The 42,701-nt window shown below is 35.3% G+C and carries 25 protein-coding genes (1 of these 25 only partly in view); 3 read left to right on the top strand and 22 right to left on the bottom strand.

Annotated elements, in window-relative coordinates; all coding sequences use genetic code 11:
- The 14 genes from KHA98_RS06500 to KHA98_RS06435 all read right to left on the bottom strand — a co-directional run.
- Positions 1-2,384 (bottom strand): hypothetical protein (locus tag KHA98_RS06500; RefSeq protein ID WP_213256462.1); only part of this gene is annotated, 2,384 nt, incomplete at its 3' end.
- Between the two features lie 559 nt (positions 2,385-2,943).
- On the bottom strand, positions 2,944-4,254 hold the full coding sequence (locus tag KHA98_RS06495; RefSeq protein ID WP_213256460.1) for a DUF389 domain-containing protein: 1,311 nt from the start codon (positions 4,252-4,254) through the stop codon (positions 2,944-2,946).
- A 105-nt stretch (positions 4,255-4,359) separates the two neighbouring features.
- A complete protein-coding gene (locus KHA98_RS06490; protein ID WP_213256458.1) occupies positions 4,360-5,673 on the bottom strand; it encodes a sensor histidine kinase in 1,314 nt (437 codons plus the stop codon).
- 102 nt (positions 5,674-5,775) lie between these two features.
- Entirely contained in the window at positions 5,776-7,713 is a 1,938-nt protein-coding gene (locus KHA98_RS06485; RefSeq protein ID WP_213256456.1) for an OmpA family protein, read from the bottom strand.
- A 13-nt stretch (positions 7,714-7,726) separates the two neighbouring features.
- Complete coding sequence (locus KHA98_RS06480; RefSeq protein WP_213256454.1) at positions 7,727-8,647, bottom strand: PorP/SprF family type IX secretion system membrane protein; 921 nt, start codon at positions 8,645-8,647, stop codon at positions 7,727-7,729.
- 87 nt (positions 8,648-8,734) lie between these two features.
- On the bottom strand, positions 8,735-9,991 hold the full coding sequence (locus tag KHA98_RS06475) for a gliding motility-associated C-terminal domain-containing protein (protein ID WP_213256452.1): 1,257 nt from the start codon (positions 9,989-9,991) through the stop codon (positions 8,735-8,737).
- 473 nt (positions 9,992-10,464) lie between these two features.
- Positions 10,465-16,776 carry a tail fiber domain-containing protein gene (locus KHA98_RS06470; RefSeq protein WP_213256450.1) on the bottom strand — a complete coding sequence of 2,104 codons (6,312 nt, stop codon included), beginning with the start codon at positions 16,774-16,776 and terminating at the stop codon, positions 10,465-10,467.
- 648 nt (positions 16,777-17,424) lie between these two features.
- A complete protein-coding gene (locus KHA98_RS06465) occupies positions 17,425-18,012 on the bottom strand; it encodes a PAS domain-containing protein (RefSeq protein WP_213256448.1) in 588 nt (195 codons plus the stop codon).
- 65 nt (positions 18,013-18,077) lie between these two features.
- Positions 18,078-19,070 (bottom strand): helix-turn-helix domain-containing protein, encoded by a 993-nt coding sequence (locus KHA98_RS06460; protein ID WP_213256446.1) that lies wholly within the window; start codon positions 19,068-19,070, stop codon positions 18,078-18,080.
- 441 nt (positions 19,071-19,511) lie between these two features.
- Entirely contained in the window at positions 19,512-20,507 is a 996-nt protein-coding gene (locus KHA98_RS06455; RefSeq protein ID WP_213256444.1) for a helix-turn-helix transcriptional regulator, read from the bottom strand.
- Positions 20,507-21,490 carry a helix-turn-helix transcriptional regulator gene (locus tag KHA98_RS06450; RefSeq protein WP_213256443.1) on the bottom strand — a complete coding sequence of 328 codons (984 nt, stop codon included), beginning with the start codon at positions 21,488-21,490 and terminating at the stop codon, positions 20,507-20,509. Before KHA98_RS06450 ends, KHA98_RS06455 begins: the two co-directional genes overlap by 1 nt.
- Positions 21,491-21,897: 407 nt before the next feature.
- The gene (locus tag KHA98_RS06445; protein WP_213256441.1) at positions 21,898-23,175 is read right to left on the bottom strand and encodes an efflux RND transporter periplasmic adaptor subunit; all 1,278 of its coding nucleotides are present in this window, start codon (positions 23,173-23,175) and stop codon (positions 21,898-21,900) included.
- A 257-nt stretch (positions 23,176-23,432) separates the two neighbouring features.
- Positions 23,433-27,749 carry a CusA/CzcA family heavy metal efflux RND transporter gene (locus KHA98_RS06440; protein ID WP_213256439.1) on the bottom strand — a complete coding sequence of 1,439 codons (4,317 nt, stop codon included), beginning with the start codon at positions 27,747-27,749 and terminating at the stop codon, positions 23,433-23,435.
- Between the two features lie 173 nt (positions 27,750-27,922).
- Positions 27,923-28,279, bottom strand: coding sequence for a DUF6660 family protein (locus KHA98_RS06435; protein ID WP_213256437.1), 357 nt, complete (start codon positions 28,277-28,279; stop codon positions 27,923-27,925).
- 245 nt (positions 28,280-28,524) lie between these two features.
- Between KHA98_RS06435 and KHA98_RS06430 the strand changes: the two genes are divergently transcribed.
- Complete coding sequence (locus KHA98_RS06430) at positions 28,525-30,132, top strand: class I SAM-dependent methyltransferase (RefSeq protein WP_213256435.1); 1,608 nt, start codon at positions 28,525-28,527, stop codon at positions 30,130-30,132.
- A 95-nt stretch (positions 30,133-30,227) separates the two neighbouring features.
- On the opposite strand, the gene KHA98_RS06425 is transcribed toward KHA98_RS06430, so the two are convergent.
- The 8 genes from KHA98_RS06425 to KHA98_RS06390 all read right to left on the bottom strand — a co-directional run bounded on the left by KHA98_RS06425 (position 30,228) and on the right by KHA98_RS06390 (position 38,440).
- Positions 30,228-30,680: a hypothetical protein gene (locus tag KHA98_RS06425; RefSeq protein WP_213256432.1), complete on the bottom strand. Its 453-nt coding sequence runs from the start codon at positions 30,678-30,680 to the stop codon at positions 30,228-30,230.
- Between the two features lie 90 nt (positions 30,681-30,770).
- Positions 30,771-31,406 carry a hypothetical protein gene (locus KHA98_RS06420; protein WP_213256430.1) on the bottom strand — a complete coding sequence of 212 codons (636 nt, stop codon included), beginning with the start codon at positions 31,404-31,406 and terminating at the stop codon, positions 30,771-30,773.
- Between the two features lie 294 nt (positions 31,407-31,700).
- Positions 31,701-31,895, bottom strand: coding sequence for a hypothetical protein (locus KHA98_RS06415; protein WP_213256428.1), 195 nt, complete (start codon positions 31,893-31,895; stop codon positions 31,701-31,703).
- A gap of 179 nt (positions 31,896-32,074) precedes the next feature.
- Positions 32,075-33,235, bottom strand: a complete 1,161-nt coding sequence (locus tag KHA98_RS06410; RefSeq protein ID WP_213256426.1) for a hypothetical protein — start codon at positions 33,233-33,235, stop codon at positions 32,075-32,077.
- A 197-nt stretch (positions 33,236-33,432) separates the two neighbouring features.
- Complete coding sequence (locus KHA98_RS06405; RefSeq protein ID WP_213256424.1) at positions 33,433-34,869, bottom strand: FGGY-family carbohydrate kinase; 1,437 nt, start codon at positions 34,867-34,869, stop codon at positions 33,433-33,435.
- Positions 34,870-34,879: 10 nt separating this feature from the next.
- Positions 34,880-35,656 carry an SDR family oxidoreductase gene (locus KHA98_RS06400; RefSeq protein WP_213256422.1) on the bottom strand — a complete coding sequence of 259 codons (777 nt, stop codon included), beginning with the start codon at positions 35,654-35,656 and terminating at the stop codon, positions 34,880-34,882.
- 21 nt (positions 35,657-35,677) lie between these two features.
- Positions 35,678-36,940, bottom strand: a complete 1,263-nt coding sequence (locus KHA98_RS06395) for an MFS transporter (RefSeq protein ID WP_213256420.1) — start codon at positions 36,938-36,940, stop codon at positions 35,678-35,680.
- Positions 36,941-36,964: 24 nt separating this feature from the next.
- Positions 36,965-38,440, bottom strand: coding sequence for an FAD-binding oxidoreductase (locus KHA98_RS06390; RefSeq protein WP_213256418.1), 1,476 nt, complete (start codon positions 38,438-38,440; stop codon positions 36,965-36,967).
- Positions 38,441-38,882: 442 nt separating this feature from the next.
- Between KHA98_RS06390 and KHA98_RS06385 the strand changes: the two genes are divergently transcribed.
- Together KHA98_RS06385 and KHA98_RS06380 are read left to right on the top strand one after the other, a co-directional pair.
- Positions 38,883-39,614 carry a MurR/RpiR family transcriptional regulator gene (locus KHA98_RS06385; RefSeq protein ID WP_213256416.1) on the top strand — a complete coding sequence of 244 codons (732 nt, stop codon included), beginning with the start codon at positions 38,883-38,885 and terminating at the stop codon, positions 39,612-39,614.
- A gap of 206 nt (positions 39,615-39,820) precedes the next feature.
- Positions 39,821-42,701 carry the 5' portion of a LodA/GoxA family CTQ-dependent oxidase gene (locus tag KHA98_RS06380; protein ID WP_213256414.1) on the top strand. 197 nt of this gene lie beyond the right edge of the window, so 2,881 of the gene's 3,078 nt are visible here — the first part of the coding sequence; the start codon lies at positions 39,821-39,823; its stop codon lies off the right edge, out of view.

The following is a 42,701-nucleotide window of genomic DNA, read 5'->3' as shown; positions in this document are numbered from 1 at the left end:
CCTAAAACATCGATTGTAAATACTGCATTACCTTCGGCATTATAAGTATATGTACCGTCGCTGTTGCTTACTAAAGTTGTTTTTGTTTCACCATTTTTTACTAAATCGCTGATGTCTACAACCTGTTTGTTTCCGCTTGCATCTACATACGTAAATTGATTGTTTACTGTATCATAAGTAACATTTCCTTCTGCTTTTGAAATAAAGGTATTCAGGATTGTCTGAACACTTGAATTATCTACAATAGTCTGGAAGTTATTGGCAACATCCCCTAAAACATCGATTGTAAATACTGCATTACCTTCGGCATTATAAGTATATGTACCGTCGCTGTTGCTTACTAAAGTTGTTTTTGTTTCACCATTTTTTACTAAATCGCTGATGTCTACAACCTGTTTGTTTCCGCTTGCATCTACATACGTAAATTGATTGTTTACTGTATCATAAGTAACATTTCCTTCTGCTTTAGAAATAAAGGTATTCAGGATTGTCTGAACGCTTGAATTATCTACAATAGTCTGGAAGTTATTTGCAACATCTCCTATAACATCGATTGTAAATACTGCATTACCTTCGGCATTGTAAGTATATGTACCGTCGCTGTTGCTTACCAAAGTTGTCTTAGTTTCTCCATTTTTTACTAAATCACTAATGTCTACAACCTGCTTATTTCCACTTGCATCTACATAAGTAAACTGATTGTTTACTGCATCATAAGTAACATTTCCTTCTGCTTTTGAAATAAAGGTATTCAGGATTGTCTGAACGCTTGAATTATCTACAATAGTCTGGAAGTTATTTGCAACATCTCCTATAACATCGATTGTAAATACTGCATTACCTTCGGCATTGTAAGTATATGTACCGTCGTTATTGTTTACTAAAGTTGTTTTTGTTTCTCCATTTTTTACTAAATCGCTGATGTCTACAACTTGTTTGTTTCCGCTTGCATCTACATACGTAAATTGATTGTTTACTGTATCATAAGTAACATTTCCTTCTGCTTTTGAAATAAAGGTGTTAAGGATTGTCTGAACGCTTGAATTATCTACAATAATCTGGAAGTTATTTGCAACATCTCCTAAAACATCGATTGTAAATACTGCATTACCTTCGGCATTATAAGTATAAGTACCGTCGTTATTGTTTACTAAAGTTGTTTTTGTTTCTCCGTTTTTTACTAAATCGCTGATATCTACAACTTGTTTGTTTCCGCTTGCATCTACATAAGTAAACTGATTGTTTACTGCATCATAAGATACATTTCCTTCTACTTTTGAAATAAAACTATTCAGGATTGTCTGAACGCTTGAATTATCTACAATAGTCTGGAAGTTATTCGCAACATCTCCTAAAACATCGATTGTAAATACTGCATTACCTTCGGCATTATAAGTATAAGTACCGTCGTTATTGTTTACTAAAGTTGTTTTTGTTTCTCCATTTTTTACTAAATCGCTGATGTCTACAACTTGTTTGTTTCCGCTTGCATCTACATAAGTAAACTGATTGTTTACTGTATCATAAGTAACATTTCCTTCTGCTTTTGAAATAAAGGTGTTAAGGATTGTTTGAACACTTGAATTGTCTACAATTGTTTGAAAGTTATTTGCAACATCTCCTAAAACATCAATTGTAAATACTGCATTACCTTCGGCATTATAAGTATAAGTACCGTCGTTATTGCTTACTAAAGTTGTTTTTGTTTCACTGTTTTTGATAAGATCTCCAATGTTAATTACCTGAGTTGCTCCGCTTGCATCTACATAAGTGAATTCATTTTTTGTTGCATCAAATGAAACACTTCCCTCTACTTTAGTAACAAAACTTTTCAGAATATTTTTTACACTTGTATTATCAATAATTGACTGGAAGTTATTCTGAACATCTCCTAAAACATCAATAGTATAAGTACCAGCTTCTGCATTGTAGGTATAAGTACCGTTGTTATTATTTGTTATTGTCGTTTTTGTTTCATTCGCACCAATAATAGTACTAAAATCAATTTTTTCTTCAACTCCACCAGCGTTTGTATAGGTAAACTCATTAGTTACCGGATTAAAAACAACGGTTCCTTCTGAAAGATTTACCTCTCCTGAAACCAGAATTTTATTCCATTTGTTATCATACCAGTAGTAGTAACCTGGAGTAACATCAGAAGTTTTTGCTGTATTAAAGATCAACAAACTGTTTACATTACCATTAGCAATGGTTGATACGTCTGCAGCACTTTTTAATTCAATTCTAGGAATTAAAACACCTTTATTTGTTGCCACTACTTCTAACTGAGAAGAAGGATTAGGCTCAAGAGTTCCTACACCAACTTGGGAATAAGCTGAATAAGCACTCAATAAAAAAACGAAGGGAAGAAATTTATTTTTCATAAAATTTAATTTTATAGTTTTAAAATCAAAAATTTCACTTTAATCCTTTAATAGCCGGATAAAATTAAATATGTCACTTTTTGATTTCTAGTTAGTTTTCCAAGCCTATTTTTTAGCTTGATTAGTATTAATTTAATATTCAGATTCCTATCTCTATTTTTTAAAAACAAAATCCAAAACAAAATTGTTTTTTGTTACTTGTAAATACCTTTGAACTGTTATCAAAAATTTACTCTGCAAAGAAATGGAATGCATATACCCAAATACGTCAAATAAATAACACAATAAGGTATTTGACGGTTTTTACTGCTTTTTAACCAATAAAAGCATCGATTAAAGCAATTTTATTAGCGATTAATCAAAAAACAAATATTCGAATCATTAGATAATTCGTACATTTTTTCTTTAAATGATTAAAATTAAACCCGGTATTTTTAGAAAAACCGGGCTAGTTTTTAGCTATTTTTAAGATAATAGTGGTTTTACTGCTTTTTTATCACAGCTTTTTGACTGTTTTTTCTTTTATAACAATCTGCCAAAAGTTGCGATTTTCTGCATATTACTCTTTTCTGAAAATTTCAATATTTGTAACAGCTAACCTTTTGTTTAACCAATTTTTGAATTTCTCTTTATCCCCAGTATTCAAATTGGTTTCTGAGGCATAAATTACAGCGGTAAATGTTGTGTTTTTATCCTCTTGCTCTGCCCTATTATTTTTGGATACAGAAAGCGATGTTATCGAAGGAAACAAAATTCGGCTTTCGTTCAGAAGTTGTCTGTTATCAAAATTTGCTGAACTTAATTCTTTTTGCAATTGAAGGATTTTTATGTCCTTTGCATTTAAAGTGTTTTCACTGTTTTTAATCTGATTCAGTATATCACCTTTTAAAACATTCAGCTTATTTGCGTTATCCTGTCGTATAACAAGTTTAATTCCTTTTAAATCCTGATTGGCATTAATCAGACTGTCTAATTGTACAAAATCACTTTTCTCGAAATATTTAGATAAAAATGCTAGTTCTACTTTTTTAGGATTTGCATTAAAATCTATCTTTTTAAAGATTACAGTAAAGCCTTTCTGAGTAAATTCATTTTCAATAAAACTATCTACGCTTTTACTAAATTTCTGTTGCTTGTATAACGAGTAAGCCAAATAGCTACTTGGTAAAATCATTACAGCAATAAGTACTGAAATAATTATTTTTACTTGTTTTGCTTTTTTTGCATCTACCTGTACTTTAGGAGAATACCTTAAATACTTAATGATTAAAAATGTAGCAATCCCGATAAACACGCAATTGATGCAGTACAGATAAAATGCCCCAAAGAAAAAAGACCATTGCCCCGTTGCAAGGCCATATCCCGCGGTACATAACGGAGGCATTAATGCGGTTGCAATAGCAACTCCTGCAATTGGATTTCCTTTTTCGGTTCTTGTTACGGCAATTACTCCTACTATTCCGCCAAAAAAGGCGATTAAAATATCATATATATTTGGTGATGTCCTTGCCAGTAATTCTGACTGCACGTCTTTGAAAGGACTAAGCATAAAATATATCGTTGATACAGAAAGGCTCACAATTGTTGCAATGAATAAATTCTTAAGGGAACGTTTTAATAATACAAAATCATAAATTCCCAATGCAAACCCTGCTCCTACAATTGGTCCCATTAAGGGTGAAATTAACATTGCTCCAATAATTACTGCTGTCGAGTTTACGTTTAATCCAACAGAGGCTACAATTATGGCACAGGCTAATATCCAAAGGTTTGATCCTTTAAAATCAACATTTTTTTTTATGCCTGCCAGTGTTTTTTCTCTGTCATCTTCTCCATCATGCAGGTCAATGAATTTTCTTAAGTCTTTCATTAGTCGTTAAACTTTTTTTCGGTTATCGTCTTTTGTTTTTTTATATTTTAAGATTTTTCTCTTAGTTCTGTTTGTGTTGACCGGTTTAGTGCCAGATTTCAATACTTAATCTTTAAAGATTATTTTAAAACAGGTCCCTACATTTACTTCACTGGTTACTTCCAGTTTTGCCTGCATTGCGTCGAGCTGACTTTTTACCATGTGCAAACCTAAGCCCGAACCTCTGCCTGCAGAATGAAATGTTCTGAATATATCAAACAGTACTTCGCCATATTTTTCCAAATCGATTCCCAAACCATTATCTGTCACGGTCAAAATCTTTTTATGGTTTTCTTCATAAAAATGATATCTAACCATTGGCACTCTTTCTGATGAGGCATATTTAAGGGCATTGGTGCTTAAATTCAACAATATACTTTCTAAGTAGGCGGGATTAAAATTGATTACTGATCCTTCGGGAACGTGGTTTATTACCACTACTTTCTTTTCATCAATCAAAGGACTAATAACCGTTATCACTTTATTTAAAAACAAAGCTACGTCTACTGGTTCTATCACTATGTTTGCTTTATCCTGAACACTCGCTACATCGGATAAATGTGCAATCGTTTCGTTAAGGTCGTTAAAGACAATTTTTAAATTGGCAAACGTCTCATCATAATTACCTTCCCCTATCAAATCGTTAACATCCAGTAATAACTTCAGGTTTCCTGTATGGGATCTTAAATTATGAGAAACGATGTGGGTAAAATTCACTAATTGTTTATTTTGTTTACTAATATGTCTGATAGTTTCCTCCAGCTTAATTTCTTTCTCTCCCCTGAAACTAATATCAGTATGTACACCTGCCACTTTTAGTGGTTTACCCACACTATTTCTCTTTACGACTTTTGCTTTGTCAATAATCCATTTGTATTTACCGCTGTTTGTTAATACGCGGTAACAATGTTCATGTTCCGTATTCTGATCGTCAATGATATTTTTTGTATAACTGCAAAAGTTTTCTAAATCTTCGGGGTGTATTATTTTACACCATTTTCCCCAGTTATCAAATACATCATCTGAGTCTGTACCAAGTATTTTAAAGGATTCTGCAGAATAGAAAACTATATCTGTTGTAAGATCCCAGTGCCAGACTCCCATTCCGCATTTCTCTAATGTTACTTGCGAATTATCATCCGAAAGTTGGGTCAATAACGGTTTTTCTATTAGATCTTCCATATAGGAATCCATAAGCCAAAAACTCAAACTGCAATTAGAATCATATTCTAAATCTAAAAAGGCATCCGAATTCTTATTTTCCTTTTTAGAAAACATTTTCTCTAAAAGAAGAGCTACTGAATTCTGAATTTTAGAGATGACTTTCCCTGCAAGGGAATGAGTCTGAGTTTTATCTTGGATTGTGTTGGTATTTAACATCTTTATTATCTTATAGTTTTTATAAAAGATCATTGAGATATCACAAATTCTTTGCTTTGGAATTACATTTCTAAAATCTCATAAATCATAACCTGCTAGTTTCTACATGGATAAAATGATAAACTGGCTTCTTCTATTTTGTGCATGTTCTTCTTCTGAACATTCTACACCGTCGGCACATTTATTTACCAGTTTGCTTTCCCCATAACCTTTTGCTGTTAATCTGTCTCTTGAAATTCCGGATTTCACCATAAATTCGAGAGTAGATTTTGCTCTTTTTTGTGATAAAGTAAGGTTGTAAGCTTTAGACGCTCTGCTGTCTGTATGCGAAGCAACTTCAACTTTCATTGTTGGATATTCCTTCATGACTTCAATTACTTTAGTAATGTCTAAAGCGGCATCAGGACGAATATTGTACTTGTCTAAATCAAAATAAATCAGCTCAATTCCAAAAACTTTTGCAAGATCAGTACCTGAAGTAAGTCGTTTAATGTTCTTTTCTAAAGGAATCGTAATTGCTGTTTTTCCGTTTTCACGAGGTAATGCAATTTTACCTTCAACAGTCTGATAATCTTCTTTTACAGCTCTTACATAATATACTTTTCCACCTTTAGCTGTATCATAAGTAAATTTTCCTTTGTCGTTGGTAATCAGTTCTCCTACAATATTCATTTGCTCATCCAAAATTGTTACTTTGGCAGCAGCCAAAGGATTTTGTGTTTCTTTGTCTACCACAGTACCTAATATTGTTTGCTGATATTCGAGTTTTCTAGTTTCTGTGAATCGATAAATATCATCATATCCCATTCCGCCATCACGATTGGAAGAGAAATATCCTATGCTGTTTTTTGTATTAATGATAAAAGCAAAATCATCCATAGCACCATTTACAGGAGCTCCAACATTGGATACATTTCCTAAGGTTTCATCTGCGTTTATTTTGGCAACAAAAACATCTAAACCTCCTAATCCGGGATGTCCGTCTGAAGAAAAATAAAGTTCATTTTCTGCCGATACAAATGGGAATGTTTCTTTTCCTTCTGTATTAATTTTGTTCCCCAGATTCTCCGGATTTCCAAAAAGGTCATTTTCAAAAATTTTCACTTTATAAATGTCCGAATCGCCTAATGAACCAGGTCTGTTGGACGCAAAGTATAATGTTTTTTCATCAGTACTTAAAGCCGGATGTGCTGTACTGAAATCATTACTATTAAAAGGCAATTCTTTTATTTTTGTCCATTTTCCATTTTCCAGTGTTGCTTTGTATATTTTTAATAAAATACGCCCTGTTGAATCTTTTCCTTTTTTACCTTCATTGTAATTGTTTTTGGTAAAATACATGGTTTGTCCGTCTTTTGTAAAAACCGGAGTAGCTTCATTAAATTTAGAATTTACAATGTTCGATAATGCTTTTGGTTTTTCTATAGTTCCGTTTTCATCGACTTTTGCCGTATATAAAGTGGTAAAAGCCTGATTATTCCATTTTTGAACACGTTTTGAAACACCTATTTCTTCACGGGTACTTGCAAATACAATTTTATCACCTAAAAAGGACGTTCCGTAATCGGACATATTCGAGTTAATTCCGATCGTTTCAATCGCATATCGTCCTGAATTTTCCTGAATTACAGCATAATAATCTTTGTTTGCTTCATACAATTTAGCTCTGGAATCATTGCCTTTGATGTAATAAAATGCATCCAGCATTTTATTGGCTTTCTCATAATCGCCAACTGCCTTTAATGTTTGAGAATAACGATAATAATATTCTGGTTCAACGGTTTGATTTAGCGCAAAAAGCTCAGCATACCAGTTGTTTGCCTTTTGCAAATCACCATTAAAATAATAGGCGTTTCCTAATTTCTGGAACAAATCGACAGATTTATATCCTTTTTCAGCAACATTTTCGTAAATCTTTATTGCATCAATATAAGCCAGTTGTTCGTATTGCTTTTCTGCTTTCTTAATTTTATTATTCTGAGCGTAACCTTCTAATCCAAGGATCAAAATTAAGGCGCTGAGTACTATTTTTGATTTCATAATAACTATCTGTTTAGAAGAATCTTGGGGTAACTATTTTGTCGAATTTTTTGAACAGTTCAAATCGTAAGAAGATCTCATGCGAACCTGAATTATAGTTGGCTAATTTTGTTGTTTCAGCATCATAAGCATATCCTATAAATAGCCCATCAGTTGCCTGAAAACCTACCATTCCACTTAAAGCAGCGCTCCATCTGTAGGCAACTCCGGCAGTAAATTTTTCGTTAAACAAAAAGTTGGCTGATAAATCTACCTGTAAAGGAGCTCCTTCTGTCATTTTTACTAAGGTCGATGGTTTGAATTTAAGGTTGTAATCTAAATCAAAGACATGTCCTGCCATTAAGTAATAATGAATGTTTTGTGTGTTTACATAGGTAGTAGACCTGTCATAATTTTTAGTCTGAAGCAATGTTGGAGCCGAAAGACCAAAATAAGTCTTGTCTGAATACAGGTAAATTCCGGTTCCTACATTTGGCGCAAATTTATTTTCGACATTGTTCTGGAACCTTGGATCTGAAGGATCAAACATATCCAGTTTGGTGTAATCGACATTTAATAAATTTATACTTCCTTTTACCCCAAATGCTAGTTTATAGCGGTAAGAAACATCAATTGTGTACGATAAATCTGCTGACAAATTGGTTTCGTCTGAAGGCCCGATTCGATCATTAAAAATGGAAACTCCCATACCAAGATTTGAATTCTCAATTGGTGTGTGCATCGATACTGCTCCTGTTTTTGGAGCTCCTTCCAACCCAATCCATTGTGCACGATAAAGTCCAAAAATGCTCATTACATCACGAGAACCGGCATACGCAGGGTTTATCAAACTCGGATTGTACATATATTGGGTATACTGCGAATCCTGCTGTGCATTCATAAAATTGCAAGTCAGCAAAATAACTATCAATAATCTTATATTTTTTATATTCATTTTAATTATTTTTAGAGAATTAGTTACAGGCTGTAAAAGCTACAAAACCTGTACAATTCATATTATTTATAATTACTAACAATCTTTTTAGTTATCCATATTGATATACAGATAGCCTGATTTATCTTTCATCCCTTTTTTTGTTTTATATTTCAGGATGTAGAAATAAGTTCCGGTTGGCAATCCCGCACCACGATTAACCGTTACACGCCCATCTGAAAACCCTCTGAAAACACGATCATTTCCGTTATAACCATGGGTTTCAAAAACCATAACTCCCCATCGGTTGTAAATCTCTACGGTGTTATCAGGATAATTCTCTATGTTTTTTATATGGAAGTAATCATTTTTACCATCTCCGTTTGGCGAGACTGCGTTGTAAACAATTAGATCATCTTCCTCTTCATCTACTTTGGTAACTCTTGCTAAAGTAAAAATTCCGTAATCTGAGACTTGTGCAGTAACCATAGTTTGTCCTGCATCTGTAACTCCGCCTTCAGAAATCCATTTTCCGGATGCAAGATCCCATCTTACTATTTGAATATGTGTCCCGACTATATTATCATAGATATAAGATGGGGTTGTATCCGGGTTTAATGTTAATGAAAGAACAATGTTTGTTTGTCCGTTATCTTTTGTAATCTCCCAGTATTCCTTATTATCTATCAACTGTATATTCTCTTGTTTACTGCTATGCGGATAAGCAGAATCTGAATCTTGTAAAAAATAATGTGATGTATATATATCTCCGTTATCACCTGAATTTGCATGTATTGACGGACGATAATAATTGGCATCTCCAACAGGATATTCAAAACCTGCGGTTCCTATTTTGCTTACTCTTCCATCAACAAAACTGGCGTTGCTGGTATTAGAATGTGCTGCATTGGTATCAAAAATTACTTTTCCGTTAAAACTGTCTGCATCAACAATACCTTGTTTAAACGCTGCATTACCGGAAACCGAAATATCCGTCGCCAGTATAAAAGGAGATGCTGCAGTGTTATTATCGAAAACAACATTTTGAAGACGGGAATGTAAGGATGAAGGATCTCCATCAATAATTTGCTCTTCTTTTCCTGTAAAATACGTTGTTCCTTGTTGCGAAGGGGTAAAATCAACTTTTCCGTCATTGGTCCAATGATTAAAAATGTGTACCTGTCCGTCATTAATAAACTCTCCTGTTGCGGCATTTTTAAAATCAAAATGTACTGACATTATAGTTCCGGGTGCTACTTTTATCTGATCCGGATTTAACAACTGTGCCTGCACATGACCAACAGAGCCACAGAAAGCGATACTGAAAATTGTTGTTATTTTTATAAATGGGAATCTGTTTTTCATAAGAATTCAATTTGCTGCGAAATGCAGATTTAGAAATCAAAGCACAGCTTTAGTATGTGCTTATTTTAAATATTTTAAAACTCTATTTTTTATTTGTCATAGAGAGAGGACGATTCAAATTGATCTTCCTTAAGTTTAGGCTTAGTGTTCTAAAACCAACTTTGTTATAAGTGATTGCTGTAAAAATCAGGGTGCAAATCATTGTAAAAAGTATTTTAAATTCCATCGCTTTTGTTATTAAAAATTTATATTACAAAGAGACGAAATGCGTATAACCAAAAACGTCAAATAAACATCAGATTAAGACACAATTTAACTTACATTGATTTAAACAACAGTAGCACATCATTATCCTGTTTGCTAAGATTTTAATCAAAAAAAAAAATGCTTGAATAAATAAATAATTCTCACATTTTTCTTTTTCTGATTAAAATTGAGCACAGCCTTCTTTAGGAAGACTGCGCTGCTTTTTACTATTTTTTAGATAATAACTGTTTTACAGCTTCTTTTAAACTATCTAATTCAGCTTGTTGTTTCTTTTGAGTTTGTTGTAACTCTTCCATCTTTTTATCCTTAAGTTTGATTTCGTTCTGTTGTTCTTTAACAGCTTCAACCAATACCGGAATAATCGTGGTATAAGAAACAGAGTAATACCCTTTGTCATCTACCGTTACTGCTTCTGGCAATACTTTTTCGATATCCTGAGCAATAACTCCTAACTGGTGTTTATCAGCAAAAGACATTTCTTTGAACTCGTCTTTTCTCCAGTTATAACCAACTCCTTTTATTTTCATAATTTTATCTACAGCGTTTACAATTGGCGTTATGTCCTTTTTATATCTTCTGTCTGAAGCATTTGTCCAAGCGGTTGTTCCACCTGATGCACCGTTTACATAGAATCTATATGAAGTATTTACACCTGCCTGATTAATCGCTAAACTTGAGCTTATTTTATCATAAATAAATACTCTGTTTTCAAATCCATTCGATCCAGTTACGTGAGCTAACTCAAATATATCATTACCCCTACCATTAAGCGATGACCCCATTATCCAACGATCATTATTTGCATTTCTAACAAAATTCAATTCGGCAGGATTTGCATAATTACCTGATAAATTTCCTGGATTAATTTGCATAACACTTCCTCTGATTACACCATTAACATCCAGTTTCCTACCTGGCGCTATTAAACCTATACCTACATTACCATTAGAAGCTATAGACATACGTTTATTATTGTTTGTCCAGAAGTCCAATCCATATACATTACCATTTGCTGCAGTACCTCTGTTAGAAGTTATTCCTTCTCCACTAGTTGTGGTTCCAAAAAACATACCCGTTCTCGTAGTACCATCACCAACATTTTCACCGTCTAACTGTAATGTTTTACTTATTACAGCATTACCTACAACACTTAGTTCTTTTCCTGGATTAGTTGTCCCAATACCAATTCTACCCATTTGATAGATATTTTGAGTATTACCAGTAGCTTCTGTTGTTGTTCCAGACACACGCCATGGCTCTATTGGGATATTTATTGATGCTGGCGTCCAGCTTGATCCACTCCATGACAAAACCTGAAATGCTGTAGGTGCTGTAGTACTTATTGGTCTACCTTGCAATTGATTCGCATTCCATAAATTTGACGTATTTAATGCTGAAATTACACGAGTTGAAGCATTAATTGCTATTCCTGTACCAGCAGTATACACAGGACCCGCAGGACCCGTTGCTCCTGTTGCTCCAGCAGGACCGGTTGCGCCAGCTGCACCAGTAGACCCAGCAACACCCTGAATACCTTGCAATCCTCTTGCTCCGGCTGCTCCGGTATCACCTTTTGCTCCGGCAGGACCTGTTGGACCAGCAATTCCCTGAATACCTTGTGCTCCAGTTGCTCCAGTTGCTCCAGTTGCTCCAGCTGCCCCGGTATCTCCTTTTGCTCCGGCAGCACCAGTTAATCCTATCGGACCTTGCAAACCTTGCGCTCCAGTTGCTCCAGCATCACCTTTATCTCCTTTTGCACCAGTTGTTCCAGCGATACCTTGTGGACCTTGCGCTCCAGTATCTCCTTTATCTCCTTTTGCTCCGGCAATACCCTGAATACCTTGTACACCCGTATCACCTTTTACTCCAGGAAGACCTTGTGAACCTTGTGCTCCAGTATCTCCTTTATCTCCTTTTGCTCCATCGGTTCCAGCGATACCTTGTGGACCTTGCGCTCCAGTATCTCCTTTTGCTCCAGGAAGTCCTTGTAAACCTTGTGCTCCTGTTGCTCCAACATCACCTTTTGCTCCGTCAGCTCCAGCGATACCTTGTGCACCTTGCGCTCCAGTATCACCTTTATCACCTTTTGCTCCATCAGTTCCAGCGATACCTTGTGGACCTTGAAGACCTACCGCACCATCTTTTCCATCAGTACCATTTGTTCCTGCTGCACCTTGTGGTCCAGTTAATCCAACTAATTGTTCTGGCGTGAAATCTTCGTATTTGAAATCTTTTCCATCAGTACCATTAGTACCGTTTGTTCCGTCAACACCATCTTTTCCGTTTGTTCCTGTTGCACCTTGTGGTCCAGTTAATCCAACTAATTGTTCTGGCGTAAAGTCTTCGTATTTGAAATCTTTTCCATCAACTCCGTCAGCTCCGTCAGTTCCATTAGAACCATCTTTTCCATTAGCTCCGTTTGTTCCTGCCGCACCTTGTGGTCCAGTTAAACCTACTAATTGCTCCGGTGTGAAATCTTCATATTTGAAATCTTTTCCGTTAGTTCCATTTGTACCATCAGTACCTTTTGGACCTGTTAATCCAACTAATTGTTCTGGCGTAAAGTCTTCGTATTTGAAATCTTTTCCGTCAACTCCATCTTTTCCATTTGTTCCTGCTGTACCTTGAGGTCCAGTTAAACCAACTAATTGTTCTGGTGTGAAATCTTCGTATTTGAAATCTTTTCCATCAGTACCATTAGTACCGTTTGTTCCGTCAACACCATCTTTTCCGTTTGTTCCTGTTGCACCTTGTGGTCCAGTTAATCCAACTAATTGTTCTGGCGTGAAATCTTCGTATTTGAAATCTTTTCCGTCAACTCCGTTTGTTCCGTCAGCACCTTGTGGCCCAGTTAAACCTACTAATTGCTCTGGTGTGAAATCTTCGTATTTGAAATCTTTTCCATCAATACCATTAGTACCGTTTGTTCCTGCCGTACCTTGTGGTCCAGTTAAACCTACTAATTGCTCTGGCGTGAAATCTTCATATTTGAAGTCTTTTCCGTCAATACCATTAGTACCGTTTGTTCCGTCAACTCCATCTTTTCCGTTTGTTCCGTCAGCACCTTCTGGTCCAGTTAAACCAACTAATTGCTCTGGTGTGAAATCTTCGTATTTGAAATCTTTTCCATCAATACCATTAGTACCGTTTGTTCCATCAACACCATCTTTCCCGTTTGTTCCTGATGCACCTTGTGGTCCAGTTAATCCAACTAATTGCTCTGGTGTGAAATCTTCATATTTGAAATCTTTTCCGTCAATACCATTAGTACCGTTTGTTCCGTCAACTCCTTTTGGTCCTGTTAATCCAACTAATTGCTCTGGCGTGAAATCTTCATATTTGAAATCTTTTCCATCAATACCATTAGTACCGTTTGTTCCGTCAACTCCATTTGTTCCGTTTGTACCATCAGTACCTTTTGGACCTGTTAATCCAACTAATTGCTCTGGCGTGAAATCTTCGTATTTGAAATCTTTTCCGTCAACTCCATCTTTTCCGTTAGTTCCTGCTGTACCTTGTGGTCCAGTTAAACCTACTAATTGTTCTGGCGTAAAATCTTCATATTTAAAATCTTTTCCGTCAGCACCATTTGTTCCGTTTGTTCCATCAACACCATCTTTTCCGTTTGTTCCGTCAACACCATCTTTTCCATTAGTTCCTGCTGCACCTTGTGGTCCAGTTAAACCAACTAATTGCTCCGGTGTAAAATCATCGTATTTGAAATCTTTTCCGTCAACTCCGTTTGTTCCGTCAGCACCTTTTGGTCCAGTTAAACCTACTAATTGCTCTGGTGTGAAATCTTCATATTTGAAATCTTTTCCGTCAATTCCATCTTTTCCGTTAGTTCCTGCTGCTCCTTCTGGCCCAGTTAAACCAACTAATTGTTCCGGTGTGAAATCATCGTATTTGAAATCTTTTCCATCAGTACCATTAGTTCCGTTAGTTCCATCAACACCATCTTTTCCGTTTGTTCCTGCCGCACCTTGTGGTCCAGTTAAACCTACTAATTGTTCTGGTGTGAAATCTTCATATTTGAAATCTTTTCCGTCAATACCATTAGTACCGTTTGTTCCGTCAACTCCATCTTTTCCGTTTGTTCCTGCTGCACCTTGAGGTCCAGTTAAACCAACTAATTGCTCTGGTGTGAAATCTTCGTATTTGAAATCTTTTCCGTCAATACCATTTGTTCCGTCAACTCCATTTGTTCCGTTTGTTCCTGCTGCACCTTGTGGTCCAGTTAAACCTACTAATTGTTCTGGCGTAAAATCTTCGTACTTGAAATCTTTTCCGTCAACTCCATTAGTTCCGTTTGTTCCGTCAGCACCTTTTGGTCCTGTCAATCCAACTAATTGCTCTGGCGTGAAATCTTCATATTTGAAGTCTTTTCCGTCAATACCATTTGTTCCGTTTGTTCCGTCAACTCCATCTTTTCCATTAGTTCCTGCTGTACCTTGTGGTCCAGTTAAACCAACTAATTGCTCTGGTGTAAAATCTTCGTATTTAAAATCTTTTCCATCAATACCATTAGTACCGTTTGTTCCTGCCGTACCTTGTGGTCCAGTTAAACCAACTAATTGCTCTGGTGTGAAGTCTTCATATTTGAAATCTTTTCCATCAATACCATTAGTACCGTTTGTTCCGTCAGCACCATCTTTTCCGTTAGTTCCTGCTGCACCTTGTGGTCCAGTTAAACCAACTAATTGTTCTGGTGTGAAATCTTCATATTTAAAATCTTTTCCATCAGTACCATTTGTTCCGTTTGTTCCGTCAGCACCATCTTTTCCGTTTGTTCCTGCTGCACCTTGTGGCCCAGTTAAACCAACTAATTGTTCTGGTGTGAAATCTTCGTATTTGAAATCTTTTCCGTCAATACCATTAGTACCGTTTGTTCCATCAACACCATCTTTTCCATTAGTTCCTGCTGTACCTTGTGGTCCAGTTAAACCAACTAATTGCTCTGGTGTAAAATCTTCGTATTTAAAATCTTTTCCATCAATACCATTAGTACCGTTTGTTCCTGCCGTACCTTGTGGTCCAGTTAAACCTACTAATTGCTCTGGCGTGAAATCTTCATATTTGAAGTCTTTTCCGTCAATACCATTAGTACCGTTTGTTCCGTCAGTTCCATTTGCACCAGGACTCCCCTTAATTCCTGTTAATCCACGTTCTCCCTGTGGACCAGTCAAACCAACTAATTGTTCTGGTGTGAAATCTTCGTATTTGAAATCTTTTCCGTCAACTCCGTGTGTTCCATCTGCTCCATTGGTTCCTGCTGTACCTTGCGGTCCAGTTAAACCTACTAATTGTTCTGGTGTAAAGTCTTCATATTTAAAATCTTTTCCGTCAGCTCCGTTTATTCCGTCAGTTCCATTAGAACCGTCTTTTCCATCAGCTCCGTTTGCTCCTGCTGTACCTTGCGGTCCAGTTAAACCTACTAATTGCTCTGGTGTAAAGTCTTCGTATTTGAAATCTTTTCCGTCAATACCATTAGTACCGTTTGTTCCTGCTGCACCTTGTGGTCCAGTTAATCCAACTAATTGCTCCGGCGTGAAATCTTCATATTTGAAGTCTTTACCATTAGTACCGTCAGTACCTTTTTCTCCTGGTTTACCTTCAGGTCCATTAATTGGTGTCCAGCTTCCGTCAGGATTCTGAACATAAACAATGTTCGTATTTATATCTGTATAAATATTAATATCTTTTCCAGGTGCACCAGGTGTACCAGCCTGCCCAGGCTCTCCTTTTCCAGATTCTGTACCTACTTTTCCTGCTTCACCCTTTTCTCCTTTTTCTCCCGGTTTACCTTCAGGTCCATTAATTGGAGTCCAGCTTCCGTCAGGATTCTGAACATAAACAATATTCGTATTTATATCTGTATAAATATTAATATCTTTTCCAGGTGCACCGGGTGTACCTGCCTGTCCAGGTGCACCTTTTCCAGATTCTGTACCTACTTGCCCTGCAGGACCTGCTGGTCCAATTGGACCTTGTTCTCCTTTTAAACTAGACAAAGTAATTTGATGAGACCTATTGTCTTCATCTTTATAAGTTAGAACCTGTGTTGTTGCATCATAAACTAATGATGTCAAGGTCTGATATAATGCTACATCTCCCTTAATATTAATAGTAGTTATATCACCATTTTCATTTTCGTAATTATAAGTTCCATCTCCATTATTTACCAGTCTTGTAACTGTTTCATGGAAATTACCAATTTCATCTTTGCCAATGATTCTTACCCATTTTAATCCATTCCAGTAGTAAAACCCTGGGGTAACATCATTAATCGTTTCAGTATTATAAACCAACAAACTAACCGCAGCAGTACCCACAACAGGGGCTTGCAGCGAAGTTTGTATTAGCCTAATACGTGGTATCAGTAATCCCTTATCCGTCGCGGTCACATCTAACTGCGAGGACTGATGCGGACTCAGGGTCCCTATACCTACCTGACTGTAAGCTGCTGTAGAAAACAACAACATACCTGTAAGTCCTAAAAAAGTGTTTTTAATATGCATAATGTTAATTTTAAATTGTTAAACGAACATGTTTACTCGCACCTTTATTTTTTTATACAATTGAAAAACAAACTGCTTGTAAATGTTTGGCTTAATTATCATTAAATATTTATGGTACAAATGAACAGAATCCTACATCCCAAAAACGTCAAAAAAATAGCATTTTAAGACACAATTTTCATTTATTACAACAATTTGACAATAACCAAGAAATCAACACATTTAAAAATGATAATTTTTCATTTTTTTAACAATTAGCTACAAAATATTTCAAAATTGAAAAAGCCCTTTTAAGAGAACTATACAAAAAGCCTTTTTGTGCGAATAACTTTCACAGGAGTGAGGAAGTAATTTTGGTAAATTATAAAAGTAAATTTCTTACAGAAAATATAAAAAAAGCGAAATACGTCTTTCTAATCAATAAATCATGCTAATTTTATTTTCGCTTAAAACAGTTCCATTAATAAAAAAAGTCTGAAAAAAATTCGAACTCAGTTGTTCAAATAATCTCCAGACTAATTCCAAAAAATAAAGTAAAAACAAACTTATCTTGTTAGAATTAAAAGCAAATCCTAACAAGTCTAAAAAACAATTTTATTGCACTTAAAAACAGCACCAATAAAATTGTTCACTAACTTCTTCTTCTTTTTAAAGTAAATAATGTACTTTTTTAATCAAATCGAATTGTCTTTCTTTTTGAAAATAAATATCAGTATGTGTTCCGGCCACTCTTAGTGCTTTTCCGTTTGTGTCACGTTTTATAACCTTACCTCTGGTTAAAATCCATTTGTATTTACCGTCAGAAGTTAGAACGCGATGCTGATTTTCAATAAAAGATGTCTTTCCGTCCAGATGATTATCTATAGTCCAATAATACTTTTTAAGATCTTCCGGATGCAACGCTCTGTCCCAAAGTTCTAATTTATCAAACACATCCTTAGAATTCAATCCGAGTATTTTTAATGCTTCTGCAGAATAATACACCACATTTGTAGTTACATCCCAGTCCCAGATTCCCGTGGCCGAAGCTTCAAGAGCAATACGACTTCGCTCATCATAAATTCTGGATGCTGCAATCTCATCTCTGTAATCTGTTATAAAAGAATCGTTAAGTTTAAAACTCAGGCTTCGATTTGTTTCTAATATAGCTTTTGAAGACATGCCTATATCATTTATCATGCTTTTTGGTAATAGACTTTTTATAACTGTACTTATCTTTTTTACACTTAATTCCATTGTTATTTAATTTTAGGACTCTTTATTAAAAATAAACCTCAACTATCTAATGTTTTATTTCCATTTTAATACTCTGACTTAACAAAATCATCCACAGGTTTATTTCCGTATTGCTGAAAGTATACGGAAGAAAATAAACTTACTTTTGAAAAATTCAATTCACGGGCAATATCAGATAACTTACTAAAGTTTTCGCTTCTCAGAAGTTCATTAGCCAAAATCATTTTTTCCCTTAAAAAAAAGTTCTTTGGAGTACATACAAACATTTTTTTAAACAGTATTTTAAATTTCGTTACAGACATTCCAGCTATATCTGCCAAAAACAATACTCCTGGAAATACATCAAATAGATTATTCATCAGATATTCCTTGGCCTGATTTAAGGCATTAACCTCTTTTTCTGATATATGATGCAGCATTGGAGTAAGGTTAGAATAGCGATTAATAAACTTTGCCAGTAATCTTAAACTCACACCTTGTAAATAAATCTCAAATGCAGGATCCAGAAATGATTTATTTTTAATAGCATGCATGATTAATTTGCTGTTACTATCAATATGATCATAAAAATACAGGGTGTTTTGGTCCGTTTTTATCTTACGCTTACGTTCTCCTTCTAACTCAGCGCTTATTATAGAGGTTCTTAAAAGTTCCTTACTCACAATAAGACGCATCGCAAAAACCCGCTCTCCAATAGCAGGCTGAAAAATATTTTCTATCGCATTATCAAAAACCCCAAGTCCAAGATTGGCTTTGTATCCAATTTTATGTTTAATGCCTTCAATATGAATCAAATTCATTTCGTCACTAAAATCATAATGAATTATGTACAAATCGTTATCTGATTTTAGTCTTTTTAAAAAAGTAACATCTTTAAACGTTAAGTCTAATAGCACTACTGAAAGCCCGGGGGCAACTGTAGAAAAGAAGAAACCGCCTTCTGCTATTTCTTCCGGAACAACTAAAAGTTTATCATCTGTTACTTCTGTTCCCAATTGTTTTGCAAGATCCTCTAACCAGACTGATGTCAAGGAATACGTATGGCTAATATTTATCATTCTTCTAATTATTCAATAAGGCTTTACCTAAATTTTAAAGCTTTATTACAAAGGCCATTTCAGCCTCATAGTTTTAATAAATTATCACTATGCAAATAGACAGATTGTTTTAACCTAAATAAGTCAAATAAATATCAGTATAAGACATTTTAAACAGTACTTAAAACATCAATCAGAAGCACTAAATACATCTCATTTTTAGCGATTTAGAGTTTAACACAACTCATTATTTCAGTAGAGGAAAGCCCGGTCGATAGCGATAAACGAAGTATCTCGCATCAACAGACGCTGACAAAGCCGGATGTTTATTGTGTAAAATTTCTAGTGTAGTTTTTCCTGAAATGTGGACTTCATAGAAGTAAGATACAGGAATAATAGCGCATTGTTTTTTTGCAAATAAAGTGTTTTTGCAGAATAAAAAAATGAAGTGTAGTTGTGATTTTAATAGCTTGCTTTCAAAAAATCTTCAACTGGTTTCCTTCCAAATTGCTGGTAATAAATCAAGGAGAACTTATTTACTTTAGGGTAATTAAGTTTACGGGAAATATCAGATATCTGATCAAAATTTTCGCTTTTAAGAAGCTCATTTGCCAAAATCATTTTTTGTCTTGTAAAAAAATAGCTTGGCGTCGCAACAAACATTTTCTTGAATAATGATTTGTATTTTGTTACCGACATTCCGGCCATTTCTGCCAAAAAATCGACTCCCGGAAATGATGTAAATAAATTATTCAGTAAAAATTGCATAGTCAGATTTAAGGCTTCAACCTCTTTATCCGGTATATGATGAAGCATTGGGGCCAAATTAGAATATCTGTTGATGAATTTTGACAGCAATCTTAAACTAACTCCCTGCAAATAGATTTCGAATGCGGGATCTAAAAAAGATTTATTTTTTATTCCATGTATAATAACCTTGCTTCGGCTGTCGATATGGTCATAAAAATAAAGTGTTTTTTTATCGCTTTTTATTTTACGTTTAGTAGCATCAAATATTTTTTGATCTGTAATTGATTTTTTCAAAAGTTCTTTCGTGACTAATAAGCGTAAGGCAAAAATACGCTCGCCAATTACAGGCCTGAAAACATTTTCTATTGCATGATCAATAACGCCCAATCCCAGATTAGCTTTGTATCCTATCTGATGTTTTACACCATCAACATAAATAAGATTTACTTCATCGCTAAAATCATAATGTATGATGTATAAACCATTGTCTGATTTAAGTCGTCTTACCGAAACTTGCTGATTGAATACTAAATCTAAGAGAACAACTGAAAAACCAGGAGCCACCTGCGTAAAAAAAAGACCTCCTTCTGCCAGTTCCGGCATAGTCACTATTTTATCGTCAATTATTTCTGCACCTTCTCCTAACTGCTCAAGTTGATTGTGCATCCATTCAGCATCCAGCGTGTATGTATGACGAATCTCTTTCATTATTCCAATTGTTTTACAAAATCTTTTGGTGACATTCCGAAAAACTCTTTAAATTTTGCCGCAAAATAAGAGCTGTTGGTAAAACTTAAAGTATCTGAAATCTGAGCAATATTAAGTTGCCTTTCCTGTAAAAGTCGTTTAGCTTTTAAGAGTTTATTGGTTAAAAAGAAGGAATTTGGAGTCATTCCGGTAATCTTCTTAAACAGCTTTTTATATTTGGATTCTGACATATTTATCTGCTGCGCCAGAAATTCAATGCTTGGAAATAATTGGTCTACATTGTCTACTAAATAAGACTGAGACTTTATAATAAACCTTAAATCATCATCATTGATTTTATCAATGACAATCTCTTCAAATGTCATTTTCTCAATATACTCTGCAATCAGATTTTGAACTGTACCTCTCAGATAAAGATCAAATGCCATCCCGCCTACTTCCTGATTTCTTAAATTCATCAAAAGATTGTAGCTATCGATACTCATCCTTGTAAATTTAATAATTGTATTCAGTTTTGGATTCAGGATTTCATCGGCATGGTCTTTTAAGGAAGGATTATTTTGAAAATATTCCTTTATAGTGTCTTTTTTCATAAAAATACAAAGAGCAAAACTTTCAGTTCCGGCTTTAACAATATAATCTGAACTTAAAGTACTGTCTATAATACCCAGATTATAATTCCATCTTCCTATAGGATTCTCAACATCATCTGCCATTAAAATAGCATCTCCTTCGGTAAGATTATAATAAAGCCCCAGAAAATCGTCTGTTTTATTCTCCATTCTAAAGAGAATTTCTGAAGTATATACAACATCTAAATACAACGCAGATATACCAAAACCTAAGTTCAAAAAGTATCGTTGTCCGGTATGTATATGATCTGGTACCATAATAAAATTACCTTCAACTTTACCTTCAAGGGCCGAGGCAAATGGCTCAACCCAATCCAACTCTACTCCGAAATGATGGATAATTTTTTTCATTCAGTGATTTAAATTGTTTAAGTGTAATTTTCACTAACAAAAATAATTTATTTTTAATACACTTTTTCATATAAGCTTATTATTTTTCTGTCAACATTTAATCTTTCTATCCACAGTATCAGATAATCACAAAAAACCGCATACCAATTGTCAAATAATGTGTGAAATAGGAATTAGAAAAGAAAAGGTCTAAATAAGGCTGTAAAAATGAAACCTGCCTAACAAGTAAAAATATACTTACAATATCTTTATTATTTCCGGTTACGCAAAGTATAATTCTGTAGAAAAAGAGCCTTATTTTCATTTTATACTAATTATACTACCAGGCTCTTTATTTTAAAAACAAAAAGCCTGACAAATTAAACTTTTGTCAGGCTTTATTATTACATTTAATTCAACATACAATATTAATGTTCGTGCTCTCCTGAATTACTAAGTTTTGCATTGACAAAAAAAGTTCCTTTGGTCACAATTTTAGTTCCCGCAGGTATTTCTTTAACAGGCGTAACCGCCGTATATCCAAGTTCTGAAACTCCTTTTGAAACTTCAATTTTTTCGAAATTCACACTATTGGCAGCTATTTTCTTTTCTTCCGCTTCATCATGTTTTTCTCCCGACTCAGCTTCATGTTCATGTTCTGCCTCCGGTTTTTTATCAGTTTGGGCAAAAATGTAATACTTGCCATCAGCTTCTGCGATTGCATCATTTGGTACAGCAGCCGTAAGAGCATTTCCAATACTTATCATTGCCGTAATATTCATTCCGTCAATCAATCCGGTTTTATTTCCTGTTACCGTACAATGCACTGCAACTGTTTTGCTTTCATTTTCGAATGAAGATCCAATATTAAATACTTTAGCTGTATAAGAAGTTGTAGGATTGTTGGTCAAAGTGAAATTTACTACTTGTCCAACTTTTACCATCGGAAGATCTTTTTCAAAAACCTGAAGATCAAGATGAATCAGACTATTATCTACAATCTCTACTACAGGAGAAGAAACATCTACATAACTTCCTATTTTAGCAAACTCGCTGCTTACTGTTCCGCTAACCGGACTCGTAACTGTTAATGCCGATCTTAAACTGGATGAATTAATTCCAGCGGGATTGATTCCCATGAGCTGAATTTGCTTCTGCAAAGATGCTTTACGCGCACGAAGCGCATTCATTTCGGCAGTTGCACTCTGCAAGTTTTTTAAAGCTCCTGCATTACCTTCCTGTAGTTCTTTCTGACGTCTCAATTCCTGATCTGCCAATGTAATCTTACTTCCAATCGTAAGATATTCTTCCTGCAATTGTATAAACTGTGGATTTTCGATCGTAGCAATCACCTGTCCTTTACGAACATAATCGCCCAATTGCACCTTTAGTGTTTTAACAACTCCGCCATATAATGATGTTGCATTTGCTTTGTTGTTGTTCGGAACTCGTAAAGCTCCATTCACTTTAATAGAAGCGGTAAGATTTTTATTCTCGATAGGCCCGAGAGTAATCCCCACAGATTTTAACTGCTCTTGCGTTAAAGTAGCAATTGTAGCAGCGGCTTCCTCGTGGTTCTCTTCGTTTGCAGATTCAGACTTTTCTGCTTCTTTTGTTGCCCCCTCACTCTCATTGCTTTTTTGTCCGCAACTTATCAATGAAAAGATTGCCGTAGCAGCAACCAGAATTTTAATGTTGACTTTCATGTATGCTTTTTTTTAAATTATCCAATGAAATCTGTCTTTAAACAGAAATCTTATATTTTATACTATTTAACCTATTGGATGATTTTTTTTCAATTCTACCAACAGCTTAGATTTAAATCTGCTTTAATCTGTATAAATCTGCGTGAAAAAATCTTTGTGCAAAAAGTATTTCGCGCAGATTTAGCAAATTTTAGCAGATCAAATTAGATTTTTTTGTTGAATAAAGCTATTTTACTCTATTCCTACCAACACTTTAATTATTTATTATTAAAGTAATTAAACTGAACAGCCGATTGATTGTACTGATTTAGAATATCCAGATAATTCTGGCGTATTCCAACCGCCTGACTCAGAAATTGCCCTAATTCTGCAAAACTGATTTCTCCTGCTTTATAACTTAATGTAGAAGCTTTTATAATTTCTTCTGCCTGTTTCAATCCGGTAGTTTCATAGTAATTCAGTAAAGAAAGGTTCTTTTCTATCTCTGCAACAGACGACGCTTTTTGGGTCTTCATCTGCTGCGTTTGATACGCCAGATTTTTTTCCTGTACTTCTTTCTCTGCCGAAGCCGCTTTTACTTTATTACGAGCATAACCAGCGCCAAATAATGGGAAGGAAGTCGTTGCCGAAAAACCGGTATAAGGATCATTTGCTCCCCATAATCTTTGACTGAAAACTCTTCCTGAAAACTCCGGCATATTACTGTTTTTCTGAACAGAAACATTAGAAGTTGCAATTTTTACATTTTGTTCCTGAAGCACCAGCAGCGGGTGAATTCCATTGCTTTCAGATAAGACTACATCAGCTTTCCCTAAGGGAGTTTCTAAAGGAAGCAACCATTCGTTCTGATTTAAAAGCATCATTAATTGTTGCTGCTGAACAACCATATCTTTTTTATTCTGATCAGAAAAAGCATTTAATTCCTGAAGTTTGGCATCAGCCGCAATTCGGTCAAGCGCCGCAATGTCGCCCGCTTTTAGGCGAACTTCTGTCGTCTTTAAAAGTAAAGTATAAATACTGTCCAGACGCTTGTATAATAATTGCTTGTCCTGCAGATACCAAAGTTTATAATATGCCGTACGCACATCTCTTTTGATAGTTGCATTTAAAAGTCCTGTATTTAACTCTGCATATTTAAGCTGCTCATTAAAATAGTCTTTTCGTGCTGCATATAAACCCGGCCACGCAACAGCTTGCGATATACCAATTTTTAATATTCCGGTATTATCCGACGGACGATAATCTTCATTCTCTGCAAATATTCCTGTTTTAGGAATATCAACAGCAGTTTTTACATTCAGTCCGGCAGTTCGTATTTCAGCTTCATTTACTCCCAATTGCTGATTGTTTTTCAAAGCTGTTTCGATCGCTTTGTCCATTGAAATTCTTTCCTGCGCATTTGCAGATCCTAAACCTGCTAAGCAAAGTAGAATTATAGCTGTTGTATTTCCCATTTTAAAACTTCCTTTAAAATTGAATTTCGAATTAAAAATAATATACAGCAAAGGCAGTACAAACAAGGTAAGGAAAGTTGCTGTAATTAATCCTCCAATTACTACGGTTGCCAAAGGTTTTTGTACCTCAGCTCCTGCACTGCTGCTAATTGCCATTGGCAAAAATCCTAAAGAAGCTACAGTTGCTGTCATTAACACGGGACGAAGTCTGGTAATTGTTCCTTCTTTTACTCGTTCAAAAATATTGCTCATACCTTCTTTTTCAAGTTGGTTAAAGGTTCCTATTAAAACGATTCCATTTAAAACGGCAACACCAAACAAAGCAATAAAACCAATTCCGGCACTAATACTAAATGGCATTCCGCGAAGCATTAAGGCAAAAATACCACCAATAGCACTCATAGGAATTGCAGTAAATATCAAAATCGCCTGTTTGAAAGAACGGAAGGTAAAATACAGCAAAGCAAAAATCAAAAGTAGTGATACCGGAACAGCAACCATTAAACGGGCACTTGCTTCCTGAAGATTTTCAAACTGACCTCCATATGTAAAATAATATCCCGGTGGCAATTTTACCTTTTCAGCCAACTTCTTCTGTATATCCTCAACAACACTTTGAACATCGCGTCCTGCGACATTAAATCCTACCACAATTCGACGTTTTCCTGCTTCCCTGCTTATTTGTGCCGGTCCTAATTTATAATTGATGCTGGCTACCTGAGAAAGCGGAATCTGGTTTCCTGTATTAGTCGGAATCATTAGATTGCTTACATCATCAATTCCGCTTCTGTGAATACTGTCTAAACGAACAACCAGATCAAAACGTCTTTCATTTTCATACACTTGTCCGGTACTTTTTCCTGCAAAAGCGGTGCTTACAACATCATTTACATCTTCTATAGTAAGTCCGTAATTGGCAATTCGGGTTCTGTCGTATTCAATATTGATCTGTGGCAAACCGCTTACTCTTTCTATTTGTGGCGAAGTTGCGCCGGGAACACTCTGGATTACTTCACTTACTTCTTTTGCATACTTGGACAGTGTATCCAGATTTTCACCAAATATTTTTACGGCAACATCCTGTCTAATCCCAGTCATAAGCTCATTAAAACGCATCTGAATGGGTTGATTCTTTTCGAAGAAAACGCCCGGAATAACTTCCAGTTTTTCCATAATAGCATCAGCGAGTTCGTTATAATCCCTTCCTGATTTCCATTCTTTCTGAGGTTTTAAAACCACCATTAAATCGGTCGCTTCTGGAGGCATTGGGTCTGTTGGAACTTCGGCAGCTCCGGTTTTTCCAACTACCATTTTAACCTCATCAAATTGTTTGATAATTCGGGATGCCTGCATTGAGGTTTCTATACTCTGATTCAGTGAACTTCCCTGCGGAAGAATACAGTGAAACGCGTAATCACCTTCCTGAAGTTGCGGAATAAACTCCCCGCCCATTCTGGTAAAACAAACAATAGCAATCACAAATAAAAAACTTGTAAAACCAACCACAGCATATTTAATATGAATCACTTTTTGAAGCAACGGCTGATAAATATTCTGAAGCTTCTGCATCATTCTGTCACTAAAATTCTCTTTGTGATTTGGCTTTTTAGATAAAAATAAAGCACACATCATCGGAATATACGTTAGTGATAAAATCAAAGCTCCAAAAATGGCAAAACCTACAGTCTGCGCCATCGGACGGAACATTTTACCCTCAACACCAACAAGAGTCAGAATTGGAATATATACAATTAATATAATAATTTCTCCAAATGCAGCACTTGTACGTATTTTTGATGCAGATTGGAAAACTTCTTCATCCATTTCATCCTGCGTAAGACTTCGTATTGCTTTTCGTGCACCCAAATGATGTAGCGTGGCTTCTACAACAATTACAGCTCCATCTACAATAAGTCCAAAATCAATTGCTCCAAGAGACATTAAATTGGCACTTACTCCAAAAACATTCATCATTGCCAGTGCAAAAAGCATCGCAAGCGGAATGGCTGAGGCAACTATTAAACCGGCACGCAGATTTCCTAAAAATAAGACCAATACAAAAATTACAATCAAAGCTCCTTCAACAAGGTTTTTCTCCACCGTGCTTATGGCTCTTCCAACCAAATCGGTACGATCCAGAAAGGGTTCAATTGTAACATCATCAGGAAGTGATTTCTGAATCGTTGGCAGTTTCTCTTTGATGCGTTTCACGACTTCATTACTGTTTTCACCTTTTAACATCAGGACAACACCACCAACGGCATCTACTTCTCCGTTATACGTTAAAGCTCCGTATCTAACGGCTTTACCAAATCGTACTTCGGCTACATCACTTACATAAATTGGTGCTGCGCCGGTATTCTTAACCACAATCTTTTTTACATCATCTAATGAAGTAACAAGACCGATTCCTCTAATGAAATAAGCATTTGGTTTCTTATCAATATAAGCACCACCTGTATTTTGATTGTTTTTTTGTAATGCTGTAAAAATATCCGGAATACTCACACCCATTGCTTTTAATCTGTCTGGATTTACAGCAACTTCATATTGTTTTAATTCCCCTCCAAAACTGTTTACCTCAGCAATTCCGGGTGTTCCGTACAATTGTCTGGCAACAATCCAGTCCTGCATCGTACGAAGATCTTTTGCATTGTATTTATTCTTGCTGCCTTTTTTAGGGTGAATAATATACTGATACACTTCTCCAAGTCCTGTACTAACAGGCGCCATTTTTGGTGTTCCTGCGCCCTGAGGAATTTGATCCTGAGCCTCTTTCAGCCTTTCATTAATTAACTGTCTGGCAAAATAAATGTCTGTATCATCGTCAAAAACTACCGTTATTACCGATAATCCAAATCGCGAAATACTTCTGATTTCCTGAATTTTGGGAACCGTGGCAATACTTTGTTCAATGGGAAAAGTTACCAACTGTTCGACTTCCTGTCCTGCAAGTGTCGGACAACTTGTAAATATCTGAACCTGATTGTTTGTGATGTCAGGTACGGCATCGATAGGTAATTTGGTAGCGCTCCAGACACCCCAAATTATAAGAAGCAAAGTCATTATACCAATAACGATTTTGTTCTTTATACTGAATTTGATTATATTATCTAACACAATGTATTTTATTATTTAACGCTTAGAAAATAGTTTGTTTCACCAAAGACCGATGAAAACTCAGAAGTATGTTTACAGATTATATAACCGTAAAACTTATTTTACAGCATGATAATAGTGATTCTCAAAAAAGAAAAATCACAATCTGAATTACAACATAATTCAAAAGAAAATTAAGCGAAAAACTTAGGCGGCTGCCAAATACTTCCTGAGTATCTGGAAACAACCTGACAATCTCTGATAACCGAATTTTTAACGGTATAAGTTTGTTGGGGAAGATTAAAATCAGGTAATTTAAACTGGAATTTTACCACAGAAACACTGCAGCATGAACATTGGCAAAAAGGGGTACAATGATCGTCATTATCCTGACTATGGCTGTGACTAGCCTCCTGAAGTTTTGAATTATTATCTGTACAACTATTATATACATCACTGCATGGCACTACAAGAAGCGCCAGAATATATACTAATAATATTGTCGATATCCATTTCATTACAATTACAAATGTATAAAATATTTCGTGCAATTTTGGACTAAAGTTGCTTAAAATCGCATTAATATATCCAGCCGCATATTGTTTTCTAATCTTAAAAGCTGTCTAATATTAAAAATCAATATGTAATGAAAATAAATTATCTTTATAATAACCAAAGATTTTTAGCTATTGCTGCTTTTAAATTTTAAAAGGAAATCTTCGTAATCAATGCATCAAAATCAACATGTCCTGAATTAGAAAAAATTATTATTCTCAACAAATTTCATTCTATTACTATGACCAATACAGCAGAACTCCGAAGTTTCATTTTCAGACATCTTGACGGTTTAGCAGTGGCTCCCGTAGCAATTGCCCTTAAAAAAAATGCAGTTTTAGAGTTTATCCTGAACAAAAAACAAGTGCAACTAACCGAACTTGTTACTGTTTTTAAAGCAAATGAAGGTTATCTAAATGTCGGACTGAGAATTTTAGCTTCTCAGGGCTTTTTAGATTATGAAGTCGATAACAGTGCGCAGGAAATTACGATTACTGTAAATGAAAAGACAGAAACAGCTTTCTCGTTGTTTCATCTTTATGAAGATGTGGTTGATTTACTGCAATTTTCTACCCAGTTTCATCCGCGTATTTTTGATGATGCCCCATTTGAAAAACTCAATGCAATTTTTGAAAAATATAAAAAAAACTACGGCATTGAATCTTCTGATGATGGTCTGACAAACGAGATTCAGCATCAGATTTTAAAACATATAGAAGGTTACCTGATTGGGCCAACAATTGTACGTCTGGCGATGAACGGCATGTTTCATAAATATTTTATGGAGACTTCTTTCAGACCTGAAGAGTTTCATAAATCTCCAGAGAATTTCAAAAAAATATTAGACTTTTTTGTGCATCTCGGGTGGTTTCTGGAAAAAAAAGGGAATTATCAATTTACAGAAACAGGTTTATTTTTTGCCAAAAGAGCCAGCGCTTATGGTGTTACGGTTTCTTATTTACCGACTTTTGCCAAAATTAAAGATTTAATTTTTGGCGATGCGGCAGTTCTAAGAATGATTGCTGATGGCGAAAACGAAATACATGTTGACCGCGAAATGAATGTTTGGGGAAGCGGCGGTGCTCACGACACTTATTTTAAAGTAGTAGATGAGATTATCGTAAAACTTTTTAATTTACCAATTGAAGAACAACCAAAAGGAATCTTGGATATGGGTTGTGGAAATGGCGCTTTTTTGCAACATATTTTTGAAGTAATTGACAGACAAACTTTGAGAGGAAAAATGCTCGATGAATATCCCTTATTTTTAGTCGGTGCCGATTATAATCAGGCTGCGCTTAAAGTAACCAGAGCAAATTTAATAAAAGCCGACATTTGGGCAAAAGTTATTTGGGGTGATATTGGTCGTCCGGACACGCTTTCGGATGATTTGAAGGAAAACTATAATATTGATTTAAAAGACTTACTCAACGTAAGAACATTTTTAGATCATAACCGAATCTGGGAAGATCCAAAGCATATTAATAAAGACAGAATTAGTACTTCTACCGGTGCATTTGCTTACCGGGGGAAAAGAATCAGTAACAATCTGGTAGAGGATAACTTACTTGAACATTTACAAAAATGGTCGCCTTATGTACGCAAATTTGGCTTGCTTTTGATTGAATTGCATACGATTGATCCAAAACTTACTGCTGATAATTTAGGAAAGACACCAGCAACAGCTTATGATGCCACACATGGTTTTTCTGATCAGTATATTGTGGAAATTGATGTATTTAATAAAGTTGCCGCAGAAGCCGGATTATTTCCTGACCAAACTGTCTTTAAACGATTTCCGGATGCTGACATCGCTACTGTTAGTATCAATTTACTAAAAGGAAATTAAAACCCTAAACCTTTTAGGACTATAACATTGCATAAAAAAAACCTCCAAAATCAAATAACTTTGGAGGTTTTATATTTTATTGCTATTATAAAATATTACATTTCATTCAAATCGTTGAATTCGTGTAATGATTTCAATGTGCTTTCGTAAAATAAAATTGCCGCGATAAGGTTTCCTTTATCTGAATATGGCATCATTTTTCTTTGAAACTCTACAGTGGTATCTAAGAAAGTTGTAGTACCTACCGCTTGTCCATCTAATACTTTTTTGTGCTCACTATCGTCTGGAATACCTAAGTCTGCCATAGTAACACCTGGTTTAGTAACCAAAGCAATGTAAGGAAGAGTTTTTACTAAAACTTTAATACGTTCGATGTACAATTCTAAAAGTTCTCCTTTTTGCATACCGCTCAATTCTTTTTGATCGTGGTATTTACGGATAATAGCTGTTGTACTGATAATACTTCTTGGAGCGTTTTTTGCTTGAGCTGAAACAGCTACAGTAGTTAGGAAGCAAAGGACTGTAAGTAAAATAATTTTGCTCTTCATTGTGAAATTAGATTTGGTTGTTTGGATGTCGACAAAAATAGATAAATTAACTTTAATTACAAGTTTATTGATTTCTTTTTTTTTAATTTCTTACGTTTTTATGATTCTAAAACGTCCGGGATATTTTATCCAGATACTTTTTTTGTTCCCGTAATAATCCATGTATTCCTCACAAACAAAAACGGCATGAGCTGTAGACCAGGCTACTACGCCACAAAATTCACTTCCGGATTGTCTTTTTAATTTTTGAATTTGCTTGCCAAGTTTAAATCCTAAATACTTATAAATCGTTGGAGTATAGACCGCACCATCTTCAAGATCTTCTAATGCTTTATCAAAAGTAGCCTCTTTATCGATAATTTGCTTGTATTTTGCCATCACGGCATAGGTCAAAACTGCGTAATCTCTTATTTTTTCGCTCTCGCAATTGTCTTTGATATATACAAAATCGGCAGAAACTTTTGCTTTATTCATTTCAGTGCTGTTAAGCGTAAATGATGCATCGTTTTTTAATGTGATTCTATAAGAATCTTCGCTTAATTTTTCGGCTACAAAAAGACTGTCTAATCCATACACATTTAAAGAAGCTTTTATAAAAGCAATTGAGGAACAATTGGTACGCTCTCCTTGTTTAAAGCTTTCGAATATTTTATCTGAACTTAATTGTGAATAAGAATTTGAACAGACAAACATTAAAATTAAAAATAGTGAAGTAACAGATTTCATTGTCGTTAAATTTTATAATTCTTTCCAGACTGATTTTTGGGAATCTAATGGATCATGCAAATCTATAAAAATCAACTCATAATTTTTTTTTACTTCTTCTTTTTTATCAAAAATTATAAAGATTACTGCAAGTAAAGCCTTTTGAAAGAGTTACGGTTTTATTCTTTCTGAATTTTTTTAAAAGAGAGAAAATAAGAGAACCCTTGCCCTGCTTTCTGCCGATTGCTTTTTGAGTAAAAGGGCAAAAGTCAAAATAAAACCGTCTCAAATACGGTATTTAAGACGGTTGTAAATTTATTTTTTCTCTTCGTTATTTAGCTTATCATCAAAATCAGCTTCTTTCCCTTTAAACTTCTTGGTGTCAGCATCATAATTTTCATCGTTGGTTAAAACCTCATCATGATCTTTGTATTGATGCTTTCTGGTATCACTACGTTGATCTGCCCCACTCTTGTCTGTATTTTTCTTTGTTTGATTATTTGAGTCCATAATTTTTCTATTTTAAATATTTCATTAAAATTAGATCAAAAACCGGATTGTTTACTTATATAATCATTCACAAAAATTACAAAATAACACTTCTATTTATAAGATAAAATGCAAAAGGTAACCTTACAGATTACCTCTACATTTTTCAATTCTAATTATTTTCTAATAGTAACTTTTTTTTAGAAATAGTACCCTATATTACATTGAAGTCGGGCATGCCATTTATTATCACAAATGTTATATAAACTGGCCTGACTACCTCCTAAATAAGGGTGATTAGATCCGGCAACGTATTCAACATAAGTGTATATACTATCCGCTATTTTTAGCAAAACTCCGTTTGTAAGCATTTGTGAAGCATCCAAATCGTATTTTTTTCCTAAATAGCCGTATTCACTATAAAATTCGATTAGATTTAAAGCTTTACTTTTAAGGGGTATTGTGTACTTAGCAGATAAAGTATAAACATCGGCTTTTGAAGCCACTTGATAGGTATAGCCAAAAGAGCCCATATCTACCATCTCCGGATTAATTCCTTTAGGTTTAAATTCATATCTGTAAACTTGTGCTTTTACTCCTAAGTTTTTATAATCCATATTGTAGTGCACTGCAAAAGCATTTCGGCTTCCCATTTTATCTTCTACAAAATTATACAATTGTCCAAATTGTCCCGAAGCTCCAATTTTATGAGAAAAACCATTTGCTTTTATTTTGTACAGTAATTGTCCTGCAAGCTGATTGATTTCTTTGTTATCTCCAAGTACACTTGCAGACCATTGTTTATCTCTTAATGCGGGATCATTTGTAAAGGTTTCCATTGCATTTTTCATAAAAGCAACCTGCCAGTCCCAAGTATTTCCTTTATGATGGTACTTGGCTCCCATGCTGTATTTCCCTTCGAATCCTAAGGCATACCCAATTCCTAAAAACCAACTGTAAGAGTTGTATTCTAAGTTCCCGAAAGGGCTTTGCACCAAACCTACCTGAACATCATCTCCATTATCAAAATCATAACCAATCCATCCTTCTTTTGGCATTATCCCGCCCGATGAAGGTGGCATAAATCTCATGTCAGCAAATACTTTAAACTTTTTATACGAAGCATTTGCAACAAGACCAAACAAGTCGAAACCAAACTCACCACCTTCTTTTCTTCTTGTTTCATTATAAAACTCATCTTTGTAATGCACTCTAAAAGCTCCATTTAATTTAAATACCGGCTTATCGGGATTTGCAGCAATAGTGTCTGCTTTAATATCAATATCGGCTTGGGCATAACCCAAATTGCTAAAAGAAAACAGAGCTAAAATTAAAACCAATTTATAATAGGCAACTTTCATAATTTTTATATTAATTAATTATAAATCCAGAATATTTCAGGCCTGAATCATAGCCATACAAAATGCTGACATAAAATGCATTGTGGCATATTATGTCTTCTTTTATTGTACAACTGATTTACCTGAGTGAAAGAAATAGCTTTCTAAACTGATCGTAGAAAGCTATTTTTTAAATAAGGGGAAGAAAAGTAAAAGACTTACTCTACTTCTAATTTTTGCATTTCTTTTAATGTGTTTTCCAGTAACAGTGGTAGGTTACTATACACTTTTTCATTGATTTGTTTGTACCTGTTATGTGTGTCTAAATTGGGCAGAAACTCATCTTTCTCTTTTACCATTTGTTTTACCGCAGTTTCAAAATCGGGATAACACCCTGTTGCTACTGCTGTACATATGGCGGCACCCAAAGCTGCTGAACCGCTCATCTCATTTCGAACAACGGGTGTTCCGCTTATATCAGCAAAAATCTGCATAAACAAATCACTATTGGCGCCTCCTCCTGAAATAATAATTTTTTCAGGATTATGACCTAATGTCTTATTCATTAACTGGTAATGATTGTTTAGGGTAAATGCAATACCTTCCAGAATAGCACGATAAATATGTCCGCGCCCCTGCAAGCCATTAAAACCAATCATAACACCTTTTCTATAAGACTGATATGCCGGTGCAAGCCAATCCGGAACAATCATCAAACCATCAGATCCTACGGGAACTTTCAGAGCTTCCTGTTCTAAAACCTGCTCTGGTGAAATTCCTTTTTCTTTGGCTTTACTATTTAACTCCTCGCCTATAAGATCCCTAAACCACGATATCAACCACATTCCTCTTCTCACTCCGCCGCTTTCAAATAAATAGCGATTGGGTATACAGGATAAATTTGTGAAATAATTATCATGAGCCGGTCTGTTTTCACTGCCCACTACCATCGATGTGATATAAGTTCCTAATGAAAACAATCCTCTTGATGAATCTATTAATCCGGCACCCAAAGCTTCTACTGCCTTATCATTTGCCGTGGCTACTACAGGTAAACCTTCCGGAAGACCAGTTTGCTCCGCAGCAGCTTTATTTACTGTACCTAAAACAGTTCCTGGCATTTGTAACTGCAGTAATTTTTCTTTAGGAATTTTAAAATTGTTAATCACATTCTGATCTTCAGACCAATTCCATGTTTCCATATCTACAGGAAATTGCCACTGAAAAGCATTTGCCGCCGTATCTTTTAATTCTCCGGTAAGACGATGCGTTATGTAGCCTGTTGTTGGACAGGTATACGCTATTTCATCGGAATCTTCAAAAGACTCGTATGCTCTTACATCCATCCAGCTCATCACCGGAGCTGCCAGATTTCCATCTTTTTTCATAAATACTCTGCAACAACGAATCGTACAAAGTCCAACTCCTTTTATAAGACTTACATCACCTTTAAAGTTTTTCATTAACCGGATCAGGGCAACTTTTATACTGTCCCACAAATCATCATCAGGATGTTCGACATATCCGGTTTTCCTAAATAACATAGGTTTAAGCGGTTCAATTTCTGAATGTATAACCTCGCCTTTGGAATTGATGATGTATACTTTTGTACTTTGAGACCCGTTATCTATCGAAATAAAATATTGCTCGTTCATAACAATTGTTTTATCTCGTTAAAAATCCGCCATCAACAGCCAATATATGTCCGTTTACGAACTGAGAGGCCTGGCTTGCTAAAAATACTGTTGTTCCCATTAAATCATGAACATCTCCCCAACGTCCTTCCGGAGTATGATCAACAATCCATTTATTACGTTCAGGATTTTCTATAGATGCCTGAGCCACTTTTGTTTTAAAATAACCAGGAGCGATTCCGTTATCCTGCACGTTAAATTGTGCTAATTCATCGCAATACGCTTTTGTTAAACCTGCAATTCCGTGTTTAGTCGCAGCATATGCCGGAGACCATTGTCCGCCCATAAAAGAAAACAGCGAACAAATGTTGATGATTTTACCGCTTTTTTGTGGAATGAAAAACTTAGTAACTTCAGCCGACATTTCAAAAGCCGCTGTTAAATTGATGCTTACCATTGGATCCCATTCTTTTCTTCCAAAGTTCAATACATCGGCAATTAAACAGATTCCTGCGCAGTTAACCAGAATGTCTACTGATCCTAATTTTTCTACACACTCTTCTACAATTCTTTTTGGCATTCCTTCTTTGGTAATATCTGCAGACATATATACCGCTTTTGAACCTTCGCTTTCAATTAATTTATTGAATTCAGCATCGTCCGGCATAATACTTGGCATAAAAATATTGGCACCAGCTTTTGCTAAAGCTAAAGAAAAAGCCTGTCCTAGTCCTGTATTACCTCCTGTTATAATTGCGTTTTTCCCTTTAAGAGAAAAATAGCCCATGTTAAAATCTTTAATCTCCATTTTATATATTTTTTATTGTTTTTATTTATTTTTTTGAGTCTGTTGTTTAAAAATTGTGACGAAGCAAATTGCTGCTATTCCTAAAATTGCACTTATAATAAAATAGGCGTTATATCCTCCTTCTGGACCAAATTTGTTAAAAATCAACGTACTGAAATAAGGAATAAAGATGTCTGGTAAGTATCCCAGGAGAGAAATAAAACCTACCGCCGTACCCATTATTTTATCATCTATTCTGCTATCTCCCAACAATGACCAATAGGTGCCACGAATGGCGTAAACGAAGGTTCCTCCTAATATGATTAAAATGTAATAGATATTAAAATTGGCAGTTACAGGAAGAAAGGCGACCGTAAATAATGTAATGACAGCTCCGCTTAAAGCAAAAACCAACGTCAGGCTCTTTCCTAATTTATCTGCTAGAAATCCTCCCAAAATTCCGCCTACAGGCCTCATCCATAACACAATTACCATAATCGTACTTACTGTAACGGGGTTGATTTTAAGATTTTTTTCCATAAAACCTCCGTAATAATACACTACCCAGGTTACGGCATAAGAGCAAAAAATAATGGCGCCCATCAGATAAACAAATTTGTTTTTGACAACCAGACTGACATCTTTAAAATCAAATCCTTTTTTGTTATCCGCTTCGTTTTTGATCATTGTTACTACATCTTTCTTTGATTTAGCGGTATCATTCTCAACAAACAAAGCGATTAAAATTCCGGCCACCAGTAAAACTGAGGCATACATATAAATTACATTCTGAAGTGCCACAGTCTTATCTGCCAGAGTTTCACCTTTTTCTAAAACATGAGAAAACATAAACAACGCTGCACTTGCCAATATTGCTTCTACAACACCTCGCCCTCCATCAAGAAATCCGAAAAATCGCCCCTCTTCTGCTGGTGTAGATAACAACTTTACCAACTTCATATGAGCACCCCAAAATGTAAATACCGAAAACACTCCCCATAAACAAAAAATACCTATAACTGAAGTGTAACTGGGTATCTGAGCAAACCAAAACCCACCGATTGCTGTCCCAAACAGAGAGAAAACAAGTAAATATTTGGCTGAAAACTTGTCACTTAATATCCCGCTGGGAAAATATCCCAATATAAATACAAAGCCTAGTACCGTATAAATAATATTAAGATCGTCCAGACCAATATTAAAAACGGATAAAATAGTCTCCTGGTAATTTGTCCTTAGATAAATAAGAGGGTAAATTGCTCCCGCAGCAAGCACTATCAGAATAAACTGAATATATCTTTTCATGAGGTTAGTTTTTTTTAGTGGCTATTATTTTTGATACTTTTCACCTTCTGACTGAGGAAAAATAGTTCCGAAATTCATGATTCCGTTCGGATCGAAAACTGCTTTTAACTTCTCAAGCATGTAGTAAGCACTTCCATGCTCATCTTTTGTCCATTCATTTCTGTATTTACCAATACCATGATGATGGCACATAGAACCTCCAAGTTTCAAGGTTTCTTCAACAATAATTGTTTGTATCGGGTGGTGATAAAGACGCATTTCATCTTGTGGTTCACAATTGATATTGTAATTGTAGACAAAATACATATTGGTTCCGTTGATATAACTGTGAGAAGAATGTCCGCCTAACATGGTAATATCTTTTGCTCTCGGAAACTCTTTTCTAATTCTTTCGATTACATTGTAATAGATTTTAGTAACATTTTCCCAATCTGCCGATATTTCTGTGGTAAACCCATCATGAGAATTATGATTAACCATGTCTTTGATTTCTTCTTCAATTCTTTCCTGAGTCCAGTTAAGATGATTGAACCAGCCTGCAATTAATGAAGGATCGACTTTTTCTGTAATACCCTCTTTAAACTTTTCTACAGCTTCTTCAATTCCGGAAGCATTCGCGGCTACCATATTTTCGTTTCCTTCTGCCATGAAAATTAAAATACACTGCCCTTTATGAAATTGACTAAAGTGCTGCGCTGCATCTTCTTCAGAATATACTCTCGCTACAGAAGGACGATAACCATTTGCCATTACTTCTCTTAAAACCTTAATTCCTGTATCAACATCTTTTAGTAAATACCCGAAAAATTGATTATTTTGAGGAAAATATCGAAACAGTTTAACTGTAACCTCGGTGATGTAACATAAAGCTCCTTCGTTGCCTATAACAATATGTCTGATATCTGGACCTCCGGCTCTTCTCGAAACATTTTTTATACGGGAAATATGTCCGTCAGGAAAAACACATTCTAATCCTACAACCATATCTTCTATACCTCCGTATAAAGTTGAAAATTGTCCGATACTGCGTGTGGATACCAACCCACCCATTTGAGCAACGGGCTTAGATTGCGGAGAATGTCCCATTGTTAAACCATGCTTTCTAACTTCATCTTCCAATTCCTGTAATACAACACCAGATTGCGCTGTTACCTGTAGATTATAAGGATCTATTTTTATGATTTTTTTCAGGTTTTTTCCATCAACAACTAAGGTCTGTTCTTTCCAGTTTTCTAAGCCACCTTCAGTAGCTGTTCTGCCGCTTCTGGGAATAACATTGATTCCATAAGCATTACAATATCTCAAAATTTCAGAAACTTCTTCAGCAGTTTGTGGGTAAACAATGGCTACCGGAGCCGGAACATCTAAAACCTTTTTTGCTTTAGCATATTTTTTATATCGGTCTGCAGACGCTTCATACAAATCATCAGAATTAGTATTAATCTGATCTTGTTTTAACATTTTTTCCAGGTCTTTTAAAATCGTTTGATTTTCTTTCATGCTACTTAAATTTTCTTTATTAAAATCCGTCTTCATTTTATTTTATTCGTATTATTTTTTTTCTCACAAATATCTTCTAACATATTGATCGCGACATAACAAACGTAGGAAAAGTATTTCAATTTAAATGTTAATTTTCCAAAAAAAATAAAAATTTTAAAAATAATGGAAAACAAGCGTTCTGTGAAAGAAAAAAATCAGGAAATAAAATTTAAAAACTCGCTAAAAAATAGTAGAAGCGGGAGTAAAACGATTGAAGCAAGGAGAAAATAAAACAATACAATATCAATTCATTCTAATTTAAGATGGAAAATAAAATCCCGATTTCTAGTATAAAATGGGCTTTTCTGTGTACTGATATCTTAAAAAAACCTATAAAAAGGAAGTTCGTATTCCCTAGTCTAAATGAAATGTAATACTTTTACTAAAAATCAACACCAAAATGTATATCGTAAACAAGGATCTGCTTAACGCTCTGGAAAAAAATATTTACTCTATATTACTTAAAGAAATAAAACTAAACCACTCATTATCTATTACTGAAGCTGCTACCATATGCAATTGCTCTCCTTCTAAAATTTCAAAATTTGTACAAAAACTGGGATTTAGTACTTACAAAGAATATTTAGGGTTTATTAGCGGAAAAGCTTCTACCGTACTTCTTGATGAAAATGAGCGTTTGACAAAATTTTTAGCTGATTTTAAACCGGAAATCGCCTTTCAGTTTGCTGAATATCTCAGGAAGTTTGATAAAATTATTTTATTTGGTTATGGGCCTTCATTTATAGCCGGACAGTATTTTGAATATAAGCTAAGAAACTTACTAGATATTCCGATATGGTCTGTGGCTCACGAGGCCTCTATAAATGATTTAATAGGTACTAATAATCTGGTCATTATTTTTTCGACTACCGGACAATTCAAGTCTTTTAAAGAACTATACGAAAACATCATTTCAAAAAATAGCAAAGCAGCTTTCCTTTTAGAAGAAGGTCGCACTGATTTTTTAGAAACATATGATTACATCATTACCTTAAGTAATTATCTGCAAAACCCGAAATTGTTACCCCACGAAAAAACAAGAACAACGTTTTTTGCTTTCATAGAAGCTGTAATTAAGCAACTAGAAACATCTGCCACTGAAAATTACTCTAAACACAGAAAAAAACTTTAATTCATTACCGAACGTTATAATTCTTTAATTTAGTAAGAGCAATACTGAATATAAAAACCACTAAACAATCGAATAATCAACTAGTTGGCTTTTATAAATTTTTCTTTTTAATTAAGAATACAAATAAAAAACAGGTGTTTTTACTTACATAATGGTTTGCAATAAGTTGTATGTTTGATAACAAAAACAATTAATTTCCTACTATTATGAAAAGTATTATAAACAACAAAAGTAACGATCATTTATCCTGTGGCTGCGAAGATCCAATTGAAGGACTTCGTTACATGTTTTGTGAGTTAGTGCAGGCAAAAAGAGTAAAACAAGGACAATGCCCCGTTCGCAGACCTGTATTTTTAAGAACTCATGGCATTATGAAGGGAAACTTCGTTATTCATGAAAATCTACCAAAAGAATTTAGACATGGTATGTTTAAAAAATCCGGTAATTTTCCTGCCTATGTACGATATTCTTCAGATTTATCAGATGGCAGACCAGACTGGATGAGTACCATTGGTATCGGTATTAAAATATTTGGTATTCCGGGTGAAAAAGTGGTGAGCGATGACGGAGCAGAAACAGCTGATTTATTATTACAGAATGTACCATTCTTTTTTGTTGATAATGCCAGCGATATGTGCAATTTTACAAAAGCAAGTCTGGAAGGATGGGGAGATGACTGGGTACAGAAAAATGCCCCGCAAACCAATGAGCTTCTTGATAAAATGGCAAAACCAATCCGATCTGTACTCGAAACAGAATTATGGAGTGTGGTACCATTTATGCTGGGGCCAAATAATCATTGTAAATATATACTTCGTCCCGGAACCTCTACTTTTGCAGGTGATCCAGATATCAATGACCCTGATTTTATGGCTAAGGATCTTGAAGGACGTATAGCTTTAGGGCCTGTAACACTGGATATTTATATTCAGAAACGTCCGGATACGTCACAATTTGATAAAGCATATATAGAAGAACATTTTCCATTAGACAGAGCTACAGTAACATGGGATGAAAAAATTGCCATACCTGTTAAGATCGCAACTATTGAACTTCCGCAACAGGATATTACCAATGAAGAACAGAAAATATATGGTGACTGGTTGTCTTTTAATATTGGCAGGGTTCCAGAAGCAAATCAGCCAGTAGGCAGTATAGCTCAGGCGAGAGTAAGTGTTTATCAGACAAGTGCCGATTATCGCAGAAAAGAAAATAATCAGCCATTGACCGAACCGACAAAACCGGGTGAACCTATTATTAAAAATCCGGTTTGTCCTTTTCCTCATCATGATCCCAAACAAGAGCCTAAAGCACTAACGGAGGATCAGATAAAAAGAATAACCCATGTAAAGATACATCCCGGAATTGGTATTGCCCGTGTAGGCGATAGTCCTGCTGAGTATTATATTGGCCCTGAGGTTTTCAACCCCGAGCCCACTCAATTTGGTTCTACAAGAGATTCCGGAGGCGCTATAAAACGTCAGGCAGCCCGTTTTAGAATATATGCTTATGACCAATATGGTAATGTAGTCACCGAAGTGGAGCATTCTAAAAACTCCAGCATTCAATGGTCGGTACATTTGGCTAATAAAAAAGCCGCATGGTACCAGTTTAATGCTGCTTTAGATATTCCCGCTACTGTAAGCCTCTCTGTTCCGTTGCGAAATCCAAATGTAACAGGAAGCGGAAGAAGTGCATTATGCATTGATTCTGGCAAAACAATTATAACAGGCTTAAGCATGAAAGACTCCAGTTATGTGATGACGGGTAATTTTGAAGGTACTCCCGTTACACTCGGAGAATTACGAACAGATGACCTTGGCAGATTGTTGGTGTTGCCCGGTTTTGGAGTTTCTGCAAGTCCCGCAAATAAACCAGTATACAGACCCGAAGACCCCAATAGTTTTAACAATGCCGATGGATGGTATGATGATATTGCTGATGGGCCTGTTTGCGCAAAAGTAACTATTGGAGGTATAGACTTTGATGCAGATTCTGCCTGGGTAGCATCGGCACCACCAAATTTTGCACCAGATCTTGTGGGCTGGAGAACCATGGATGATCTTTTGCAGAATGTTTATATGCAATCTGGTATGCTAAATGTACCGCAAAAAATTTCTTTTAATGAGCATGTTCGCCCAATACTGCAACGACTTAGCGAACTTCAATGGGTAAATAAAGGATTTCTTTCGATGTTTGGGGCTGGTGCACCAATGAATTTTAATGATCCTGAACTAATGCGTAAATTATCTCAAGTTCCATCTGATAATGCACTGTATCCGGATCCTTATAAAGAGCTTAGACGTGGTATATACAATAGTTTCAGGCCAACCAATACAAAAACAGCAGAAATTGCCGCATGGCCTTCTATTTATGGTGATGCTTTTGGGTATACAAATCCAGATCCAAATTTGCCTCCTGCAGCATCTACTTATTTACAATTACCACCGTTTTACACCTATGTGCTTACTAACTGGGTTCAGGGACTTTTTATAAATGATTATCAACCTGACACAACAAATCCACAAAAAATTGAAGAAGTTGATCTTCAAAAACAACCTGAAACACTTGACAGGTCAGCCATGCACTTTTGTCTTGCAGATGCATTTCATCCCGGCGCTGAATTGACGTGGCCAATGCGTAATGCTTCTATGTTTAGGGCACCTTACAGAATCCGTAAATGTGAAGAAGGATTAACAGAACCTGTATATGGTGCAACACTTGATAATAATGGTGTCATGGCAGTAAATGGCCCTTTATATGGGCAGTCTGCCGGAGGCCTTACAAGATGGATGGCATTACCCTGGCAAGGAGATACAGCGTTTTGTCGTTCTGGATATGATTTAGAATATGATCCTTATCTTCCAACATTCTGGCCGGCACGCGTACCAAACCAAATATTAACAGATGTTGACTACCATACTCTTTGTGATACATCTAAACCAATGGATATTAGAATAGCGGCTTTTCAAAACAGACCAAACTGGACAAGAATGTTTCCAAAAAGCCCCGCTCCGGAAGTAATGATGTTCATGGTATCTCACTTTAGTCAAATGGGAATCGTAGAAGCAAAACCGCGCCCCGAAG

The sequence above is a fragment of the Flavobacterium branchiicola genome (genome assembly GCF_018383905.1).
Taxonomy (GTDB): Bacteria; Bacteroidota; Bacteroidia; order Flavobacteriales; family Flavobacteriaceae; genus Flavobacterium; species Flavobacterium branchiicola.
Note: the sequence above shows the minus strand (reverse complement) of the source record. Positions and strands in the feature narration are given on the sequence as shown.

What these genes read in the sequence shown, in the direction of transcription:
- KHA98_RS06495 (WP_213256460.1), bottom strand. Translation starts at nt 4,254, where the DNA reads ATGAAAGACTTAAGAAAATTCATTGACCTGCATGATGGAGAAGATGAC.
- KHA98_RS06490 (WP_213256458.1), bottom strand. Translation starts at nt 5,673, where the DNA reads ATGTTAAATACCAACACAATCCAAGATAAAACTCAGACTCATTCCCTT.
- KHA98_RS06485 (WP_213256456.1), bottom strand. Translation starts at nt 7,713, where the DNA reads ATGAAATCAAAAATAGTACTCAGCGCCTTAATTTTGATCCTTGGATTA.
- KHA98_RS06480 (WP_213256454.1), bottom strand. Translation starts at nt 8,647, where the DNA reads ATGAATATAAAAAATATAAGATTATTGATAGTTATTTTGCTGACTTGC.
- KHA98_RS06475 (WP_213256452.1), bottom strand. Translation starts at nt 9,991, where the DNA reads ATGAAAAACAGATTCCCATTTATAAAAATAACAACAATTTTCAGTATC.
- KHA98_RS06470 (WP_213256450.1), bottom strand. Translation starts at nt 16,776, where the DNA reads ATGCATATTAAAAACACTTTTTTAGGACTTACAGGTATGTTGTTGTTT.
- KHA98_RS06465 (WP_213256448.1), bottom strand. Translation starts at nt 18,012, where the DNA reads ATGGAATTAAGTGTAAAAAAGATAAGTACAGTTATAAAAAGTCTATTA.
- KHA98_RS06460 (WP_213256446.1), bottom strand. Translation starts at nt 19,070, where the DNA reads ATGATAAATATTAGCCATACGTATTCCTTGACATCAGTCTGGTTAGAG.
- KHA98_RS06455 (WP_213256444.1), bottom strand. Translation starts at nt 20,507, where the DNA reads ATGAAAGAGATTCGTCATACATACACGCTGGATGCTGAATGGATGCAC.
- KHA98_RS06450 (WP_213256443.1), bottom strand. Translation starts at nt 21,490, where the DNA reads ATGAAAAAAATTATCCATCATTTCGGAGTAGAGTTGGATTGGGTTGAG.
- KHA98_RS06445 (WP_213256441.1), bottom strand. Translation starts at nt 23,175, where the DNA reads ATGAAAGTCAACATTAAAATTCTGGTTGCTGCTACGGCAATCTTTTCA.
- KHA98_RS06430 (WP_213256435.1), top strand. Translation starts at nt 28,525, where the DNA reads ATGACCAATACAGCAGAACTCCGAAGTTTCATTTTCAGACATCTTGAC.
- KHA98_RS06425 (WP_213256432.1), bottom strand. Translation starts at nt 30,680, where the DNA reads ATGAAGAGCAAAATTATTTTACTTACAGTCCTTTGCTTCCTAACTACT.
- KHA98_RS06420 (WP_213256430.1), bottom strand. Translation starts at nt 31,406, where the DNA reads ATGAAATCTGTTACTTCACTATTTTTAATTTTAATGTTTGTCTGTTCA.
- KHA98_RS06415 (WP_213256428.1), bottom strand. Translation starts at nt 31,895, where the DNA reads ATGGACTCAAATAATCAAACAAAGAAAAATACAGACAAGAGTGGGGCA.
- KHA98_RS06410 (WP_213256426.1), bottom strand. Translation starts at nt 33,235, where the DNA reads ATGAAAGTTGCCTATTATAAATTGGTTTTAATTTTAGCTCTGTTTTCT.
- KHA98_RS06405 (WP_213256424.1), bottom strand. Translation starts at nt 34,869, where the DNA reads ATGAACGAGCAATATTTTATTTCGATAGATAACGGGTCTCAAAGTACA.
- KHA98_RS06400 (WP_213256422.1), bottom strand. Translation starts at nt 35,656, where the DNA reads ATGGAGATTAAAGATTTTAACATGGGCTATTTTTCTCTTAAAGGGAAA.
- KHA98_RS06395 (WP_213256420.1), bottom strand. Translation starts at nt 36,940, where the DNA reads ATGAAAAGATATATTCAGTTTATTCTGATAGTGCTTGCTGCGGGAGCA.
- KHA98_RS06390 (WP_213256418.1), bottom strand. Translation starts at nt 38,440, where the DNA reads ATGAAAGAAAATCAAACGATTTTAAAAGACCTGGAAAAAATGTTAAAA.
- KHA98_RS06385 (WP_213256416.1), top strand. Translation starts at nt 38,883, where the DNA reads ATGTATATCGTAAACAAGGATCTGCTTAACGCTCTGGAAAAAAATATT.